At 63.6% G+C, this 57,100-nt stretch carries 50 protein-coding genes and 3 tRNA genes (1 of these 53 cut by a window edge); 35 read left to right on the forward strand and 18 right to left on the reverse strand.

Annotated elements, in window-relative coordinates; genetic code table 11:
- A partial coding sequence (locus GWG65_RS29115) for an AI-2E family transporter (RefSeq protein WP_342760678.1) occupies positions 1–408 on the reverse strand: 408 nt, incomplete at its 3' end.
- 224 nt (positions 409–632) lie between these two features.
- Here GWG65_RS29115 and GWG65_RS29120 point away from each other — a divergent pair.
- Positions 633–1,406, forward strand: coding sequence for a gamma-glutamyl-gamma-aminobutyrate hydrolase family protein (locus GWG65_RS29120; protein ID WP_275198961.1), 774 nt, complete (start codon positions 633–635; stop codon positions 1,404–1,406).
- Between the two features lie 1,230 nt (positions 1,407–2,636).
- Here GWG65_RS29120 and GWG65_RS29125 read toward each other — a convergent pair.
- A complete protein-coding gene (locus GWG65_RS29125) occupies positions 2,637–3,050 on the reverse strand; it encodes an EF-hand domain-containing protein (protein ID WP_275198962.1) in 414 nt (137 codons plus the stop codon).
- Between the two features lie 430 nt (positions 3,051–3,480).
- On the opposite strand from GWG65_RS29125, the gene pdhA reads away from it, so the two are divergent.
- The 7 genes from pdhA to GWG65_RS29160 all read left to right on the forward strand — a co-directional run bounded on the left by pdhA (position 3,481) and on the right by GWG65_RS29160 (position 9,785).
- Positions 3,481–4,578, forward strand: a complete 1,098-nt coding sequence (gene pdhA, locus GWG65_RS29130) for a pyruvate dehydrogenase (acetyl-transferring) E1 component subunit alpha (protein ID WP_275198963.1) — start codon at positions 3,481–3,483, stop codon at positions 4,576–4,578.
- Positions 4,571–5,551 (forward strand): alpha-ketoacid dehydrogenase subunit beta, encoded by a 981-nt coding sequence (locus GWG65_RS29135; RefSeq protein WP_275198964.1) that lies wholly within the window; start codon positions 4,571–4,573, stop codon positions 5,549–5,551. The genes pdhA and GWG65_RS29135 overlap by 8 nt, the downstream gene beginning before the upstream one ends.
- Positions 5,552–5,615: 64 nt before the next feature.
- Entirely contained in the window at positions 5,616–6,716 is a 1,101-nt protein-coding gene (locus GWG65_RS29140; protein ID WP_275198965.1) for a dihydrolipoamide acetyltransferase family protein, read from the forward strand.
- A gap of 149 nt (positions 6,717–6,865) precedes the next feature.
- Positions 6,866–8,248: a nodulation protein NfeD gene (locus GWG65_RS29145; RefSeq protein ID WP_275198966.1), complete on the forward strand. Its 1,383-nt coding sequence runs from the start codon at positions 6,866–6,868 to the stop codon at positions 8,246–8,248.
- Complete coding sequence (locus GWG65_RS29150; protein ID WP_275199038.1) at positions 8,245–9,006, forward strand: slipin family protein; 762 nt, start codon at positions 8,245–8,247, stop codon at positions 9,004–9,006. The genes GWG65_RS29145 and GWG65_RS29150 overlap by 4 nt, the downstream gene beginning before the upstream one ends.
- 89 nt (positions 9,007–9,095) lie before the next feature.
- Positions 9,096–9,398 (forward strand): type II toxin-antitoxin system HigB family toxin, encoded by a 303-nt coding sequence (locus tag GWG65_RS29155; RefSeq protein WP_275198967.1) that lies wholly within the window; start codon positions 9,096–9,098, stop codon positions 9,396–9,398.
- Positions 9,399–9,407: 9 nt separating this feature from the next.
- Positions 9,408–9,785, forward strand: a complete 378-nt coding sequence (locus GWG65_RS29160) for a helix-turn-helix domain-containing protein (RefSeq protein ID WP_275198968.1) — start codon at positions 9,408–9,410, stop codon at positions 9,783–9,785.
- 104 nt (positions 9,786–9,889) lie between these two features.
- Here the strand turns inward: GWG65_RS29160 and glnA are convergent, their stop codons facing one another.
- Positions 9,890–11,299: a type I glutamate--ammonia ligase gene (gene glnA, locus GWG65_RS29165; RefSeq protein ID WP_275198969.1), complete on the reverse strand. Its 1,410-nt coding sequence runs from the start codon at positions 11,297–11,299 to the stop codon at positions 9,890–9,892.
- Between the two features lie 152 nt (positions 11,300–11,451).
- Positions 11,452–11,790 carry a P-II family nitrogen regulator gene (locus tag GWG65_RS29170; RefSeq protein WP_007603495.1) on the reverse strand — a complete coding sequence of 113 codons (339 nt, stop codon included), beginning with the start codon at positions 11,788–11,790 and terminating at the stop codon, positions 11,452–11,454.
- Positions 11,791–12,169: 379 nt separating this feature from the next.
- Between GWG65_RS29170 and GWG65_RS29175 the strand changes: the two genes are divergently transcribed.
- Positions 12,170–13,669: an NAD(P)H-hydrate dehydratase gene (locus tag GWG65_RS29175; protein WP_275198970.1), complete on the forward strand. Its 1,500-nt coding sequence runs from the start codon at positions 12,170–12,172 to the stop codon at positions 13,667–13,669.
- A gap of 7 nt (positions 13,670–13,676) precedes the next feature.
- On the opposite strand, the gene GWG65_RS29180 is transcribed toward GWG65_RS29175, so the two are convergent.
- Positions 13,677–14,981, reverse strand: coding sequence for a multicopper oxidase domain-containing protein (locus tag GWG65_RS29180; RefSeq protein WP_275198971.1), 1,305 nt, complete (start codon positions 14,979–14,981; stop codon positions 13,677–13,679).
- A 153-nt stretch (positions 14,982–15,134) separates the two neighbouring features.
- Between GWG65_RS29180 and GWG65_RS29185 the strand changes: the two genes are divergently transcribed.
- The 6 genes from GWG65_RS29185 (at position 15,135) to GWG65_RS29210 (ending at position 22,649) form a co-directional block, all read left to right on the forward strand.
- Positions 15,135–15,219: transfer RNA gene (locus GWG65_RS29185), tRNA-Leu, on the forward strand.
- Positions 15,220–15,399: 180 nt separating this feature from the next.
- Positions 15,400–16,761, forward strand: a complete 1,362-nt coding sequence (tig, locus tag GWG65_RS29190; protein ID WP_275198972.1) for a trigger factor — start codon at positions 15,400–15,402, stop codon at positions 16,759–16,761.
- Positions 16,762–17,039: 278 nt separating this feature from the next.
- Positions 17,040–17,675 (forward strand): ATP-dependent Clp protease proteolytic subunit, encoded by a 636-nt coding sequence (locus GWG65_RS29195; RefSeq protein WP_148743670.1) that lies wholly within the window; start codon positions 17,040–17,042, stop codon positions 17,673–17,675.
- 472 nt (positions 17,676–18,147) lie between these two features.
- Positions 18,148–19,419 carry an ATP-dependent Clp protease ATP-binding subunit ClpX gene (gene clpX / locus GWG65_RS29200; protein ID WP_148743669.1) on the forward strand — a complete coding sequence of 424 codons (1,272 nt, stop codon included), beginning with the start codon at positions 18,148–18,150 and terminating at the stop codon, positions 19,417–19,419.
- 328 nt (positions 19,420–19,747) lie between these two features.
- Positions 19,748–22,171 (forward strand): endopeptidase La, encoded by a 2,424-nt coding sequence (gene lon / locus GWG65_RS29205; protein WP_247383686.1) that lies wholly within the window; start codon positions 19,748–19,750, stop codon positions 22,169–22,171.
- Positions 22,172–22,244: 73 nt separating this feature from the next.
- Entirely contained in the window at positions 22,245–22,649 is a 405-nt protein-coding gene (locus tag GWG65_RS29210; RefSeq protein ID WP_275198973.1) for a GFA family protein, read from the forward strand.
- A gap of 123 nt (positions 22,650–22,772) precedes the next feature.
- Here the strand turns inward: GWG65_RS29210 and GWG65_RS29215 are convergent.
- Both GWG65_RS29215 and GWG65_RS29220 read right to left on the reverse strand, forming a co-directional pair.
- A tRNA-Val gene (locus GWG65_RS29215) sits at positions 22,773–22,849 on the reverse strand.
- 313 nt (positions 22,850–23,162) lie between these two features.
- Positions 23,163–23,525, reverse strand: a complete 363-nt coding sequence (locus tag GWG65_RS29220) for a hypothetical protein (RefSeq protein ID WP_275198974.1) — start codon at positions 23,523–23,525, stop codon at positions 23,163–23,165.
- 225 nt (positions 23,526–23,750) lie between these two features.
- Here GWG65_RS29220 and GWG65_RS29225 point away from each other — a divergent pair, with 225 nt between their 5' ends.
- On the forward strand, positions 23,751–24,611 hold the full coding sequence (locus GWG65_RS29225) for a methyltransferase domain-containing protein (protein ID WP_275198975.1): 861 nt from the start codon (positions 23,751–23,753) through the stop codon (positions 24,609–24,611).
- Between the two features lie 127 nt (positions 24,612–24,738).
- Here GWG65_RS29225 and GWG65_RS29230 read toward each other — a convergent pair whose 3' ends face one another.
- From GWG65_RS29230 to GWG65_RS29280, 11 genes are all read right to left on the reverse strand, one after another.
- Positions 24,739–25,716, reverse strand: coding sequence for a cation diffusion facilitator family transporter (locus GWG65_RS29230; RefSeq protein ID WP_275198976.1), 978 nt, complete (start codon positions 25,714–25,716; stop codon positions 24,739–24,741).
- Position 25,717: 1 nt separating this feature from the next.
- Complete coding sequence (locus tag GWG65_RS29235; RefSeq protein WP_275198977.1) at positions 25,718–28,930, reverse strand: CusA/CzcA family heavy metal efflux RND transporter; 3,213 nt, start codon at positions 28,928–28,930, stop codon at positions 25,718–25,720.
- Positions 28,923–29,900: a divalent metal ion exporter adaptor subunit IhpB gene (gene ihpB / locus GWG65_RS29240; protein WP_275198978.1), complete on the reverse strand. Its 978-nt coding sequence runs from the start codon at positions 29,898–29,900 to the stop codon at positions 28,923–28,925. The genes GWG65_RS29235 and ihpB overlap by 8 nt, the downstream gene beginning before the upstream one ends.
- Positions 29,897–31,174: a divalent metal ion exporter subunit IhpA gene (gene ihpA / locus GWG65_RS29245; RefSeq protein ID WP_275198979.1), complete on the reverse strand. Its 1,278-nt coding sequence runs from the start codon at positions 31,172–31,174 to the stop codon at positions 29,897–29,899. Before ihpA ends, ihpB begins: the two co-directional genes overlap by 4 nt.
- Before the next feature lie 54 nt (positions 31,175–31,228).
- Complete coding sequence (locus tag GWG65_RS29250; RefSeq protein ID WP_275198980.1) at positions 31,229–31,588, reverse strand: hypothetical protein; 360 nt, start codon at positions 31,586–31,588, stop codon at positions 31,229–31,231.
- 119 nt (positions 31,589–31,707) lie between these two features.
- Positions 31,708–32,958 carry a peptidase T gene (pepT, locus tag GWG65_RS29255; protein WP_275198981.1) on the reverse strand — a complete coding sequence of 417 codons (1,251 nt, stop codon included), beginning with the start codon at positions 32,956–32,958 and terminating at the stop codon, positions 31,708–31,710.
- Between the two features lie 116 nt (positions 32,959–33,074).
- Positions 33,075–33,374 (reverse strand): HU family DNA-binding protein, encoded by a 300-nt coding sequence (locus GWG65_RS29260; RefSeq protein ID WP_148743659.1) that lies wholly within the window; start codon positions 33,372–33,374, stop codon positions 33,075–33,077.
- Positions 33,375–33,581: 207 nt separating this feature from the next.
- A tRNA-Asp gene (locus GWG65_RS29265) sits at positions 33,582–33,658 on the reverse strand.
- Positions 33,659–33,816: 158 nt separating this feature from the next.
- The gene (locus GWG65_RS29270; RefSeq protein WP_275198982.1) at positions 33,817–34,020 is read right to left on the reverse strand and encodes a hypothetical protein; all 204 of its coding nucleotides are present in this window, start codon (positions 34,018–34,020) and stop codon (positions 33,817–33,819) included.
- 116 nt (positions 34,021–34,136) lie between these two features.
- A complete protein-coding gene (locus GWG65_RS29275; protein WP_275198983.1) occupies positions 34,137–35,432 on the reverse strand; it encodes an MFS transporter in 1,296 nt (431 codons plus the stop codon).
- Between the two features lie 61 nt (positions 35,433–35,493).
- Entirely contained in the window at positions 35,494–36,684 is a 1,191-nt protein-coding gene (locus GWG65_RS29280) for an aromatic ring-hydroxylating dioxygenase subunit alpha (RefSeq protein WP_275198984.1), read from the reverse strand.
- A gap of 176 nt (positions 36,685–36,860) precedes the next feature.
- On the opposite strand from GWG65_RS29280, the gene GWG65_RS29285 reads away from it, so the two are divergent.
- From GWG65_RS29285 to nuoN, 19 genes are all read left to right on the forward strand, one after another.
- Positions 36,861–37,373, forward strand: coding sequence for a MarR family transcriptional regulator (locus GWG65_RS29285; protein ID WP_275198985.1), 513 nt, complete (start codon positions 36,861–36,863; stop codon positions 37,371–37,373).
- Positions 37,374–37,550: 177 nt separating this feature from the next.
- Entirely contained in the window at positions 37,551–39,806 is a 2,256-nt protein-coding gene (locus GWG65_RS29290; protein ID WP_275198986.1) for a TonB-dependent siderophore receptor, read from the forward strand.
- Between the two features lie 22 nt (positions 39,807–39,828).
- The gene (locus GWG65_RS29295) at positions 39,829–40,965 is read left to right on the forward strand and encodes a PepSY domain-containing protein (RefSeq protein ID WP_275198987.1); all 1,137 of its coding nucleotides are present in this window, start codon (positions 39,829–39,831) and stop codon (positions 40,963–40,965) included.
- A gap of 443 nt (positions 40,966–41,408) precedes the next feature.
- Positions 41,409–41,774 (forward strand): NADH-quinone oxidoreductase subunit A, encoded by a 366-nt coding sequence (locus GWG65_RS29300; protein ID WP_200515596.1) that lies wholly within the window; start codon positions 41,409–41,411, stop codon positions 41,772–41,774.
- Positions 41,765–42,352 carry an NADH-quinone oxidoreductase subunit B gene (locus tag GWG65_RS29305; RefSeq protein WP_275198988.1) on the forward strand — a complete coding sequence of 196 codons (588 nt, stop codon included), beginning with the start codon at positions 41,765–41,767 and terminating at the stop codon, positions 42,350–42,352. The genes GWG65_RS29300 and GWG65_RS29305 overlap by 10 nt, the downstream gene beginning before the upstream one ends.
- Positions 42,353–42,363: 11 nt before the next feature.
- Positions 42,364–42,978, forward strand: a complete 615-nt coding sequence (locus GWG65_RS29310) for an NADH-quinone oxidoreductase subunit C (protein ID WP_275198989.1) — start codon at positions 42,364–42,366, stop codon at positions 42,976–42,978.
- Positions 42,979–42,980: 2 nt separating this feature from the next.
- On the forward strand, positions 42,981–44,177 hold the full coding sequence (locus GWG65_RS29315; RefSeq protein WP_275198990.1) for an NADH-quinone oxidoreductase subunit D: 1,197 nt from the start codon (positions 42,981–42,983) through the stop codon (positions 44,175–44,177).
- Positions 44,177–45,151 (forward strand): FkbM family methyltransferase, encoded by a 975-nt coding sequence (locus GWG65_RS29320; protein WP_275198991.1) that lies wholly within the window; start codon positions 44,177–44,179, stop codon positions 45,149–45,151. The genes GWG65_RS29315 and GWG65_RS29320 overlap by 1 nt, the downstream gene beginning before the upstream one ends.
- A gap of 12 nt (positions 45,152–45,163) precedes the next feature.
- A complete protein-coding gene (nuoE, locus tag GWG65_RS29325) occupies positions 45,164–45,775 on the forward strand; it encodes an NADH-quinone oxidoreductase subunit NuoE (RefSeq protein ID WP_148743650.1) in 612 nt (203 codons plus the stop codon).
- Entirely contained in the window at positions 45,775–45,981 is a 207-nt protein-coding gene (locus tag GWG65_RS29330) for a hypothetical protein (RefSeq protein WP_275198992.1), read from the forward strand. The genes nuoE and GWG65_RS29330 overlap by 1 nt, the downstream gene beginning before the upstream one ends.
- Positions 45,982–45,996: 15 nt before the next feature.
- Positions 45,997–47,322 carry an NADH-quinone oxidoreductase subunit NuoF gene (gene nuoF, locus GWG65_RS29335; RefSeq protein ID WP_275198993.1) on the forward strand — a complete coding sequence of 442 codons (1,326 nt, stop codon included), beginning with the start codon at positions 45,997–45,999 and terminating at the stop codon, positions 47,320–47,322.
- Between the two features lie 5 nt (positions 47,323–47,327).
- On the forward strand, positions 47,328–49,403 hold the full coding sequence (gene nuoG / locus GWG65_RS29340) for an NADH-quinone oxidoreductase subunit NuoG (RefSeq protein ID WP_275198994.1): 2,076 nt from the start codon (positions 47,328–47,330) through the stop codon (positions 49,401–49,403).
- Positions 49,404–49,407: 4 nt separating this feature from the next.
- A complete protein-coding gene (gene nuoH / locus GWG65_RS29345) occupies positions 49,408–50,475 on the forward strand; it encodes an NADH-quinone oxidoreductase subunit NuoH (RefSeq protein ID WP_148743646.1) in 1,068 nt (355 codons plus the stop codon).
- A 14-nt stretch (positions 50,476–50,489) separates the two neighbouring features.
- Positions 50,490–50,978 carry an NADH-quinone oxidoreductase subunit NuoI gene (nuoI, locus tag GWG65_RS29350; protein WP_275199039.1) on the forward strand — a complete coding sequence of 163 codons (489 nt, stop codon included), beginning with the start codon at positions 50,490–50,492 and terminating at the stop codon, positions 50,976–50,978.
- A gap of 137 nt (positions 50,979–51,115) precedes the next feature.
- Positions 51,116–51,754 carry an NADH-quinone oxidoreductase subunit J gene (locus GWG65_RS29355; RefSeq protein WP_275198995.1) on the forward strand — a complete coding sequence of 213 codons (639 nt, stop codon included), beginning with the start codon at positions 51,116–51,118 and terminating at the stop codon, positions 51,752–51,754.
- Positions 51,751–52,059, forward strand: a complete 309-nt coding sequence (nuoK, locus tag GWG65_RS29360; protein WP_008136131.1) for an NADH-quinone oxidoreductase subunit NuoK — start codon at positions 51,751–51,753, stop codon at positions 52,057–52,059. Before GWG65_RS29355 ends, nuoK begins: the two co-directional genes overlap by 4 nt.
- 7 nt (positions 52,060–52,066) lie before the next feature.
- On the forward strand, positions 52,067–54,166 hold the full coding sequence (gene nuoL / locus GWG65_RS29365; protein WP_275198996.1) for an NADH-quinone oxidoreductase subunit L: 2,100 nt from the start codon (positions 52,067–52,069) through the stop codon (positions 54,164–54,166).
- Positions 54,167–55,675 carry an NADH-quinone oxidoreductase subunit M gene (locus tag GWG65_RS29370; RefSeq protein WP_275198997.1) on the forward strand — a complete coding sequence of 503 codons (1,509 nt, stop codon included), beginning with the start codon at positions 54,167–54,169 and terminating at the stop codon, positions 55,673–55,675.
- A gap of 22 nt (positions 55,676–55,697) precedes the next feature.
- Positions 55,698–57,100: the 5' portion of an NADH-quinone oxidoreductase subunit NuoN gene (nuoN, locus tag GWG65_RS29375; protein ID WP_275198998.1), read on the forward strand. Its footprint extends 34 nt past the window's final position; only the first 1,403 of its 1,437 coding nucleotides appear in the window; the start codon lies at positions 55,698–55,700; its stop codon lies beyond the right edge, outside the window.

Genomic DNA, 57,100 nt, shown 5'->3' on the forward strand with positions numbered 1-57,100 from the left:
GCCGAAATCGAAGAAGCTGGTGTCGATGCCGTGGTTCTCGAGGAATGACCTGACGTTGGTGATCTGCGACTTGATGGTTTTGCTGAGCAAGGAGGCCTGCTCGGCGATCGTTGCCCCGCCGAGATAGGCCACGCCTGCCAGCATCAGAGCAAGCGCGACGCAGACAATCGCAAGCCGCAACGTATGCGGCAGGTGAACGCGGCGGCCGAGCGCGTTGGTCAGCGCGTTGAGACCGACGCCGAGCAGCATGCCGGTGAAGATCAGCAGCAGGGTGGTGGCAAAATGCCAGGTGAAGGCGAGTAGCGCGGCGAACAGCACCACGCCGATGCCGCCGACCGAAATTGCCCAAGCCTGATCTCGAGCCAGATCGGTGCGGGTCCGGAGCCGTTCGTCTGCGGGAATGGTCACGTCACGTCCTTTTCGAAGGCGGCGGGCGGGCGGCACTCTTTCGCGAAATCCCGCCCGGGATCAAGCCGGAGCGGGGCGCAGGAGGCCTCACCCGGCCCTTGGTCGGCCCTTGGGGCGGGACTCTGCGCGAAAATAGCATTGCCGTCCCGCGATCCCTTCGGTTGAATTTGTTCTATCGGGAGGGCATGTTTGGAGAATCTTCTTACGGGAGGTCGGAACGGACGATGAGAAAGCCGGTCGTCGGCGTGATCGGGAATGCCCATCGCGTCGAAAATCGATTTCAGGTCCAGATGGTCGGCGAGCGTAATTTGCGCGCCGTGGCCGAGGTCTCCGGCGGCTTGCCGCTGATGTTCGCGGGTTCGCCTGACATCACCGATATCGCCGCGCTGCTCGATGCGGTCGACGGCATCATCCTCACCGGCGCCCGCGCCAATGTCCACCCGACCCGTTTCAACGTCGACCCCTGCGAGAAGCACGAGCCCTACGATATCCATCGCGACGAGGTCGCGCTGGCGCTCTCGGTCGCCTGCGTCGCCCGCGGTATCCCGCTGTTCGGCATCTGCCGGGGTCTCCAGGAAATGAACGTCGCCTTCGGCGGCTCGCTGCATCCCGAAATCCGCGAAATTCCCGGCCGTATGAACCACCGCATGCCGCGGCTGGAGAACGGCGAGATCCATCCCGATCCGACCGTGATCTTTGCCGACCGCCATGATGTCGATCTCACACCCGGCGGGGCGTTCGCAGAGCTGCTCGGCTGCGAGAGGATCCGGGTCAATTCGCTGCACGGCCAGGGCATCCTCGATCCCGGCAAGCGCGTGCTGATCGAAGGCATCGCCGAGGACGGCACCATCGAGGCAATCCGCATCGCGGAGGCCCCGACCTTTGCGCTCGGCGTGCAATGGCACGCCGAATACGACCCCCAGCACAATCCGATCAACCGCAGGCTGTTCGAGGCCTTCGGCGAAGCGCTGGCGGAGCGGCAGCGAGCGGCGGCGTAGGCTCGTCGGTCAAGTGCGCTTGATAAAGGGCACGATCGGAAGGCCGCGGATGCGAGTTGCAACGTAGATTGGCACGTTGATCTATTTGATTTCGGTCGACGGGTTTCCTGTTGCCTCCGAGAGCTGGAAATATGTGTTTCTCTGCTAGTGAGATCGACGTGTCGGGATCCGACCGGAATATGGTTCAACTTTTGTTGGAGATTCGATTAATGAGAACCTTCCGGTGCATTTTGCTAAGCAAAGACGGATGGTTGTGATGAAGCTGTTCGAAGAGCGTTCTTTCGCGACCGTTACAGCGATGTGGTGCGGAGGTAGCGTTGCGGCCGTCCGGTTACTATTGTTTGAGGCTGCTTGGTGGCGAAACGTCCTAGTAATCGGCTTCGCCGTCGCTTTTTCCTACGTCTTTGCGAGATGGAAGCTTAAGCGAATGAATCTAGCCCCCGATAGTACGTGGACCCAGGTTCGTGCTGCCGCACAGAGCCGACGACTTCGCCAATAGAATTTGCAACCAAGGCGTTGTGTACACCTTTCAACTTCTATTAGGGGCAATCGATGGGCTTCGCTGAGTCTGTAGCAAATCAAATAGGAAAACATACCTCGACCGAACTTGGTAAAGCTATTGGCTCTGCGCTTCCTCCGACAACCAACAACATGGTTATCGACGGTCTCACTCAACTCGATCGATCTTTCAAGTGGCTTTCCGAATAGCAGACGCCTTCGTAGTCTCGCGGCAGGTTTTGCCCGAGCTTTGCGGTTCGTCCCGCCCAATGGAGACCAAAGGGCGCAGGGAAGGCCCGGCGCCAGCGGCACCCTTGGCCGTGCGCTACGGAAATGCACACGGGTTGGACCACAAGTGTAGCCGATCGCCCGACCTTCCCTACGCGGATGGTTTTAACGGTGTCGTTCGTGTTCTCCTCGGGGAGCGATGCATTGCGCGGCGGAATACGCAGCCCGATGGATTCCGGGCCTGCGCGCTTGCGCACGCATCCCGGAATGACGGCGAGGAGGCGGCGTCGTGATGCGACGAGCAGCAACGTCGTCGATGCGGACATTTGCGCGCGCGAGCGCAGAACGCTTGTCGCCATACGTTGCTAGAGGCTGAGCTGCCTTCAGTTTGTAGGCCGTCCGAAACTGATAGTTCTTCGCTCTTGCTGCCACAGGTCATCCTTAGAATGCCTGTCACAGGAATTATCGTGTCTCACTTAAGGGGTGCAGCTCAGACAGTCAGACCTATTTTCTAGTTCCGTGTATAAAGGCTTGCATCTCTTCCGGCGTGAGCTTGCCATCCTTATTGCCGTCCATTGCCTTGAAAATTCGCTCGTGGGCAGCCTGAAACTCTGCCAACGAGATGGCGCCGTCGCCGTCGGCGTCCATAAGTGCAAACATCATGCGGAACATCATCGGAGGTCCCATCGCGTCCGCACTCATCGTGCTCCGACCCTTCATGGCGTGACCCATCATGTCTCCCCCACCCATCATGCCTTGTCGTCCTCCAGACTGGCCTGCGGGGGGCGTCGTTTGCGCGGGCGCCGGTACCTGGTCCGATCCCGGATGATGGGACTCGTGATCGGATGGCGTCTGAGCGAATGCGGGATAGTTCAGGGCAGTAAACAACAGCGCTGCAGCAATGGTTGGACGTCGCATGGCTGTTCCTCCGGCGTTGGTCTGAAGTCACAACGATGCCGATCTGGACCGGGTTGGGCTTGAGGCAAATCAATATGCGTGGGGAGGGAACGCCGCACGATTTTTGAGTAAGCCGGCCGCCAACCAGCACTGACGGTTCATGCCGTGCCGCAAAGGTCCAATAATACTCCAATAATACCAAGTCGAGCCGCCGCGGCCGCGGGCCGCGCGAAGACCCGGCATCAGAACACCCTTGCATCAGAAAAGTCGCATCGATTCGTTGATGCCTCTCAATGGCGCGACCTATGATCGTGTGAATCGACCGCGGCAAGCGGGCGGTGCAGCAAGGATTGCGAACCCTGCCGAGCAGTCCCGCGGCGGTCTTGCATCATCTGGCACAAACACCACCTGAGTGAGTTGTAGAGGGCACAATCGCTCCAGGAGCGAGAGCGTGGCCAGCCGAAGGGTAAATCAGGATCTCCCTGTCATCGCGCGCTTCGAGGTGCGTCATCGCAACTACCTCGCGCCAGATGGTTCGATCCAGCGGCCGCTTCCTTCTTTCGCCTCCGATTCCAGGCTGCTGACTGAGCTTTACCGGTCAATGGTGCTGCTGCGCCTGTTTGATCGGAAGGCTGTTGCGTTGCAGCGCACAGGCAGGCTTGGGACTTACGCCGTTTCGCTCGGCCAGGAGGCCGTATCGGTCGGAATTGCCAGTGCGATGCGGAAGGAGGACGTGCTGTTGCCGTCGTATCGCGACAATGGGGCTCTGCTCTGGCGCGGCGTCAAGCTGGAGGAGATCCTCCTGTTCTGGGGCGGCGACGAACGCGGCAACCGGTTTTCGGGGCCGGTTCACGATTTCCCATTCTGTGTTCCGGTCGGATCCCAGGCGCCGCATGCCGCCGGTGTCGCCTACGCCCTCAAGCTGCGCAAGCAACCGCGTGTCGCGGTGTGCTTGTTCGGCGATGGTGCCACCTCGAAAGGCGACGTCTATGAGGCGATGAATTTTGCTGGCGTGCACAAATTGCCACTCGTCTTTGTCGTCGCCAACAATCAATGGGCCATATCGGTACCGTTGCGACAGCAGACCGCGTGCGAAACGCTGGCACAGAAGGCGATCGCCGCAGGCTTTATCGGAGAGCAGGTCGACGGGAGTGACGTGGTGGCGATGCGGGCCGCGAGTGAGGAGGCCATTGCCGCCGCCCGCGACGGCAATGGACCCCGGTTCATCGAGGCGGTCACGTACCGGCTCGGCGACCATACCACCTCGGACGACGCCGCACGCTACCGTTCGGCAGAGGAGGTCCAGGCGCATTGGAAGGAAGAGCCGATCGCGCGGCTGAGGGCCTATCTCGTGGCGCAGAAAATGTGGAGCAAGGCGGATGAGGAGCAGCTCGCCACCGAGTGCCATGCGCGCGTCGAGGCGGCAGCCGAACGCTATCTGGCAACGGCGCCGCGCCGTCCCGAAACCATGTTCGACCACCTCTATGCCGATCTGCCCGAGGCCTATGCCGCGCAACGCCGCGAACTTGCGGGAGAACCCGATGCCTGAGGCAACACTGGTCGAAGCCATCAACCTGGCCCTCGCTCGCGCGATGCAGGATGATCCTGACGTGGTCGTGCTTGGCGAGGATGTTGGCGTCAACGGCGGCGTCTTCCGCGCAACGGCAGGCTTACAGAAGCGGTTTGGGACGGAGCGGGTGCTCGATACGCCGCTTGCCGAGCTCCTGATCTCCGGGCTCTGCGTCGGCATGGCCGCGCAGGGACTGAAACCGGTCGGCGAGATCCAGTTCATGGGGTTCATCTATCCCTGCCTGGATCAGCTCGTGAACCACGCGTCCCGATTGCGCAACCGGACCCAGGGACGGCTCACCTGTCCCATGGTTCTGCGGACGCCCCACGGTGCCGGCATCCGCGCGCCCGAGCATCATTCCGAAAGCACCGAGGCAATGCTCGCCCATATTCCCGGCTTGCGCGTCGTCATGCCTTCCTCGCCCGAACGTGCCTATGGATTGTTGCTGGCCGCTATCCGCGATCCCGATCCCGTCGTGTTTCTCGAGCCGACGCGCCTGTACCGCGCGGCTAAAGGCGAGGTGGAGGACAATGGCGAAGCCTTGCCGTTGGATGCCGCTTTTGTCTTGAGGGAAGGTCGCGATCTCACGCTGATCAGCTGGGGAGCCATGTTGAAGGAAACCATGGCTGCGGCGGAGGCACTTTCCGCCGAAGGCATCGCGGCGGAGGTCATCGATCTCGCCACGCTCAAACCCTACGACGAAGACACCGTGCTCGGTTCGGTCGCCAAGACCGGCCGTTGCGTGATCGTGCATGAGGCCGCACGGACCGGCGGATTTGGCGCCGAGATCGCCGCTACAATTGCCGAGCGCCGCCTGTCCTCACTGCTTGCGCCTGTGACCCGCGTCACCGGCTACGACACCGTCGTTCCGATGGCGCGCCTGGAGCAATACTATATGCCCTCGGTCGAACGCGTCATGACTGCCGCCCGCAGGGTCTGCCAGTTCGGCTAGGTGTCAACGGACTTGATTTTGACGGACTTGATCTTAGCGGACTTGATCTTAGCGGACTTGGGCCATGCGCCAGTTCACATTGCCGGATCTTGGAGAAGGCCTCGAGGAGGCGGAGATCGTGAGTTGGTATGTCGGCGAGGGCGATCACGTCGTCACCGATCAGCCCCTCGTTTCTGTCGAGACTGACAAGGCGGTGGTTGAGATACCATCTCCGTCGAGCGGGCGCATCGCACGCGTGTTTGGCGCCAAGGGCGATATCGTCAAGGTCGGCGCGCCGCTCGTCGAATTTGCCGAGGGCGCCGAACGGGACACCGGCACCATCGTTGGCGAGCTCGGCGGCGGCGAACATCTGCCCGCTTCAGGAACGCCTTCCGAGCCCCTGACTGGACCGCAGGTGTTTCCGGCTGTACGGGCACTCGCGCGCAAGCTCGACGTCGATCTTGAGAGCGTGCAGCCCACGGGACCTGGCGGCACCGTCACGCGGGCCGATGTCGAGCGGGCCGCGAAGATGAAGATCGCGTCCCAAGCCGGCAGCGCCGAGCCCCTCCGAGGCACTCGGCGTGCCATGGCCCAGCGCATGGCAACAGCCCATGCGCAAGTTGTTCCCGCCACAGTGACCGATGAAGCCGACATCGACGATTGGCCGACCGGAGAGGACGTAACGATCCGTCTGGTGCGGGCCATTGCTGCCGCCTGCACGGCGGAGCCCGCGCTCAATGCCTGGTACAATCCCAGCGCAGGCGAACGGCGTCTCATGGCGCGTGTCGATCTCGGCATTGCCGTGGATACCGAGGGCGGCCTGATTGTTCCTGTGTTGCGCAATGTCGCGGAGCGCAGCGTATCGGACTTGCGGATCGGGCTTGACCGGCTGCGGGCCGATGCGATCGCGCGCTCGATACCGCCTGACGAGCTACGTGGCGCGACGATTACCCTGTCGAACTTCGGGATGATCGGCGGCCGGTTCGCAAATCTGATCGTCGTGCCGCCCCAGACGGCCATCATAGGAGCTGGGCGAATTTCACAGCGCGTGGTCCCGCATCGGGGGCAACCTGCCGTGAGGCGAACGCTGCCGCTGTCGCTCACCTTTGATCATCGCGTCGTGACGGGCGGCGAAGCTGCCCGCTTCATGGTCGCACTCAAGTCGGACCTGGAGCAGATCTCGTGAACGCTGTTTGCAGCGCGCTCGCAGCAAGAGTCGTTCGGTTGCCCAAATCCATCGCATCGCACAACGGCGCCCATGATTCCCCTTATGCCTTATCCGGGCATTGAGCTTCCGGAACGGGACGCCATATCTTCGGCAAGGGAGCCCTTGCCGTGCAGACCATCAAGGCGGTTCTCGTTGCGGCGATCGGTATGGTCGCTCTTCTTTTTTGCCTCCTTCCGGGATCAGCGGAGGAGAGCGGCCGGCTTGCATTGAACGTGACGATCGACGGGGCCATCGGACCGGCGTCGGCCAGCTACGTGAAGGAGGCCTTGGTCAAGGCAGGCGAACGACACGCCGAGATCGTGATCCTGAGAATGAACACCCCCGGAGGCCTCAACTCCAGCATGCGCGAGATCATCGCGGATGTGCTCGGCTCGTCCGTTCCAGTCGTCGGCTACGTTGCGCCCGCAGGCGCCCACGCAGCGAGCGCCGGGACGTATATCCTTTATGCGACTCATATCGCAGCGATGGCGCCGGGCACCAATATCGGTGCCGCGACGCCGGTGCAGATTGGCGGACCGCTTCCGGGCCTGCCGAGCGGCACACCCGACAAGGACAACAAAGACAAGAAGGATGAGCCGAAGGACGCGATGACGGCAAAGGCGACGAACGATGCCGTCGCCTTTATCCGCAGCCTGGCCGAACTGCGCGGCCGCAACGCCGATTGGGCCGAGAAGGCGGTCCGTGAAGCCGCCACGCTGTCCGCCAACGGCGCGTTGGAGGCGCACGCCATCGACCTCGTGGCGCGCGATCCGGCCGATTTGCTCAGGCAAATCGATGGTCGCGTGGTCGAGGTCGGGGGCGGCAAGACGCAACGCCTGGCGACGCAGAACGCGGTCATCGAAGCCGTCGATCCCGGGTGGATCTCCCGATTCCTGGCGGTTATCACCGATCCCAACGTTGCGTTCATTCTCCTGATGGTCGGCATTTACGGCCTGATCTTTGAGTTCATGTCCCCGGGGGCAGTTGCTCCGGGAGTGGTCGGGACCATCTGCCTGCTGCTCGGCCTCTACGCCCTCAACCTGCTGCCGATCAATTATGCCGGTCTCGGCTTGATGCTGGTCGGGATCGCGCTCCTCGCCATTGAAGCGTTCAATCCGACCGTCGTGATCGGCCTTGGCGGCGTCGTCGCCTTCGTGCTGGGCGCCGTCATGCTGATCAGGGTCGAAGCGCCGGGTTACCGGCTGTCGTGGTCGGTCATCGCTCTCGTGACAGCGATGTTCATAGGTCTCGTTCTCGTCGTGCTCGGCGCGCTTCGGCGCGCCCGCAAAGGTCCGGTACGGGTGGGCGCGCTAGCCATGCGAGGCCTCATCGCGGAAGTCATCGACTGGAACGAGAACGAGGGGCACGTCTTTACGCATGGCGAGCGCTGGCAAGCGCGTGGCGCTGACACCTTCAAGCCCGGCGAGAGGGTCGAGGTCGCCAATATCGCCGGCTTGACGCTGGTGGTCCGGCGCCCGAATCCAGCGAACGGCAAGGGAGGTCAACTCTGATGATTGAATATTCGGTTTACGCAGTGCTTGCGCTGATCGTCGTCATGTTTCTCACCCAGGCCATTCGCATTCTCAGGGAATACGAGCGCGGCGTTATCTTCACGCTCGGCCGGTTCACCGGGGTGAAGGGGCCGGGCCTGTTCATCCTCATCCCGATCGTGCAGCAACTCGTCAAGGTCGATCTCAGGGTGATGGTGCAGGTCGTGCCGCCCCAGGATGTGATTTCGCGGGACAACGTTTCGGTCAAAGTCAACGCCGTTCTCTACTTCCGCATCGTCGATCCCGAGCGCGCCATCATCAAGGTCGGCGACTACATGGCTGCCACCAGCCAACTCGCCCAGACCACGCTGCGTTCGGTGCTCGGCAAGCACGAACTCGACGAGATGCTCGCCGAACGCGACAGATTGAACGCCGACATTCAGGAGATCCTCGACAAGCAGACCGACATTTGGGGCATCAAGGTCACCGGGATCGAGATCAAGGACGTCGATCTGAACGAAACCATGGTGCGCGCGATCGCCAAGCAGGCGGAGGCGGAACGGCTGCGGCGCGCCAAGGTGATCAACGCGATGGGCGAACAACAGGCCGCCGAAAAACTCGTGGAGGCAGGCCGGATCCTCGCGCAGGAGCCGCAGGCGATGCAGTTGCGTTACTTCGCGGCTCTGCACGACATCGCGGGCGAGCGGTCGTCAACAATTGTCTTCCCGCTGCCGGCAGGCCTGCTCGATCATCTGATTCCGCGGCGGGAGGCAACGTGATTGTCCGGTATTGCGGCGAGGGTGGCGCCCGGATCGCGAGGGGTGTAACGCGCGCTTGACGGATTGTTCCCAATATGGGAATATGCTTTGTGAGGATCATCAAGCAATCCACTTTGGCCAAATTCTCGGCGGTAAATCCCAAGGCAAAGCCTGCGCTGACCCGATGGGTGACACTGGTCAAGGCAGCCAAGTGGAGTTCGATGAATGAGGTCCAGGTGACCGTTCCTGGGGTCGTCGTTCTGAACGGCGAGCGGGCGAGGTTTGAAATTGCCGGAGGTAACTTTCGGCTGATCGTCTCGTTCTCGTTCAGACATCAGATCGCTTTCATCAAGTTCATCGGCAGCCATGCAGAATACGACAAGGTCGATGCGCTGACGGTTGCAAAGTACTGAGGAGCTATCATGGAAATCCATCCCATCCGTACCGAAGCCGATCATGATGCGGCGATCGCCGAGATCGAGCGGCTCTGGGGAGCCGATCCTGGGACCGACGACGGCGATAAGCTCGATATCCTTGCGACGCTCGTTGAAAAATACGAGAACGAGCATTGGCCGATCGACACGTCGCGCATCGATCCAGTCGACATGCTGAACTACCTGATCGATGAGGGCGGGCATACACAGGCGGAGCTTGCTGAGTTGCTGGGCTCCCGCTCGCGCGCCTCCGAGATTTTGAACCGAAGGCGTGCGCTGACGGTGGAGATGATCTTCAAGATTAGCGAAGCCTGGAAAGTGCCTGCTGAACTGTTGATCAGGCCGTACCGTTTGAATGCCGCATAGATTGCAGGAGCGGCCTTGCAAGAGCTCTACCCATCCTACGCTCCTCAAACGAAAAGGCGCCCCTCGCGGAGCGCCTTTTGCTTGTCAGATACAGTCGGGCCCGATCAGCCCGAATAGTACATGTCGAACTCGATCGGATGCGGGGTCATCTCGAAGCGCTCGACTTCCGTCATCTTCAGCTCGATATAGGCGTCGATGAAGTCGTCGTCGAACACGCCGCCGGCCTTGAGGAAGGCGCGGTCCTTGTCGAGGTTTTCGAGCGCCTCGCGAAGCGAGCCGCACACCGTCGGGATCTGCTTCAGCTCTTCCTTCGGCAGGTCGTAGAGGTCCTTGTCCATCGCCGGACCCGGATCGATCTTGTTCTTGATGCCGTCGAGGCCGGCCATCAGCATCGCGGCGAAGCCGAGATAGGGGTTGGCGAGCGGATCGGGGAAGCGCACCTCGACACGCTTGGCCTTCGGCGAAGCGGTGTAGGGAATGCGGCAGGACGCCGAACGGTTGCGCGCGGAGTAGGCGAGCAGCACCGGGGCCTCATAGCCGGGGACCAGACGCTTGTAGGAATTGGTCGACGGGTTGGTGAAGGCGTTGATCGCCTTGGCATGCTTGATGATGCCGCCGATGTAGTGGAGGCAGGTCTCCGAGAGGTCGGCATATTTGTTGCCGGCGAACACCGGCTTGCCGTCCTTCCAGATCGACTGGTGGACGTGCATGCCCGAGCCATTGTCGCCATAAACCGGCTTGGGCATGAAGGTGGCAGTCTTGCCGTAGATGTGCGCGACCTGATGGATGCAGTATTTGTAGATCTGCAAATGGTCGGCCATCAGCGTCAGCGTGTCGAACTTCATGCCGAGTTCGTGCTGGGCGGATGCGACCTCGTGGTGATGCTTCTCGACCTTGACGCCCATCTTGGCCATGGCGCCGAGCATCTCCGAGCGCATGTCCTGCACGGAGTCTTGCGGCGGGACCGGGAAATAGCCGCTCTTGGTGCGGATGCGGTGGCCGAGATTGCCGCCTTCATATTCGGTGTCGGTGTTGGTCGGCAGCTCCGAGGAGTCGAGCCGGAAACCGGTGTTGTAGGGGGTAGAGGAGAAGCGCACGTCGTCGAACACGAAGAACTCGGCCTCGGGGCCGACGAAGACGGTGTCACCCACGCCCATCGACTTCACCATGGCTTCGGCCTTCTTGGCGATGCCGCGGGGGTCGCGGTTGTAGGGCTCGCCGGTGGTCGGCTCGAGCACGTCGCAGGTGATGACCATGGTGGTCTCGGCGAAGAACGGGTCGATCGTCGCGGTCACCGGATCGGGCATCAGGCACATGTCGGACTCGTTGATCGCCTTCCAGCCGGCGATCGAGGAGCCGTCGAACATCGTCCCTTCGGCGAAAATGTCGTCATCGATCATGCTGACGTCGAACGTCACGTGCTGCCACTTGCCGCGCGGATCGGTGAAGCGCAGGTCGACGTATTTGACGTCGTTGTCCTTGATCGATTTCAGGACGTCTTTGGCGGTCTTCATGCATACCCCTTTTGGCTCTGCGGGTCGGTTTCCAGATGAGCAAAATTATTCTCGCTTTCGGCGAGTTTTGCGCGACCGCACAAACGAATTCAGGCCGCCGAAGCAGCCTTATTTCTTGTCAGAGTGTCGCAAAATGCGGGATAGCACCCGGCTCAGATAGCGTCCAGCCCGGATTCGCCGGTCCGGATGCGGATCGCCTCCTCGATATTGGAGACGAAAATCTTGCCGTCGCCGATGCGCCCGGTCTGCGCGGCGCGGCGGATCGCGTCGATCGCACGCTCGACCAGATCGTCGCCGATCACGATCTCGATCTTCACCTTGGGCAGGAAGTCGACGATGTATTCTGCGCCGCGATAGAGCTCGGCATGACCCTTCTGGCGGCCGAAACCCTTGGCCTCCGTCACGGTGATGCCCTGAAGGCCGACTTCCTGAAGCGCTTCCTTCACCTCGTCGAGCTTGAACGGCTTGATGATGGCTTCGATTTTCTTCACTGCGCGCCTCCCGGCCTTTCGAACAAATAGCAACGTCTTCGTCAGGATGCGCTTTTCTCACGCACGAACTTGTCTTCGCTGTGCCGGGATGCCTGACCAACCCGGCGGCGGCCGGCCACACCTTACATATATGCCAGTGAGCACGACGAACCGAAGCGGCTTCCTCGAAAGCAGGGTCTATGCCAAGTTGCAAATGCCCTGATTGTTGGAGCGTTATCAGCCCTTTAACGAGCATCTCTGATAGGTGGAGCCGACCGGCCCAAAATACCGAAGACTACGAAATAGGCAAACGGTCAATGTGTGTGCAGGCGTCTATTCCCATATATGGGATCGGCACGGAAGATGCCTGTTGAAGAGGCGTTTGTACCAGGGAAGTGGCATGGAAGTTCTGACCAACGCTGAAATGCAGCGGGCCGACCAGCTCAGCATTGCGGCCGGCACGCCCGGCTTCAAGCTGATGCTGAGCGCCGGCCAGGCGGTCGCCGAAGCCGCCAATGCGCTGGTGGAGGAGGGGCCGATCCTCGTCGTGGCCGGCCCCGGCAACAATGGCGGCGACGGTTTTGTCGCAGCCGCCGAGCTTGCCGCCCAGGGGCGCGAGGTCTCGGTGATCCTGATGTGCGAGCGCGATCAGCTTCAGGGCGATGCAGCTTCCGCCGCGCGCGGCTGGAAGCACCCGGTGCTCCCGTTTAATCCGCAGGCGATCGGCAGGCCGGCGCTGATCATCGATGCGCTGTTCGGCGCAGGCCTGAGCCGCGCCGTTGGCGGCGAGGCGCACGAGATGATCGAAGCGATCAACGCCAACGGCGCGCCGGTGCTCGCCGTCGACCTGCCGAGCGGCATCAACGGCACCAGCGCTGCCGTGATGGGCGTCGCGGTGAACGCCATTGAGACTGTCACCTTCTTCCGCAAGAAGCCGGCGCATCTGCTGCTGCCGGGGCGGGTGCATTGCGGTGCCGTGCGTGTCGCCGATATCGGCATCGACGCGCAGGTGCTGGACGAGATCAGGCCGCAGATCTTCGAGAACGATCCGGATTTCTGGGGCGCAGCTTTTCCGGTGCCCCGCATCGACGGCCACAAATTTGCGCGGGGCCACGTCCTGGCAGTCTCGGGCGACGCCGCCGCGACCGGCGCGGCGCGGCTCGCCGCCCGCGGGGCCTTGCGCGCCGGCGCGGGCCTCGTGACGCTGGCGAGCCCACGCGATGCGCTCGCCATCAATGCGGCCGCGCTCACGGCGGTCATGGTTCGCCCGGTCGATACTGCGGTCGAATTCGGCGAGCTGCTCGGCGACAAGCGTTACAACACCTGCATGATCGGCCCCGGTGCGGGCATCGGCGATCGCACCTGCGATTTCGTCCACACCGCGCTCACGGCGCAGCGGCACCTGGTGCTCGATGCGGATGCGCTGACGAGCTTTGCCGCAAACCCCGAGCGATTGTTTGAATCGATCAAGTCCTCGCAGGACAATGCGGTGGTGCTGACACCGCATGAGGGCGAGTTTCCGCGGCTGTTCTCCGACCTCAGCAACAAATATCCGCACCGCTCCAAGCTCGAGCGCGTCCGCGCCGCGGCCGAGCGCTCCGGCGCCGTCGTGCTGCTGAAGGGCCCGGACACAACGATCGCCGCGCCCGACGGCCGCGCCACCATCGCCGCCAACGCGCCGCCCTGGCTCGCTACCGCGGGCGCCGGTGACGTGCTCTCGGGCATCATCGCAGGGCTGCTGGCGCAAGGCGTGCCGGCGTTCGAGGCCGCCAGCATCGGCGTCTGGATGCACGGCGAGGCGGCCAGCGAGGCAGGGCCAGGCCTGATCGCGGAAGACCTGACCGAGACGCTGCCGGCGGTGCACCGGCGAGTTTATAGTGCGTTGGGGGTGGAGTACTAGCTAGCGCTCACTCCACCGCATACCAGCGCACCAGCAGCGGCGCCGCCCAGTCGGCCACGACGGATTCGATCAGCCATCGTCCGGGTGAGGTCGCGGCGAACGCGATGCGCTGGGTTTGGCCTGGCTCGATTGCGAGCGTGTCGAGCCAGTAAGGCTTCCAGCCATCGTCGAGCCGGTCGAGCAGGCGGAAATGATGGCCGTGGAGGTGGAAGACGGTGGTGACAGCCCCGGGATTCTTGAGTGCCAGCACGACGGTGCGGCCGGCCCTGGCGCGGAAGGCGGGGGCAGACGCGGTGGAGAAGCTTGCAGGCCGTGTCCAACCGGCGTCGGGTGCGCCGAGCGCGACATCGAACCGCAGGGCGCCTTTCAGATCGAGCTGCTCAGGGAGACCGTTCGACGGGAGGGGCTGTGGATCAAACAGCGGGACGCGCCGCTCCCGTGTGCCAGAGATCGTGAGGCTCCCGACCTGGCGCGCCTCCTTGCCGTCGTGCAGCAGGAACGGGGCCGATGTGGCCGCATCCACAAATGCGTCGACGCGCGCGCCGGGGGCCAGCACCACAGCGCCGCCGCGCGCCGGGAACGGCTCGGCGGGCTGTCCGTCCATGGCCATCACGCGGACGTCGTGGTTTTCCAATTTGATCGCCAGGACAGTGCGTTGGGAGCCGTTGATAAAGCGTAGCCGCAACCGCTCGTTGGCTGCAGCTGAGAGTTCAAATGAAGTCTGCCCGTTGATCGTATAGAGCGGCTGAGTGTCCTTCGGGTCTCGGCCCGGGGGAAGCGCGGTCCCATCCGGCCGCAGGCGCCATTCCTCGATCAACAGCACCTCGTCACGGTCGACTGCCGCGCGGCTCGCCTCCTCGGCGATGACCGGAAGCGGGCGGCCGGGTGCCTTCAGGCCGTCCTCGAAGAGACGAAAGTCAGCCAGCAAGGTTCCTGCGCTTGGTATTGAAATGATTGATGTTTCAGTCGTGTCTGGCGGGGTTGGCGCGCGCCCCCGCAGCGGATCGGCCGCGGCCGCGCCATTAAGGCCGTACCAGACTGGAGCAAGCGGTACAGGCAGGTCGTTGCGAAACACCACCTCGCAGCGGTCCCCGCGCTTGAGGTGGACGTTCCCGATATGGCTTACGGCGGCCAGCTCCCAGATTGGTGTAGCCGGCTGAGCCGGCCTCAGAACCAGACTCGCGAGGCGGGCCTGGAGGGCGAGCTGGGCGGTAACCGACGGGGCTGCACCGCCGCCAATCACCCCCGCCGCCGAGGCGCCCAGGCCGGCCAGGACCTCGCGTCGGGAGGGGACAAAAATCCGCATTCTCATGCGGCGATCCCGACCATGCTGCGCTGGATAAGTCCAGTCGCCATGCCTAGTTGAAGTGAGCGTCGACACGGCCATTTTTTTGCTGCGAACAGGCGGGCCCATGCTATAAGCCCGCCGCCCGCGGCATCGCGGCCGGTCTTGATGCAAATTCTCGCGGGCGTGGCGGAACTGGTAGACGCGCTGGATTTAGGTTCCAGTGACGAAAGTTGTGGGGGTTCGAGTCCCTCCGCCCGCACCAAGCGCTTTCAGCGTTTGCACGGATTACTGAAGGGCCTGTTCCTCGCGGATGTTTTTCCGCAAGGAGCTAAGTCCGATGAACCCACTGGCGCAGGGGCATTGGCCTCGCGCGCTGGATCGATTGATGACAGCGTCCCGACGCGCAACGCGCCGGGACCGAACGAGAAGAAGATTGGACGCCATGCAGGTCACAGAAACCGTCTCGGAAGGTTTGAAGCACGAATTCAAGATCAGCGTTCCCGCGTCTGATCTTGACGCCAAGGCCGGCGCCAAGCTCGTCGATCTCAAGGACAAGGTTCGCCTCAACGGCTTCCGTCCCGGCAAAGTGCCGGTCAATCACCTGAAGAAGGTCTATGGCCGTTCGGTGATGGCCGAGACCATCGACCAGACCATCCGCGACACTAACACGCAGCTCTTCTCCGAGCGCGGCTTCCGCCTCGCAACCGAGCCGAAGATCACGATGCCGACCGAGCAGGCCGAGGTTGAGGAGCTGCTGTCGGGCAAGTCCGACCTGACCTACACGGTCGCGATCGAAGTGGTGCCGGCGATCGCACTCGCCGACTTCAAGTCGTTCCAGGTCGAGAAGCCGGTTGCTGAAGTCTCCGACACGGATGTCGACGAGGCGATCAAGCGCATCGCCGATTCGAACCGCGGCTACGCCGCGAAGGCCGAGGGCGCGAAGGCCGAATCCGGCGACCGCGTCACCATCAGCTTCAAGGGCACCATCAACGGCGAGGCCTTCGAGGGCGGCGCCGGCGAGGGCATCCAGGTCGTGATCGGCTCCAACACCTTCATTCCCGGCTTCGAGGAGCAGCTGACCGGTATCGGCGCGGGCGAGACCCGTACGCTGAAGGTGTCGTTCCCGAAGAACTACATGAACGACAAGCTGGCCGGCCAGCCGGCCGAGTTCGAGACCACCGCGACGCTGATCGAGGCGCCGCAGGACGTCGCGATCGACGACGAGTTCGCCAAGACGCTCGGCCTGGAATCGCTCGACAAGCTCAAGGAAGCTGCGCGCGAGCGGCTGGTCGCGGAGTTCGCGACCGCGACGCGCCAGCGCGTCAAGCGCGCGCTGCTCGACAAGCTCGACGAGGCGCATCGTTTCGAGGCGCCGCCCTCGCTCGTCGACGAGGAGTTCAATCTGATGTGGAACTCGGTCAAGGCCGAGATGGACTCCGCCGGCAAGACCTTTGCCGACGAGGACACCACTGAAGATGCCGCCAAGGAAGAGTACCGCAAGATCGCCGACCGCCGCGTGCGGCTCGGCCTCGTGCTGTCGGAGATCGGCGAGAAGAACAAGATCACCGTGACCGACGACGAGGTCGGCCGCGCCGTGATCGAGCGGGCGCGCTCGATGCCGGGCCGCGAGAAGGAAGTCTGGGACTATTACCGCAGCAACGCCCAAGCGTTGGCCCAGCTTCGTGCACCGATTTATGAGGACAAGGTCGTCGACTTCATCCTCGAACTCGCCAACGTGACCGAGAAGAAGGTCTCGCGCGAGGACCTTTACAAGGACGACGAAGCGGAAAAGACCGCCGCCTGAGGGCGTTGAGAACGCCTTCTATTAAGGATGATCTGCGTAACAGGCCCAACTAGCCAGGTGGCCGGCTGGGCCTCTTTGCGCGAATCAGCTTCAACTGCCGCGACGATTAAGCCTTAATGCGCTCCGCACTTGTCTGGCGCGAATTGGGCTATATCTGTGGCTTCGCCCTCTACCAAAGTTCCTGCATCACGGGACGTTCGTCGCCCTTCAGGCAAATCCAGCCAGGAAACTGGCAGCCAAGAGTGGCGACGTCCGCGTCCGAAAAACCTAGGTGACTCATGCGCGATCCGGTTGAAACCTACATGAACCTCGTGCCCATGGTGGTCGAGCAGACCAACCGTGGCGAGCGCGCCTACGACATTTTTTCGCGCCTGTTGAAGGAGCGCATCATCTTCCTGACCGGGCCGGTCGAGGACGGCATGTCGACCCTGGTGGTCGCGCAGCTCCTGTTCCTTGAAGCGGAAAATCCGAAGAAGGAAATCTCGATGTACATCAACTCGCCGGGCGGCGTGGTGACGTCGGGCCTTGCGATCTACGACACCATCCAGTTCATCCGCCCCCCGGTCTCGACGTTGTGCACGGGCCAGGCCGCCTCGATGGGCTCGCTGCTGCTCGCCGCCGGCGAGAAGGACATGCGCTTCTCGCTGCCGAACGCGCGTATCATGGTGCATCAGCCCTCCGGCGGCTTCCAGGGCCAGGCCACCGACATCATGCTGCACGCCCAGGAAATCCTGAACCTGAAGAAGCGGCTCAACGAGATCTATGTGAAGCACACCGGCCAGACCTACAAGGCGATCGAGGATGCGCTGGAACGCGACAAGTTCCTCACCGCGTCGGACGCCAAGGAGTTCGGCCTGGTCGACAAGGTCATCGACAAGCGCGCCGAGGAGCCGGCGGGCACGAAGGCCCCGTAACACGACCGGGGGCTGCAATATCGATCCTTGGAAGCTCCTTGGAATAGGTGTTGGGATTTCGGGATCGTCGGAGCGCCGTTGGCGTTAACGGCTCACTTCGCACGGGCGCAAAAAGTACCTTTGCGCCCCGCGGCAGGCGGAAGGTTCCGCTTTCGTGCTTGTTTTTCGTGGTAATCCAGCAACGCCGGGGTGATTTCGATCACTTCGCCCGTGCCAAGACCTGAAATCACGGTATTGTCACGGGTAGCCGGCGGCCCCCCGATTAGCGAATTCTTGATAGTCGGGTGACAGCATGGTTGGCTACGATTGATCGACTATGATCGCGGAGAATCGAGCGACCGTGATTCGCACGGGATGCAACGCGTAGGGTCTTTTTTGGTACGGAATTTGCTCTATTTGATGGTCTGTACCGGCTGTCGTGCCGGAATAGAGCGATCGAGCGGACGGGATCGAACCGCGGACGGAGACATGAATGAGTAAGGTCGGCACGAGCGACTCCAAGAACACGCTGTATTGCTCGTTCTGCGGCAAGAGCCAGCACGAAGTCCGCAAACTGATCGCGGGTCCCACGGTCTTCATTTGCGACGAGTGCGTCGAGCTCTGCATGGACATCATCCGCGAGGAAAACAAATCCTCGCTGGTCAAGTCGCGCGACGGCATTCCGACGCCGAAGGAAATCTGCAAGGTGCTGGACGATTACGTGATCGGCCAGAGCCATGCGAAGAAGGTCCTGTCGGTCGCGGTGCACAACCACTACAAGCGCCTCAACCACCAGACCAAGCACAACGACGTCGAGCTCGCGAAGTCGAACATCCTGCTGATCGGTCCGACCGGCTCGGGCAAGACGCTGCTCGCGCAGACGCTCGCCCGCATCCTGGACGTGCCGTTCACGATGGCCGATGCGACAACGCTGACCGAAGCCGGCTATGTCGGCGAGGACGTCGAGAACATCATCCTGAAGCTGCTCCAGGCCGCCGACTACAACGTCGAGCGCGCCCAGCGCGGCATCGTCTATATCGACGAAATCGACAAGATCAGTCGCAAATCCGACAATCCCTCGATCACGCGCGACGTGTCGGGTGAGGGCGTGCAGCAGGCGCTGTTGAAGATCATGGAAGGCACGGTGGCTTCGGTCCCGCCGCAGGGCGGCCGCAAGCATCCCCAGCAGGAGTTCCTGCAGGTGGATACCACCAACATCCTGTTCATCTGCGGCGGTGCGTTTTCCGGGCTCGAGAAGATCATCTCGGCGCGCGGACGTTCGACCTCGATCGGTTTCGCCGCTCAGGTGCTGGCGCCGGAAGACCGCCGCACCGGCGAGATCTTCCGTCACGTCGAGCCCGAGGATCTCCTGAAGTACGGCCTGATCCCCGAGTTCGTCGGCCGCTTGCCCGTGGTGGCGACGCTGGAGGATCTCGACGAGACGTCGCTCAAGAAGATCCTGGTCGAGCCGAAGAACGCGCTGGTGAAACAGTACCAGCGGCTGTTCGAGATGGAGAACATCGAGCTGACGTTCGCCGACGAGGCCCTTGGCGCGGTTGCCCGCAGGGCGATCGAGCGCAAGACCGGCGCGCGTGGCCTGCGTTCGATCCTCGAGGCGATCCTGCTCGAGACCATGTTCGACCTGCCGGGCCTCGAAGGTGTGGAAGAAGTCGTGATTTCGCGCGAAGTCGTGGAAGGCACGGCCCGTCCGCTGTACATCTACGCCGATCGGTCCGATCGCGCCGTCGAGAACGCCAGCGCCTGAGCCAAGGGCGCTGAGAGCTCTAATCGTCCTGTCAGAAATGACGGCTGCGGAACGTATCTCCGCAGCTGGTGTTGCGTCGCTTGTCCGCGTGCGTAAGCGCCTGATGGCGCGCGTTTTTCAATGACTTGACACCCCCCGGGTCGATAGCCACCTAATGTCGGCGGCGAGTAACAATTCTCTTCAAGATTCGCCTCAGTTCCGATCCGGCAGAGCCCGGTCCGACCCTGCGAAGGACCGACCGGTTTTGCGGATCACCTCGGCACCTTGTGGCGGTTGCGCATGAGCATGGCGGGCTGCGTGCAAGGGGGCAAAGCAAAAGGAAAAGGCCATGACCAATCCAAAACCCAGGCCAACCATCGTCCATGGCGAAACGCACGCTTATCCCGTGTTGCCGCTGCGCGATATCGTCGTCTTCCCACACATGATCGTGCCGCTCTTCGTCGGCCGCGAGAAGTCGATCCGCGCGCTCGAAGAGGTGATGAAGAACGATGCGCTGATCATGCTCGCGACGCAGAAGAACGCGTCCGACGATGATCCAGCGCCCGATGCCATTTACGAGACCGGTACGCTTGCCAGCGTGCTCCAGCTCTTGAAGCTTCCCGACGGCACCGTGAAGGTGCTGGTCGAAGGGCTCGAGCGCGCGCGCGTGCAGAAGTATACCGATCGCGCCGACTATTACGAAGCGACTGCGATTGCACTCGCCGACACCGATGCGAAGTCGGTCGAGGCCGAGGCCATGGCGCGCTCGGTCGTGTCCGACTTCGAGAGCTATGTGAAGCTCAACAAGAAGATCTCGGCCGAGGTCGTCGGCGTCGTGCAGGCGATTACCGATTTCGCCAAGCTCGCCGATACGGTCGCCTCGCATCTCGCCGTCAAGATCGCGGATCGCCAGGGCATCCTGGAGACGCTGTCGGTCACGCAGCGCCTGGAGAAGGTGCTGGGCCTGATGGAGAGCGAGATCTCGGTGCTCCAGGTCGAGAAGCGCATCCGCTCGCGCGTCAAGCGCCAGATGGAGAAGACCCAGCGCGAGTACTATCTCAACGAGCAGATGAAGGCGATCCAGAAGGAGCTCGGCGACGACGAAGGCCGCGATGAGCTCGCTGATCTCGAAGAGAAGATCTCCAAGACCAAGCTCTCCAAGGAAGCGCGCGAGAAGGCGCAGCACGAATTGAAGAAGCTGCGCCAGATGTCGCCGATGTCCGCGGAAGCGACCGTCGTGCGGAACTATCTGGATTGGCTGCTGTCGATCCCGTGGAACAAGAAGTCCAAGGTGAAGAAGGATCTGGAAGCCGCACAGGCGGTTCTGGATGCGGATCACTATGGGCTTGAGAAGGTCAAAGACCGCATTGTCGAGTATCTGGCGGTGCAGACACGCGCCAACAAGCTGACCGGACCGATCCTGTGCCTCGTCGGGCCTCCCGGCGTCGGCAAGACCTCGCTCGGCAAGTCGATCGCGAAGGCGACGGGCCGCGAGTTCGTGCGCGTCTCGCTCGGCGGCGTGCGTGACGAGGCCGAGATCCGCGGTCACCGCCGCACCTATATCGGCTCGATGCCCGGCAAGATCATCCAGTCGATGCGCAAGGCCAAGTCGTCCAATCCGCTGTTCCTGCTGGACGAGATCGACAAGATGGGCGCCGACTTCCGCGGCGATCCGTCCTCGGCGCTGCTCGAGGTTTTGGACCCCGAGCAGAACGCGACCTTCAACGACCACTATCTCGAGGTCGACTACGATCTCTCCAACGTGATGTTCATCACGACCGCGAATACGCTCAATATTCCGGGACCGCTGATGGACCGCATGGAGATCATCCGGATCGCGGGCTACACCGAGAACGAGAAGGTCGAGATCGCGCGCAAGCACCTGATCCCGAACGCGGTGTCCAAGCACGGTCTGGACTCCAAGGAGTTCTCGATCGACGACGACGCGCTGCTGCTTCTGATCCGCCGCTACACCCGCGAAGCGGGCGTGCGTAATCTGGAGCGTGAGCTTTCGACACTCGCCCGCAAGGCAGTGAAGGAGCTGATGATCTCCAAGAAGAAGTCGGTCAAGGTCACCGAGAAGTCTCTCGAAGAGTTTCTGGGTGTGCCGAAGTACCGCTTCGGCGAGATCGAGAGCGAGCCGCAGGTCGGCATCGTCACCGGCCTTGCCTGGACCGACGTCGGCGGCGAGCTGCTGACGATCGAAGGCGTCATGATGCCCGGCAAGGGCAAGATGACGGTCACGGGCAATCTGCGTGACGTGATGAAGGAATCGATCTCGGCGGCGGCGTCCTACGTTCGTTCGCGCGCGATCGTCTACGGTATCGAGCCTCCGCTGTTCGACCGGCGCGACATCCACGTGCACGTGCCGGAAGGCGCGACGCCGAAGGACGGCCCGTCGGCGGGCGTTGCGATGGCCACTGCGATCATCTCGGTCATGACCGGCATCCCGGTCCGCCATGACGTCGCGATGACCGGCGAAATCACGCTGCGCGGCCGGGTGCTGCCGATCGGCGGCCTGAAGGAGAAGCTGCTCGCCGCTGCCCGCGGCGGCATCAAGACGGTGCTGATCCCCGAGGACAACGCCAAGGATCTCACGGAGATTTCCGATGCGATCAAGGGCGGCATGGAGATCATTCCGGTCTCGCGGCTGGATGACGTCGTTGCCAAGGCATTGGTGAAGAAACCCGTGCCGATCGTCTGGGAAGAGGACACCAAGGTGACGGTGAAGCCGGACGGCGACGAAGCCGCCGGCGGCCTGACCGCTCACTGATCTGCTACGAAAATGATAAAACGGCGCCTTCGGGCGCCGTTTTGGTTTAGGGGGCAGTTCCGGAGGCGGAGGCATGCGGATCGACGGACAATGCCATTGTGGGCGGATCACCTATGAGGCCGAGATCGACCCCGACGCGATCTCGGTGTGCCACTGCACCGATTGCCAGGCGCTGACCGGCTCGCCGTTCCGCGTGACGGCCGTCTGTTCCGGGACCGATGTCCACCTGACCGCCGGTATGCCAAGGATCTACGGCAAGCGCGGCGACAACGGCCAGATGCGCTTCCAGCACTTTTGCGGCGACTGCGGTTCCCCGCTGTTCACCAGCGGCGAGGGCGACCAGGCCGGCGATTGGGGCATCCGCTGGGGCAGCATCCGCCAGCGCGACACCCTGCGGCCGGTGAGGCAGATCTGGTGCCAGTCGGCCGTGGCCTGGATCGATGCGGTGCCTGGGCTGCCGGGCCGGCCGCAAGACTGAGCCGGGCTTGTAGAGACACTGCTCATGTTGAGGAGCCCGCCTTCGCCTAGACGGCTTCGGCGTGGCAGCCTTCGCCCGCTTCGGATGGCTTGCCGAGCCGTAGCTCGCGAAGCGAGCCAAGGCTGGTGGGCGGTCACGGATTCGAACCGCGGACCCTCTCGGTGTAAACGAGATGCTCTAACCAGCTGAGCTAACCGCCCCACAGCGTCTCTTTAGCCCCGCCGCGGGTGTTGGAGCAAGGGGCCGTACGCACCGTAGTTCGGCCCCAGGCAATTGGGCGCGGGGCAGGTTTCCGACGGGATGTTGACGGCGTACCCTTGGCCAAATGCGGCGAGCATTTGACCGCTTTGTTCGTGTCGCACGAGAAACCCCGCAGCAGGTCTCGCTGCAGGGCATTCTTCCGGTAGTGTGAATCGGTCGTCCGATCCGGATCGATTTCAACGCCGCTTCGCGGCGGGCAGGCGACGATCTGCCCCCGCCACACTGCCCTTCGACGAGACCTCTCGCCTGGTCTCAGGCGGTCTTGGTAAACATCGTCAGGACACCGTCGGCGATGTTGATCGCGACCACTTGCGACGAATTCAAGCCCTTGGCCTTGAGGACGGACGCTGCCTGCGGCGTGGCGTCGATAGACTTCCGAAGCGACTGTATGTCTTCGTCGCTTGTATGCGCCACGATTTCATCGACTTTCGCGCGCACTGCCGGCTGCAATTCCTTGACATCGACGACCTCTATGCTCCGTATCACTGTCCTGGACTGATCGGACGGAGACTCGGCGCCGGGTTGCGAAGGTGCTCGCTGTGCCTGCACCAGAGCCGGAGTTCCGAGGGAGAGAGCTGCAACGATGACGGATGCCGTGAAGCTGCGCATGGTCATGCCTTTCCTTTCCGGTTTGAGGAATGGGAAAACTATCGACCAAATCTGGTTGGCGTCTGATTCTGATGTGGCCGTTCGGTGAAACCAATGCGGCTGCAATGCGCACACGCCGCGGCGGCTCTGGTGATGTTCCCTCATCTGCCGGTCTTGCTCTGAAGTCGACGCGATGGACCGGGCGGGATGCAGTCACACGACATGTCGTCTTGACAATATTGGAGAGGAATAATGGGCAGTACTACCGGCCACGAACTTAATGCCGATCAGATCGCCTATTGGAACGGGCCGAGCGGGCAGCGCTGGGCCGATCGCCATGCGGTGCAGGAGACGCTGCTCGGACCGATCGCGGATGTCTTGATCAGCCGCGCCAGGCCGCAGCCGGGCGAGCGTGTGATCGATGTCGGTTGCGGCTCGGGTGCTACGACGGTCGCGTTCGCGAAAGCGGTGGCGCCGAACGGTCTTGCGCTCGGCCTCGACGTCTCCGACCCGATGCTGTCGCAGGCGCGTGCGCTGGCGCCAAAGGGGCTGCCGCTTGATTTCGTGCTGGCGGATGCGACGGTCCATCCGTTCGAGCCGGCGAGCTTTGATTTGCTGGCCTCACGCTTCGGCGTGATGTTTTTCGCCGATCCGATAGCGTCGTTTACCAATCTGCATCACGCGCTGAAATCCTCGGGACGGCTGGCGTTTGCCTGCTGGCGCGAGCCGAAGGAAAACCCGTGGATGATGACGCCGCTGATGGCGGTCTACAAGCACGTGCCGAAGATGCCGCCGGTCGGACCGGAGGAGCCGGGCCCGTTCGCCTTCGCCTCGGAGGAGCGCGTGATGCGCATTCTGAAAGATGCTGGCTTCGTCGACGTCGCGATGGAGCCGCACAATCTCGCGATGGACGTCGCCATCGGAGGCGGGCTGGATGCCGCCGTCGACGGCTCGCTCCAGATCGGCCCCGCCAGCCGCGCGCTCCAGGGCCATCCTCCGGAGATCTACGAGGCCGCAAAAGCCTCGATCCGCGAGATGCTTGCGCCGTTCCTGAAGGGGCAGAGCGTTGCGTTGCAGGGCGCGATCTGGATCGTGACGGCGAGGGCGGCGTAGCGCCGCTGCTTCCTCGTCGTCATTGCGAGGAGCCCTTGCGACGAAGCAATCCAGGCTGCCGCCGCGGATACAGTCTGGATTGCTTCGCTGCGCTCGCAATGACGATGTGGAGGCAGAGGCGCAAGCCTCACACCACATCATCCGGCGCCAGCGCGCAGCCATTGTCGGGATGCGCCTCGACCTGAAGTGTGGTGTGGCCGATGCGGAACGAGGCCTTCAGCAGCTGCGCGGTCTCCATCAGGAACGCGTCGCCGGTGGCACCGGCCGGCATGACGAGATGGCAGGTCAGCGCCGTCTCTGTGGTCGAGATTGGCCAGACGTGGAGATCGTGGATCCCGGCGACGCCGGGCCGCGCCAGCAGAAACGCCCGGATCGCGGTGAGGTCGGTGCCCTTTGGCGCTGCCGCCATCGACATAGCGATGGAGCCGCGCAGCAGGCTGGTGGTGCTCCAGAGGATAGTGGCGCAGATGACGAGGCTGGTGACGGGATCGAGCCAGAGCCAGCCGGTCCAGATGATCAGCGCCGCCGAGACCACGACGCCGAGCGAGACCGCGGCGTCGGCCGCCATGTGCAGGTAGGCGCCCTCGATGTTGATGTCGTCCTTGCGACCGCGCGCGAACAGAAGGGCGGTGAAGCCGTTGACGAGGATGCCGATGCCGGCGACCACCATCACGGTGACGCCGGCGACCGGCTCCGGCTCGCGCAGGCGCAATATCGCCTCCCAGCCGATCGCGCCCGTGGCGACCAGCAGGAACATCGCGTTGGCAAGCGCCGCCAGGATGGTGGAAGCCCGAAGGCCATAGGTGAAACGGCCGCTCGGCGCGCGCCGGGCCGCGATCGATGCGCCCCAGGCCACGATCAGGCCGAGCACGTCGCTGAGGTTATGGCCGGCATCGGCCAGCAGCGCAGTGGAGTTGCCGATATATCCGTAGACCGCCTCGGCCACGACCAGTGCGGTGTTGAGCGAAATGCCGATCGCAAACGCCGTGCCGAAATTGGCGGGCGCGTGGACATGCCCATGACCATGACCATGGCTGTGGTCGTGACCGTGCGCGTGGCCACGGTGATCATCGTGGTGGTGACCGTGATGGTCATGCCCGCCCAATCTATCGCTCCCCGGAGGTCGCCAAATCAGGCGCCATTGTAGGCGTTTCGTTCGCTCCGTCACGCCGGAACAGCACATAGAGCGCCGGTAGCACCAACAGCGTCAGCACGGTCGAGGAGATGATGCCGCCGATCACGACGGTGGCCAGCGGCCGCTGCACCTCCGCGCCGGCGCCGGTGGCGAGCGCCATCGGCACGAAGCCGAGGGAGGCGACCAGTGCGGTCATCAGGACGGGGCGCAGGCGCGTCAGCGCACCCTCGCGCACGGCCTCCGCAATGGGTCGTCCCTCGCTGCGCGGCCGCTCGATGAAGGCGATGATGACGAGCCCGTTGAGCACAGCCATCCCTGACAGCGCGATGAAGCCGACACCGGCGCTGATCGACAGCGGGATGCCGCGCAGCAGCAGCGCCGCGACCCCGCCGGTCAGTGCCAGCGGCACGCCGGAGAACACCAGCAGCGCGTCCGCCACCGATCCCATGCTCATGAACAGCAGCAGGAACACCAGCAGCAGCGCCACCGGCACCACGATCGTCAGCCGCTTGGTTGCGGACACCAGTTGCTCGAACTGTCCGCCCCAGCCGATCCAGTAGCCCGGCGGCAGCTTGACCTTCTCTGCGACAGTTTCCTGGGCCTCGGCGACGAAGGAGCGCAGGTCGCGTCCGCGGACGTTGGCCATCACCACCACCCGCCGCTTGCCGTTCTCGCGGCTGATCTGGTTGGGGCCGGGCGCGATCTCGATCGCCGCGACGGAGGACAATGGGACGTAGCGCAGGCCTGTACTCGCGGTCCCCGGCCATGCCGTCTTGGTGACGGCCGCCGTGTCCTCGCCCAGCGGCAGCGGGATCGGTATCGACTTGATGGCATCCGGATCGGCGCGCAGGTTTTCCGGCAGGCGCACCACGATGTCGAAGCGGCGATCGCCCTCGAACAATTTTCCGACCGGTTTTCCCCCGATTGCGATCTCGACGAGGTTTTGAACCTCGCCGACGCTTAGGCCGTAACGCGACAGCGCCTGGCGGTCGAGCTTCACCGTGAGGATCGGCAGGCCGGTAATCTGCTCCGTCTTGACGTCAGCGGCGCCTTCGATGCCGCGAACCACGCCGTGGACCTGCTGGGCGATGCCCGCGAGTACGTCGAGGTCATCGCCGAAGATCTTGACGCCGACGTCGCTCCTGATGCCTGCGATGAGCTCGTTGAACCGCATCTGGATCGGCTGGGTCATGCCATAGGCCGTGCCGGGCAGGGTGTTGGCGGCACGTTCGAGTTCGGCGACCACTTCATCCTTAGGCTTCGCAGGATCCGGCCATTCCTCGCGCGGCTTCAGCGTGACATAGGTGTCGGCCACGTTGGGCGGCATCGGGTCGTTGGCGATCTCGGCGGTCCCGACCTTGGAGAAGATGGTCGCCACCTCCGGAACCTGCTTGATTGCCTTCTCCAGCCGAAGTTGCATGTCGACGCTCTGGCTGAGGCTGGTGCCGGGAATCCGTATGGTCTCGATGGTGATGTCGCCTTCGTCGAGGCTCGCGATGAATTCGCCGCCCATGCGCGTTGCGGCGAACAGGCTCCCGGCGACGATCAGGACGGCGCCAAGTGCGACGCTGCCGCGGTTGCGGATGGCACCGTCGAGCAAGGGAACGTAGAGCCGCTTGGCGGCGCGCATGAAGATGTTCTCCGTCTCCGAGACCTTGCCGGTGACGAGGATCGCGATGGCGGCTGGAACGAACGTGATCGATAGCAGCGCTGCGCCGCCGAGTGCCATCAGCACGGTGAGCGCCATCGGCGTGAACATCTTGCCCTCGGTGCCGGTCAGGGTCAGGACGGGCAGGTAGACCACGGCGATGATGAGCGTGCCGAACAGGCTCGGCTTGATGACCTCGTTGCTCCCGGCACGGATCGTCTGCATCCGTTCTTCCAGCGTGAGCAGCCGCCCGCGCTGGTGCTGCTCGGCAGCAAGCAGCCGCAGGCAGTTTTCCACGATAATGACGGCGCCGTCGACGATGATGCCGAAATCGATCGCCCCCAGGCTCATCAAATTGGCGCTGACCTTGCTCTCGACCATGCTCGAGATCGTGAATAGCATGGAGAGGGGAATGACGCAGGCTGTGATCAGCGCGGCGCGGATGTTGCCGAGGATCAGGAACAGCACCGCGATCACCAGCGCTGCGCCCTCGACGAGATTCTTCTCGACGGTCTGGATGGTCGCTTCGACCAGATGCGTGCGGTCGTAGACCGCGCGCGCGATCACGCCCTCGGGGAGCGATTTCGCGATCTCCTTGAGCCTTGCGGCCACGCGCTGGGCCACGCTGCGGCTGTTCTCGCCGATCAGCAGCATGGCGGTGCCGAGCACGGTCTCCTTGCCGTTCGCCGACGCCGCGCCCGTGCGCAGGTCCTGGCCTTCCTGCACGTCGGCGACATCGCGGACGCGCACCGGCACGCCGCCGCGCGAACCGATCACGATGTCCCTGATGTCCGCAATATTGGCGACCTGCCCGGGGACGCGGACGAGATATTGCTCGCCGTTGCGCTCGATATAGCCGGCGCCGACATTGGCGTTGTTGGCGGCGAGCGCCGTCATGATGTCGCGGAAGCCGAGGCGATAGGCCATCAGCCGGCCCGGGATCGGCAGCACGTGGAACTGCCGCTCATAGCCGCCGATCGAATTGACCTCGATCACGCCGGGAACGGTGCGGAGCTGCGGCTTGATGATCCAGTCCTGGATGGTCCGCAGTTCGGTCGGGGTGAAATCGGCGCCGGTCGCCGATTTCGCGCCGGGCTGGGTTTCGACGGAATAGACGTAGATCTCGCCGAGGCCGGTCGAGATCGGCCCCATCGCGACCTCGGTGCCGGCCGGCAATTGGTCGCGGGCTTGCTGGATGCGTTCATTGACGAGCTGGCGCGCGAAATAGATGTCGGTGCCGTCCTGGAATACGACGGTGACCTGGCTCAGGCCATAGCGCGAGATCGAGCGCGTGTAGTCGAGCTTCGGCAAGCCTCCCATCACAGTCTCGATTGGGAAGGTGATGCGCTGCTCGGCTTCGAGCGGCGACAGGCCGGGTGCGCGGGTGTTGATCTGGACCTGGACGTTGGTGACGTCGGGTACGGCGTCGATCGGCAGGCGCGTGAAATTCCAGGCGCCGAAGGCGCCGGCTGCGAGCGCGAAGAGGACGACGAGCCATCGTTGACGAATGGACGCGGCGAGGATGCGCTCAATCATGATCGGCGTCTCCCTTGCCCATCTCCGCCTTGACCACAAAACTGTTCTCGGCGACGTAGCGCTCGCCGGCCGAAAGCCCTGCACGGATCTCCACGAATTTCGGGTCGGAATCGCCGAGCTCAACCGGACGCGCCTCGATCTTGTCGCCGTCCTCGCGGACGAACACGATGGTCCTGTTCTCCAGCGTCTGGATCGCGCTCTTGCGGACGGCAACGGCAACGTCGCGTGCGGCCAGGATCAGCCGCGCCGTGACGAACAGGCCGGGACGGAGCCGGCCATCCGGGTTGGGCAGCACGACGCGGGCGAGCGCGGTCTGGGTCTCGCTGGCGCCGATCGGCGCCATATAGGAGATCGCGGCCTTGATCTCGCCGCCGCCGTCGTCGGGGTCGATCAGCACCTCGTCGCCAAGGCGAACCCGCCTGAGATCCTGGCGATAGATCGAGAGGTCGACCCAGATGCTGGAGAGATCGGCGACGACGAAGGCCGGCTTCTGCTCGGAGGCATATTCGCCGAGCGAGATCTGCCGTTCGATGATGGTGCCGCCGATCGGCGCCTTGAGCTCGTAGACCGTGAGGCTCTGGTTGCTCTCGATGGAGGCCAGCAAATCGTCCTTGCCGACCTTGTCGCCGATCCGCTTCAGGATCGATTTGACGATGCCCGGAAAGCGCGGCGTCACCTGCACCACCGCTTCCTGGTTGGCGCGCAAGATGCCGTTGAAGGCGAGCGTGTCGGTCAGCGTGGCGCTCGCGGCCTCCGCCAGCGTCGCGCCCGCGGCGGCAAGCTTGACGTCGGAGATGCGGATGCGATCGGCGCCGTGCTCGTCCTGCTCGACATGCTCGTTCGGCTTCTCCGGCTTGCTGTCCGCGGCGTGTTCAGTTGGCGCAACGCAGGCCGGCGCCAACATCGCATAGCCATAGGCGCCGAGCGCGGCCGTGACGATTCCCACGAGGATGGTGGAGGATGTCTTCATCGTGCGCCCTCCCGGGCGAGCGAGAACGGATTGCCGACCAGGCCCTCGATGGTGGCAACGCCCGCGTGGAAATTCTGCAGCGCCTCCTGCTCGCGCAATCGCGCCTGCGCGACGCTGGCCTGGGCGTCGAGCACTTCGAGCAGGGTGAAGCGGCCCTGGCCGTAGCCCTGCGAGATCGCCTCGGCCGCCTCGACGGCCTTCGGAATCGCGGTCTCGCGCAGCACGGCGAGCTCGCGTAGCGAGCCCTGGACCGAGTCGTAGGCGCGGCCGGCGATCACGACCAGCGTGTTGCGGTTGGCTTCGCGCTCGGCCTTGGTCTTGGCCAGGCCTTCCTGCGCCGAGAGGATGTTGCCCTGGTTCTGGTCGAACACGGGGATCGGCACCGAGACGGTGAGGCGCACCGCATCGTCATTGGTCTCGTTGAAGTGGCGCCAGCCGGCAGCGATCCGGACGTCGGGATAGGGCTTGAGCCGCGCCAGCAGCAGCTCGGCATTGCGCTGGGCATAAACGGCGGTCCAGCGCGCCAGCTGCGGATTGGCATCGATGGCGGCGACCACCGACTGGAACGCAGGCGGTCGCCCGGTGGTGTCGTCGAGCCGGCCGGAGACCTCGGTGAATTTCGGTGTCGGATCGCCCATCAGCACCGCAAGCTCGCGCCGGGCACTGGCGAGCGTCGCCTTGAAGCGCTCGCGATCGCCTTTCACCAGGGCTGACGCCACTTCGGCGCGGCCGGTTTCGGCCGGCGAGGAGGCGCCGGCCTCGACGCGGCGCCGCAGCAGCGGCGTCAGGCGGTCGATGGCGACAATCTGCTCGTCGAGGATCTGGATGCGGCGCTGCGCGCCGAGCACGCTCAGGAAGGCGATCGCGGTCTCCGACAGCAGCTCGAGCCTGACAGCCTTGCGCTGGATCGCCGCGACCTCGGTTCCAGCCTCGCCTGCGGCGATCCGCGCCTCGCGCTTGCCGAACAGCTCGAACGCCTGGCTGATCTGGAGCGTGGTCTCGGCCGATTTGGTGCCGCGATAGGTGCCGGAGCCGAGCGAGTTGTCCTGTTCGTAGGACAGCTCCGGATTGAGGAGTGCGCCCGCCTGGATGCGCTGGCCCGTGGCGATGCCGACATCGCGCTCGGCCGCGGTCAGGCGCGGGCTTGCGGCCAGCGCCCGCGACAGCGCGCTTCGCATCGTCAAAGTCTGGGCGTGCGACGGTGCAAGCGCCAGCCCGGCAATCAGACACGCCACCGCGCACGCCAGGCGCGCGGCCATTCCCCTGCAAAACATGAAATCGACCTGTGAAGGATGAACCTAATGGGCGCGAGCGCCCGACCAATCCGTTCAGGCAATATGCTTGGGAGGCGGGGAGTCGGTATCGGGGACGATGCCCGCGAGCCGGGCTGCACATTGCGGGACTGACGCGGACACGAGCTCGATCGATGCGGCTGATGGCACCGGCTGCGCTACCGTCACCGAGAAGCAGCCATGGCAATGATGGCCGCCCACCGCCTTGTCATCAGCGTGGCCCGAGCTGTCGAGCACCGCGGCGATCTCCGCACCGCCGGCGGGCGCGGTGACGTCGATGTCGTGCAGGCCGTGCAGCGCGCCCGTCAGCAAATAGACCGCCGCGATCAGCACAGCGAGCAGCCCGCGCCAGGTGCGCAGATGGCTTGATCGATTGGCTCGGCGGATCTCAGTCACGGTCTCACTCTGGTTCCCGGTCCGGCTGCGGTAGCATGGCGGCCGCGACAGTGTCGACCCGCAACATTGTTACGTGCGGGGAACTTGATGTCGCATCGCGTCTTGCATTCGCGCGGGCGCTACGCCTTCTCCTCCCAGATCATCGCGAGGTGCACGATGGTCTGCACCGCCTTCTCCATGTCCTGCCGACTGACCCATTCGAGGCGCGAGTGGAAGGCGTGCTCGCCTGCAAAGATGTTGGGGCAGGGCAGGCCCATGAAGGACAGGCGCGAACCGTCGGTGCCGCCGCGGATCGCGGTGCGCATCGGGCGGAGGCCGGCACGGCGGATCGCCTCGATGGCATATTCGAGGATGTGCGGGTGACGGTCGATCACCTGCTTCATGTTGCGGTACTGCTCCTTGACCTCGAACTTGTAGCTCGAGCGCGGATAATCCTTCATCACATCCTTGACGATGCCCTCGAGCAGGATCTCCTTCTCCTTCAACCCTTCCTCGGTGAAGTCGCGCACGATGAAGGACAGCGTCGCCTGTTCCAGCGCGCCGTCGATGCCGATCGGATGCAGAAAGCCCTGCTTGCCTGATGTCGTTTCCGGCGAGCAGCCTTCCTTGGGCAGCCGCTCGACGATGGCGGCTGCGATCTTGATCGCATGCTCCATCTTGCCCTTGGCATAACCGGGATGGGCGCTGACGCCGTTGATGGTGATGGTGGCGCCATCGGCCGAGAAGGTCTCGTCCTCGACGCAGCCGGCGCTCTCGCCGTCCATGGTGTAGCCGAAGTCGGCGCCGAGCTTCTTCAGATCGACATTGTCGACGCCGCGGCCGATCTCCTCGTCCGGCGTGAACAGGATCTTGATGGTGCCGTGCTTCACTTGCGGATTGTTGATGAAGAAGTGCGCGGCATCCATGATCTCGGCGACGCCGGCCTTATTGTCGGCCCCCAGCAGCGTGGTGCCGTCGGTGGTGATGATGTCATTGCCGATCTGGTTCTTCAGCGCGGGGTGCTCGGCGAAACGGATCACCTGGCTGGAATCGCCCGGCAGGGTGATGTCGCCGCCGCGATAGTCCTTCACCACCTGCGGCTTGACGTCCTTGCCGGAGCAGTCGGGCGAGGTGTCCATGTGCGAGCAGAAGCAGATCACCGGCACCTTCTTGTCGGTGTTGGCCGGGATCGTTGCATAGACGTAGCCGTAGTCGTCGAGATGGGCATCCGCGACGCCCATGGCCTTCAGCTCGGCGGCGAGCACGCGGCCGAGGTCTTTCTGCTTTTCGGTCGAGGGCGAGGCCGGGGATTCCGGATCGGACTGGGTGTCGATGGTGACGTAGCGCAGGAAGCGCTCGGTCACGGTGTGCGAAAAGGTGAGGGAGGACATTTCTGGTCAAACCACCGGGCCTGAGGGAAGCCACGCGATATACCAGAAAAGCGTCATTCCGTGGACCGCGCTGATGCGGGCACGACGCTGGATCAGCCTTAACGAAGCGTAAGCGGCTAGATCGCCTCCTTGAGCTCCTTGACCGGGCGGAACGAGACCTTCTTGCTGGCCTTGATGTGGATGGGCTCGCCGGTGGCGGGATTGCGGCCGGTGCGGGCGGCGCGCTTGCGGACCTGGAGGATGCCGAGGCCGACGATGCGGACGCGGTCGCCCTTCTTCAAATGTTTTGCGATCAGGTCGACCATATCGGTCAGCACGGCCTCGGCGTGCTTCTTCGACAGATCCTGGCTTTCCGCGATGTCCGCGGCGAGGTGCCTGAGGGTGATGGTGACGGGAGCGGCTGCCTTCTTCGCCATGCTGTCTGGCCTTCCTCGATGATCCAACGGCAGGGCATCCCCGGAAAAGTCGAGCAACGTGAGGGGAACCTGCAAATATCCCGGCAGGCGTAGACGATTCGGGCGGAGGCTGACTACGTCCCGGATGCGGCCGGACGCCGTCAACGGCCAAGCAGATGCGAAAGGCGTCGAGAAGTTCGTGCTAAGGCTATGAAGGGATTGCCAAAATGGCGCGAGAGACGGGGCTCGAACCCGCGACCTCCGGCGTGACAGGCCGGCGCTCTAACCAACTGAGCTACTCCCGCGTGGTTCGCTGAAAGCGCGCGGAACGAGGGGGACTTAAAGGCGGGGCTTGGTGAAGTCAAGGACGTTGCGCTTGGCCTGCACGCCCCGGCTAAGTATTGCTCGGGAAAACGAAAAGGCCGCCCGGAGGCGGCCATCGGGCGTCCCGGAATGGGGCCCGTTAGCGGATCTCCGACGTCCCCGCGCTGGTGACCACCACCGGTTTGCCGGCCTTGATCACGTGGGTGGACTGGGCGGTCTGGCTGTAATCGGCGTTGGTACGGGCTGCGATCCCGAAGCCGGCCACTGCGATGCCGGCCACAAGCGCCACCACCACGATCTTCATGTGGGTCCCACGATCAGCCGAATGAATTGAGTGGTTCATCTGAGCCTCCCGACGGACTTTGCCGTCGCCTGTTGGCTCTTGTCTTAAGGACTGTCTGTTTCCGGATGGTTTCGCGGGTTCCGCAAAATGGTTTCATCTGGCTGGTTTCGACCGGCTCAGGCGGCGGCCCGGCCGATATCGGTCCGGATCGACCGGGCGGCCCAGACGAATAGCAGGGCGCCGAGCGTGGTCGTGACCGCCGCCGAGAGCAGGGAATAACGCACGGCATCAGCCCCAAAACTGCCCTTCAGCGCGTCGTTGACCACGCCGACAGCGAGCGGACCGACGCCTTGGCCAAAGCAGGTCGCGGTGAGCGCGATCAGGGCGGAGGCCAGCGCCCGCATGCTCGGCTTTGCCACGGTCTGCGCGATTGCGAAGATCGGCCCGAGATGGAATCCGACCAGGAACGAGGTCAGTGCCAGCATCGCGACCATCATCGCGAAATCCTGCGTCAGCATGCACAGCGCGAACACCGGGCCGGCAAGGCCTGAGGTGATCGCGGGCGCCCACAGTTTCCAGCGGTCGTCGCGGCGGCTCACTTGCGCAACCACGAATCCGCCGAGCAGCGTGCCGGCCATGCCGGCCAGGCCCTTGAAGGTGCCGGCATAGGTGCCGATCTCGGTGCTCGACAGATGATGCACGCGCGCCAGGAATGGCGGGATCCAGGCGGCGGTGGCGTAATTGGTGTAGGTGGTGAGACAAAAGCCGATCAGCACGATGATGAAGCTCTGCTGCGAGGCGAGGAAGCGCAGCGTCGGCCCGAGCGGCTCGGGCACAAAGCTCTCCTGCATCGCGCCGCGCTTCGGCTCGGAGATCGTCAGCCACAGGACCAATGCGAGCAGGATGCCCGGCAGGCCCGCGACATAGAACGCCATCCGCCAGCCATAGTGCTGGTTGACGTAGCCGCCGATGAAATAGCCGAGGAAGACGCCGAGATAGGTGCCGATGGCGTAGATGCCGAGCGCGCGCGGGCGCTCGTTCCTGGCAAAGAGGTCGGCGACGATCGACTGCGAGGCCGGCGAGCCCGCGGATTCGCCGATGCCGACGCCGATGCGCGCCAGCGCCAGCGAGGTCACGCTGGAGGCCGTGCCGCACAGCGCCGTCATCGCGCTCCAGAAGGCAAAGGCCACGGCTACGATGTTGCGCCGGTTGAGCCGATCGGCGATGCGGGCAATGGGGATGCCGAGCAGCGAATAGAACAGCGCGAAGCCGAAGCCTGCGAGCAGGCCCATCATGGTGTCGCTGAGCGCAAACTCCTTCTTGATCGGCTCGATCAGGACGTTGAAGATGGTGCGGTCGAGGAAGTTCAGCGCATAGATGATGGTGAGCAGCCCGAGCACGTAATAGCGCCGCACCGACGGCGTTGCCGCGGCGGCTGTTTGCACCGACATCTGTGACGTCACATCGACCATCGCTTCCCCCAATTTGTCTTTGTTGTCGTCGTCGGTCCAGCCCTGATTGGAGCCGGTTGCTTCAGGCGTCGCGGATGTAGTTCCCCGCTTCGAATTCGACCGGCGCTGCGCTGGCGTCGAACGACACGCCGATGGGGTCGCGGTCTGCGGCCATGGCATCGAGCTGGTCGCTCAGCATGCGCCGGATCATCAGTATGCCGCGGTCGCTTTGGCCAAAATGCTCCTCGGAGTGGATAGTCTGCGGCCCTTGGCCGACCTGGGCCTCGTAGTCGCCCGGGAATTGCTGGTGCTCGGCTTCCGTCATGTCCCACCAGAATTTGCCGTTGAACTTCGAGCGCATGCGGCCGATGTCGCCGGCATTCTTGACGCGGCCGGCGACGTAGATGCGGAACGAAGTATCGTCGATCGGCAGCGTCCAGCCGATCGACTCGACGCGGGCGAATTGCGCCACGCGCGGGTTCGGCACCACGCGCAAGGTGGGCAGGGCGGCTTCGGTGACGCGATAAAACACCTTGCCGTCGCCCTGCTTGCGGATCGAGCGCACGGCAATTCCGCGCGGCGTCCTGTCGAACGTCACCTCAGGCATCGAGGCCATCATGTTGGTGAATTGCGGACCCGAGAAAGAGCCGTGCAGTACCGGCACGTGATAGGGATCGACAACGTTTTCGAAATGCTGCAGCCAGTTGCAGGGGATGATCGCCGGCCCGCCGCCGCCGATCGAGGAATCGTCGGCCTCGACGAACTCGCCATCGTCCATGTTTTCCAGGCATTCGTAAGCCGGCAACACCGGGCGTTTCTCGGCCGGGCCCATATAGGCGAAGATCAGCCCGTAGCGCTCCTCGACCGGATACCAGGGCTGCCGCACCTTATCCTTGAACTGGCCGCCGTCGGGCTCGCAGGGCTGCTCCAGGCAGTGGCCCTCGGTGTCGAACTTCCAGCCGTGATAGCAGCAGCGGATGCCGTCCTCCTCGACCTTGCCGTAGTAGAGCGTGGTGCCGCGGTGACAGCAGCGCGCGTGCAAGAGGCCAACGCGGCCGTACCTGTCGCGGAACAGGATCAGGTCCTCGCCGAGCGCGCGCACCTTTTTCGGCGTGTCGGTGGCGTCGGCGGCGACGCCGACCGGATGCCAGTAGCGGCGGAGCAGTTCGCCCATCGGCGTGCCGCGCACGACCGAGGTCAGCTCGGTGCGCGTATACGCCGGCTTCATCGCATAGGTGGTGCCGAGATCGCGATCACGCTGGGTGATGGTCATGCTGTTCCTCGCGCCGCTTGGCCTCGATGGGCCATTTTTATGGTTGGACCCAGTCAAAAGCCGATCGATGACAATGTCAACGAATTTCCGGATGCCTCTTAATTGCATTTGACCACAGGGAACCGGACCCTCCGCACGGGCTTGGCAGGCCACGGCTTTCTTGGCAGAGGTGGACCATGAGCCAGACACCGAGCAGGGGTGGATCGTCGCCCGGGACGGACGAAAACGATCCGCCGGCGCCGATCACCGTGATGCTGTCGTCACGGCTGATGGTGCTGGCCAATTTGCTCAAGCGCGGCGCCATCCTGCGCTACAAGCGCCTCGCCGGATTGTCCTCGGTCGAGTTTGGCCTGGTCGCCTCGCTCGGCCGGCGACCGCCGATGAGCGTAGCGCGGCTGGCCGAAGCCGTCGGCCAGGACAAGGGTCAGATCAGTCGCGCGCTGGCGGAACTCGTGTCGCGCAAGCTGATCGCGAAATCGGCGAACCCGAAAGACAGCCGCGAAGTGCTGGTCTCGCTGACCCCGGCAGGCCTTGCCGCGCATGATGCGATCGTCGCCGGCGCGCAGGAGCGCAATCGGCGTCTGCTGGAACATCTGAGCCAGGAAGAATTCGAAACGCTACTCGTGCAGATCGATCAGCTCACGGCAACCGCCGCCGAGATGTTAGAGGCGGAGAAAGCTCCGCGCTGATTTCATGCCAACATTTGGAAACGTTGGAGTGTTTCTAAGACTCTTTCTAAGAAGTTTTCAATTAGGGAAATCGCGCTTCCTCACCTAAGCGTCACCTTAAGCGCATGTCCTCATGGGACTGACGGCATGACGCATGAATGACGTAAGTTTTGGGGTGGCGCGTTGAACAGTCTTGGAATGCTGCGGTCGGCCGTATTGGCGACCGCATCCGCTTGGGTATTGATGGCGCAAGCGTCGTTCGCACAATCTTCGCCGCAATCCGGCGCGACGAACCTGCCGCCGGTGACAGTCGCCGCGCCGGAACAACGCCGCCGTGCAGCCACGAGCGCGCCGCGCCGCGCCCAGCGGTCGCCGCAGAGTGCCAACAGCCAGAAACCGCAGCCGCAGCGTAACGTCGGCTTCGTCGAGACACCGCGCGGCCCCGTGAACGGCTACGTCGCAGGCCGCAGCTCGTCGGGCACCAAGACCAACACGCCGATCATGGAGACGCCGCAGTCGGTGTCGGTGATCGGAGCGGAGCAGATCCGCGACCAGAAGCCGAACAAGCTCGACGAGGTGCTGCGCTACACCGCCGGCGTGCGCGCCGGGACCTTCGGCGCTGACACCCGCAACGACTGGTGGCTGATCCGCGGCTTCAAGTCCGACGACGTCGGGCTGTTCCTCGACGGCATGCAGCTGTTCTACACATCCTATGCGAGCTGGAAGCTCCAGACCCCGAACATGGAGCGAGTCGAGGTGCTGCGCGGTCCCTCGGCCGTGCTCTATGGCGGATCGAGCCCGAGCGGCATCGTCAACGTCATCAGCAAGCTGCCGCCAGCCGAGCCGATCCGCTTCATCGAGACAGGTGTCAACAATTTCGGCAACGCCTATGTCGGCTTCGATTTCGGCGGCCCGGTCGCAACGCAAGCCGACAACGGCAAGCTGTTCTACCGCGTCGTCGGCCAGGTGCAGAATGGCGGCACCCAGGTCGACTTCATCTCCGACAACAACTATTTCATCGCGCCGTCATTCACGTGGAAGCCGGATGCCGACACGACGTTCACGGTCTTGGCGTCGGCCTCGAAGCAGGACACCCGAGGCATCAACTTCCTGCCTTCCAGGGGCACGGTGACCAACGAACCGTTCGGCAAGATCCCGACCAGCTTCTTCGTTGGCGATCCCGGTGTCGACAAGTTCACGCGCGAGCAGGAGATGCTTGGCTACCAGTTCGAGCGCAATCTCACCGACGATCTCACGTTCCGGCAGAATGCCCGTTTCGCGCATATCGACCTCACCTATCGAGGCTATGTCGGAAACGGCTACACCAACGAACCGGCCGGCGACATGTTTCGATACAATTGGTATGCGAAGAACACCGCCAACCAGGCCAATCTCGACAACCAGCTCGAGTATCGCTTCAACACCGGTCAGGTGAAGCACACGATGCTGTTCGGCGTCGACCTGAAGGGTTACCAGATCGACGACTACCAGGCGTTCGTGTTCGCTGGTGTACCGTCGATCAATGTCCTCAATCCTACCTACGGCGTTGGCGATATTCCGTTGACGGGGGATCCGTTCCGAAATTTCCTCATCACGCAGAAGCAGGCCGGCACCTATCTCCAGGACCAGATGAAGCTCGGCAATTTCACGCTGGTTCTGAGCGGCCGCAACGATTGGGTCGAGACGACCCAGGCCAGCCGTGCCACCGGCGCTTTGATCTCCGAGCATGACGACAGCCGGTTCAGCGGGCGCGCCGGGCTGATCTACAATTTCGACAACGGCATCGCGCCCTACATCTCCTATGCGACGAGCTACAATCCGATCATCGGCCTCAACGCGCAAAACCAGCTGTTCCTGCCGGAAACGGGGAAGCAGGCCGAAATCGGCGTGAAGGTCGCGCCCAAGGGATTCGATGGCTATTTCACGGTCTCGGCCTTCGATCTGATTCGCCAAAACGTGCCGACGACTGTGCCGGGTTCCACGCCGGTCCTGCAAAACCAGACCGGCGAGGTGACCTCGCGCGGTATCGAGCTCGAAGCGGTGGCCAATGCCACGAAAGAGCTGAAGCTGATCGGCGCCTTCACGGCCTATCATCTCTTCACCAGCAGGGATCTCGATCCGGCGCTGGTCGGCAAGACGCCGACCAACACGCCTGAGCTCCTGGTCTCGGGCTGGGCCGACTACACCTTCAAGGACGGACCGCTTGCGGGCTTCGGTTTCGGCGGCGGCGTGCGCTATGTCGGCTCGTCCTGGGCCGACACCGCCAATACCCTTGAGGTCCCCGCGGTGGTGCTCGGCGATCTCGCGGTGCACTACGAATGGCAGAACTGGCGCACGGCCGTCAACGTGATCAACCTGACCGACAAGATCTACGTCGCGAGTTGCGCCTCGGCCACGTCCTGCTTCTACGGCGACCGCCGGCGCGTCACCGCCAGCGTCTCCTACAAATGGTAGGCGCGGGCGAGGGAACGCCATCGTGAAAGCGCGGACGGTCAGGCTCTGGTCCGTGGTCCATACCTGGACCAGCCTGATCTCGACCGTGTTCCTACTGCTGCTCTGCCTGACCGGCCTGCCGCTGGTCTTCCATCACGAGATCGATCAGCTCCTGGGCTATGCCCCCCAGCCCGAAGCTCATGCGAGCGCGGCGCATGCGACGACCCAGCAAGTCGCCGACGCCGCGCTCGCCGCCGATCCCGGCCGGGTGCTGCAATATATCTCCTGGGACAAGTACGAGCCCGGGATCGTGACGGCCTTCACCAACAGTACCGTCGACGGGCTGCCGGACAACACCACCGTGCGCGCCTTCGATGCGGTATCGGCCAAGCTGCTCGGGCCGGTCGGTGTCGGGCCGATGCTGATCGTGCTCAAGCTGCACACCGACATGTTCGCAGGCCAGGCCGGAAAGCTGTTTCTCGGCGCAATGGGTCTGCTGTTCGCCGTCGCCATCGTCTCCGGCGTGGTGCTGTATTGGCCGTTCACCCGCCGGCTGCGCTTTGCCACCATCCGCGACCGCGCCTCGCGCCGCGTGGTCTGGCTCGACTGGCACAATCTGATCGGCGTCGTGACGGTGGCCTGGGCCCTGGTGGTCGGGCTGACCGGTGTCGTCAACACCTGGGCCGAGCTGATGCTGAACCAGTGGAAAGCGACTGAGCTCGCCAGCATGGTCGCGCCCTATGCCGGCAAGCCGCCGCCCTCGCATCTCGCCTCGCTCGACGGCGTCGTTGCGCGCGCCAAAACGGCGGCCCCCGGCATGGAGATCGCCTTCATCGCGTTTCCGGGCACGCCGTTCACCTCCTCGCACCACTTCGCCGCGTTCATGCGCGGCGACACGGCGCTGACGTCGCGGCTGCTGAAGCCGGTGCTGCTCGATGGCGAAACAGGGGAGGTCGCCGACAGCCGGGCGCTGCCGGTCTATCTCCAGGCGCTGCTGATCTCGCAGCCGCTGCATTTCGGCGATTACGGTGGGGTGCCGCTCAAGGTGATCTGGGCCGCGCTCGACCTGCTCACCATCGTTGTGATCGGCAGCGGCCTCTATCTCTGGCTGGCGCGGCGGCGGAAGCGGGCCCCGGTCCGGAGCGGCGCATTCGCCAGACGAGCCTCGGTCCCGTCATGATGCATGGCTCCCCGGACAGCTCGCGCCTGTGGATACGTGTCTTTGCCGCACCTGTTCTGCTTGCAGCTGCGACCATCACGGGTCTGCTGGCGGCATTGCTTTGGGGCGCGGTTGGCCAATATGTCGCCTGGGTGACGGTTGGAGCGCCCGTCCTCGTCGCAATCTGGACTTTGTTGCGCCACAGCCTAGATAAAGGCGGCCTCCCCAAAAGCGGACGTCACGGCAGAGCGAGCTTGGACTGATCGGGATCGCCCTTGCTGGGGCGGTCGATCTGCTCCATACCAGCCGCGGGGCGATTCCGGGATTTCTACCGTTCTGGGGGCGGCAAAGGGCCTGAAAAGAGCGTGTCTTGCGCCCATTGGTGCACTGCGCTAAGGCTCAGAATAATTCCAAATCGGACGAATCCGTGGTTATCCCGAGACCGCGGGAAAAAGGGCTCGTCAATGAGCGGCATTCTACAGAACTATCTTCCACTCGTCGTCTTTATAGGGGTAGCTGCTATCATCGGCCTGGTGCTGCTGATCGCGCCCTTCATCGTCGCGTTCCAGCAGCCGGACCCGGAAAAACTGTCGGCATATGAGTGCGGTTTCAACGCGTTCGACGATGCCCGCATGAAGTTCGACGTCCGCTTTTACCTAGTTGCCATCCTCTTCATCATCTTCGACCTCGAGGTGGCGTTCCTGTTCCCCTGGGCGGTGGCGTTCGGCAAGCTTGGCGCGACCGGCTTCTGGTCCATGGTGGTGTTCCTCGCCGTGCTGACGGTCGGGTTCGCTTATGAATGGAAGAAAGGCGCGCTCGAATGGGATTGAACCTCGCACCGTCCGCCGGTCCGGTCGTCGCACCGGCCGCCAAGGGCATCCTGGATCCTTCGACCGGCAAGCCGGTCGGGGCCCATGATCCGTTCTTCCTCGAGGTCAATCACGAGCTGTCCGACAAGGGCTTCTTCGTCGCCGCGACCGACGATCTCATCACCTGGGCGCGCACCGGCTCGCTGATGTGGATGACGTTCGGTCTTGCCTGCTGCGCGGTCGAGATGATGCAGGTGTCGATGCCGCGCTACGATGTCGAGCGCTTCGGCTTCGCGCCGCGCGCCTCGCCGCGGCAGTCTGACGTGATGATCGTTGCCGGCACCTTGACCAACAAGATGGCCCCGGCGCTGCGCAAGGTCTACGACCAGATGCCCGAGCCGCGCTACGTCATCTCGATGGGCTCCTGCGCCAATGGCGGCGGCTACTACCACTATTCCTACTCGGTCGTGCGCGGCTGCGACCGCATCGTGCCGATCGACATCTACGTGCCCGGCTGTCCGCCCACCGCGGAAGCGCTGCTCTACGGCGTGCTGCTGCTGCAGAAGAAGATCCGGCGCACCGGCACCATCGAACGCTAAGGTTTTACGTCATGGACGATGGCAAGCTTGACGCCCTTGGGCAAACGATCGTTAGCGCGCTTGCGGGCGCCGCCACCGGTCACTCCGTGGCGTTCAACCAGCTCACGGTTGATGTCGAGGTCAGCAAGATCGTCGAGGTGGTCAAGTATCTCCGCGACGATCCGAATTGCCGCTTCATCAACTTCACCGACATCACGGCGGTGGACTACCCCGACCGCGAAAAGCGTTTCGACGTGGTCTATCACTTCCTGTCACCGGCACTGAACACGCGGATCCGGCTGAAGGCCCAGGCCGACGAGACCACGCAGGTGCCGTCGCTGATCGAAGTGTTTCCCGGCGCGGACTGGTTCGAGCGCGAGGCCTACGACCTCTATGGCGTGATCTTCGTCGGCCATCCCGACATGCGCCGCCTCTTGACCGATTACGGGTTCGAAGGCCATCCGCTGCGCAAGGACTTTCCGCTCACCGGTTTCGTCGAGGTCCGCTACGACGACCAGGAGAAGCGGGTGGTGTACGAGCCGGTGCGGCTCAACCAGGAATTCCGCAAGTTCGATTTCCTCTCGCCGTGGGAGGGGGGCGACTATCCGGTCCTTCCAGGCGATGAAAAAGCGGGGCCGAAGAGCTGACCATGAACCAGCAACCGCAAGAACTCCGCAATTTCACCATCAATTTCGGGCCGCAGCATCCGGCAGCGCACGGCGTGCTGCGCCTGGTGCTCGAGCTGGACGGCGAAGTGGTGGAGCGCGTCGACCCGCATATCGGCCTGCTTCACCGCGGCACCGAGAAGCTGATCGAGCAGAAGACCTATCTCCAGGCGATCCCGTATTTCGACCGGCTCGACTACGTCGCGCCGATGAATCAGGAGCACGCGTTCTGCCTCGCGGCCGAAAAGCTGCTCGGCATCGAGGTGCCGCGACGCGCCCAGTTGATCCGCGTGCTCTATTGCGAGATCGGACGCATCCTGTCGCATCTGCTCAACGTCACCACGCAGGCGATGGACGTCGGCGCGCTCACCCCGCCGCTGTGGGGCTTTGAAGAGCGCGAGAAGCTGATGGTGTTCTACGAGCGCGCTTCCGGCAGCCGCATGCACGCGGCCTACTTCCGGGTCGGCGGCGTGCACCAGGATCTGCCGCAGAAGCTGGTCGACGACATCGAGGCCTGGTGCGATCCGTTCCTGAAGGTGGTCGAGGACCTCGACCGGCTGCTCACCGCCAACCGCATCTTCAAGCAGCGCAACGTCGATATCGGCGTGGTGCCGCTGAAGCAAGCCTGGGAGTGGGGTTTTTCGGGCGTGATGGTGCGCGGCTCGGGCGCGGCCTGGGACCTGCGCAAGTCGCAGCCTTATGAGTGCTACGCCGAAATGGATTTCGACATCCCGATCGGCAAGAACGGCGACTGCTACGACCGCTATCTGATCCGCATGGAAGAGATGCGTCAGTCGGTACGCATCATGAAGCAGTGCCTCCAGAAGCTGAAGGCGCCGGAGGGGCAGGGGCCCGTCGTCGTCGAGGACAACAAGGTCGCGCCGCCGCGCCGCGGCGAGATGAAGCGCTCAATGGAAGCGCTGATCCATCACTTCAAGCTCTACACCGAAGGCGTCCACGTGCCGGCCGGCGAGGTCTATGCCGCGGTCGAGGCGCCCAAGGGCGAGTTCGGCGTCTATCTCGTTTCCGACGGCAGCAACAAGCCCTACAAGTGCAAGATCCGTGCGCCGGGGTTTGCGCATCTTCAGGCCATGGATCACATCTGCCGCGGCCATCTGCTCGCAGACGTCTCGGCGATCCTCGGCTCGCTCGATATCGTGTTCGGAGAGGTCGATCGGTGATGGCGCAGGCGCCGATCCAGTTTGACCGTGCCTCGGGGGCCCTTGAAGGGGCCAACCTGTGGGAGCGGACGGCTGCCTTGGCGCTGGTGACGGGATCGAAGATCTCGTCGCACTTCTCGCACATGGGCTATATCGCCTGCGCCAACCTGCTGCGGAAAACGCTGCCCGAGCGCAACATTGCGATCAAGCTCAACCCCGACGCCGTGTTCGAATTTCCCTACGGCGACGGCTATTGGAGCAAGCTGCTCAACCGCTCCTACAATTACGAGGACGAGCTCGAGTTGTTGTTCGTGGACTCCATCGATGTCGACTACACGTTGCTCGATTGCGGCGCCAATTACGGCTACTGGTCGGTGCTGGTCTCGAGCAAGCCGTTCGGCGCCCACAAGGCGATCGCGATCGAGCCGTCAGGGCAGAACTATCCGAAGCTTGCTAACAATGCCCGCGTCAACGGCAACCGTTTCGAGACCATGAAATGCGCGATCGGCGCGGCCCGCGGCACCGCGCGGCTGTCTGGCACCAAGCATGAGGCCTTCAGTATCGCCGGCGATAATGCGGCGGGCGAGGAGGTCCCGGTCATCGCGCTGGACAATTTGATCGATGACGGCAAGGTCGCGGGCACCGGCAAATATCTGATCAAGCTCGACGTCGAGGGCGTCGAGATCGAGGCGATCAAGGGCGGCGCCCGGCTGCTTGAGGCCGACAGCGTCATCATGTGCGAGGAGCACGGCAGCGATCCGACCCACGCGGTGTCGCGCTTCATCCTCGAGCAGACCCCGCTGAAGCTGATCGTGTTCGATCCGCGCAGCAACCGGATGGAGACCGTGACCGAGCTGTCGATCCTCGATCGCATCAAGGTCTCGACCCACGTCGGCTACAACGTTTTCGGCACCGCAAGCGCATTCTGGCAGGACAGGATCGATGCCCTGAATGCCAAGAACCTGAATGCCAAGTCCGCGCGCCGCATGCAGTGAGAGATTGAAGATATGTCCGTCCGCCGATTAGCACCGAAGGAAGTCCAGCCCGCGAGCTTTGCGTTCACGGAGGAGAACCTCGCGTTCGCCAAGCAGCAGATCGCGAAATATCCGGCCGGACGCCAGGCTTCGGCTGTGATTGCGATCCTCTGGCGCGCGCAGGAGCAACACGAGGGCTGGGTCTCGGAAGCCGCGATCCGCGTCGTCGCCGACATGCTCGACATGCCCTATATCCGCGTGCTCGAGGTTGCGACCTTCTACACGATGTTCCAGCTCGCTCCTGTCGGCAAGAAGGCCCACGTCCAGGTCTGCGGCACCACGCCGTGCCGCCTGCGCGGGGCCGAGGACCTGATCCATGTCTGCGAGAGCCGGATCCATCACGATCCCTTCCATCTCTCCAAGGACGGCAATTTCAGCTGGGAAGAGGTGGAGTGCCTGGGGGCCTGCGTGAACGCGCCGATGGTCTTGATCGGCAAGGACACCTATGAGGACCTGACCAAGGAGAGCTTTGGCAAGGTGCTCGACGGCTTCGCTTCGGGCAATCCGCCCAAGCCCGGTCCGCAGAACGGCCGCCAGTTCTCGGCGCCGATCGGCGGGCCGACGACGCTGAAGGAGACCACCTGATGGGTGATCTCGCGAGACCGGAAGCGGGGAGGGGCGACGCCATGAAGAAATGGGGCTTCATCGCCTTGCATGCCGCCGTGGCGGCCACGTTCATTTTCCTGCTTCAGCGCTTCACGATGAGCGCGTCGCTGGAATCCAGTCTGCTCTGGGCGCTGACCTTCGCCGTCTGCGCGGCCGGGCTTGCCTACAAGCAAGCCAACCGTTGATCGGAAAGCACTGAAATGCTCGAGGACAAGGATCGCATCTTCAAGAACCTCTACGGCCTCCATGATTGGGGGCTCGAGGGGGCGCGGCGCCGCGGCGCCTGGGACGGCACCAAGGCCATCATCGATAAGGGCCGCGACTGGATCATCAACGAGATGAAGGCGTCGGGCCTGCGCGGCCGCGGTGGCGCCGGCTTCCCGACCGGGCTGAAATGGTCGTTCATGCCGAAGGAATCGACCGACGGGCGGCCGAGCTATCTCGTCGTCAATGCCGACGAGTCCGAGCCCGGCACCTGCAAGGATCGCGAGATCATGCGGCACGATCCGCATCTCTTGATCGAGGGCTGCCTGATCGCGAGCTGCGCGATGAACGCGCATGCCTGCTACATCTATGTCCGCGGCGAGTTCATCCGCGAACGCGAGCACCTCCAGGCCGCGATCGACCAGGCCTATGAGGCCAAGCTGGTCGGCAAGGACAATATCAACGGCTGGCCGTTCGACATCTACGTCGCGCACGGTGCCGGCGCCTATATCTGCGGCGAGGAAACTGCGCTGCTCGAAAGCCTCGAGGGCAAGAAGGGCCAGCCGCGGCTGAAGCCGCCGTTCCCGGCGAATGTCGGCCTGTTCGGATGTCCGACCACAGTCAACAACGTCGAGTCCATCGCGGTTGCACCGGACATCCTGCGCCGCGGCGCGGCCTGGTTCGCCGGCATCGGCCGTCCGAACAATGTCGGCACAAAACTGTTCTGCATCTCCGGCCATGTCGAGCGTCCCTGCAACGTCGAAGAGGCCATGGGCATTCCGTTCCGTGAGCTGATCGAGAAGCATTGCGGCGGCATCCGCGGCGGCTGGGACAACCTCAAGGCCGTGATCCCCGGCGGCTCCTCGGTGCGCATGGTGCCGGCCGAGCAGATCATCGATACGCCGATGGATTTCGACAGCCTGAGCAAGCTGCGCTCGGGCCTCGGCACCGCCGCCGTGATCGTGATGGACAAGTCGACCGACCTGATCCGAGCCATCGCCCGTATCTCCTATTTCTACAAGCACGAGAGCTGCGGCCAGTGCACGCCGTGCCGCGAGGGCACGGGCTGGATGTGGCGCGTGCTTTCTCGCATGGCCGAGGGGCGCGCCCACAAGCGCGAGATCGACATGCTGCTCGAAGTGACCAAACAGGTCGAGGGCCACACCATCTGCGCGCTCGGCGACGCAGCCGCCTGGCCGATCCAGGGCCTGATTGCGCATTTCCGTCATGAGATCGAAGCGCGCATCGACCAGTATTCGCACAAGTCCGACATCGACGATATCGGCGTCCGCGATCCCGTGAACATGGTCGCGGCGGAGTAGGAAGAATGACCAAGCTCATCATCGACGGCAAAGAGATCGATGTCCCGCCGGAGTACACGCTGCTCCAGGCGTGCGAGGCCGCCGGCGCCGAGATTCCGCGCTTTTGCTATCACGAGCGGCTGTCGATCGCCGGCAACTGCCGGATGTGCCTCGTCGAAGTGAAGGGCGGCCCGAAGCCGGTCGCCAGCTGCGCCTGGGGCGTGCGTGACTGCCGTCCGGGTCCCAAGGGCGAGCCGCCGGAAATCTCCACGCGTTCGCCGATGGTGAAGAAGGCACGCGAAGGCGTGATGGAATTCCTGCTGATCAACCATCCGCTGGACTGCCCGATCTGCGACCAGGGCGGCGAGTGCGATCTCCAGGATCAGGCGATGGGCTATGGTGTCGACACCAGCCGCTTCGCCGAGAACAAGCGCGCGGTCGAGGATAAATATCTCGGCGCGCTGGTCAAGACCTCGATGAACCGCTGCATCCAGTGCACGCGCTGCGTCCGCTTCTCGGCGGAAGTCGCCGGCGCCCCCGAGATGGGCGCCACCGGCCGCGGCGAGGACATGGAGATCACGACCTATCTCGAGCACGCGCTGAGCTCGGAACTCCAGGGCAACCTCGTCGACATCTGCCCGGTCGGTGCGCTGACCTCGAAGCCTTACGCCTTCGCCGCCCGCCCGTGGGAGCTCGGCAAGACCCAGTCGATCGACGTGATGGACGGCATCGGCTCGGCGATCCGGGTCGATACCCGCGGCCGCGAGGTGATGCGTATCCTGCCGCGCATCAATGAGGCCGTGAACGAGGAGTGGATCTCCGACAAGACCCGTCACGTCGTCGACGGCCTGCGCACCCAGCGTCTCGACCGTCCCTATATCCGCGAAGCCGGCAAGCTGCGCGCGGCGAGCTGGCAGGAGGCCTTTGCCGCGATCGCCGCCAAGGCGGCGCGCACCGACGGCAAGCGGATCGGCGCGATCGCGGGCGATCTCGCCGGCGTCGAAGAGATGTTCGCGCTGAAGGACCTGCTGGCAAAATACGGCTCGGGCAATCTGGCGGTGCAGGGCGGCGACGCCTTCGATCCCGCGCTCGGCCGCGGCTCCTACATCTTCAATCCGACCCTGGTGGGCGTCGAGCAGGCCGATGCGCTGCTGATCATCGGCTCTAATCCGCGGAAGGAGGCGGCCGTGTTCAACGCCCGCATCCGCAAGCGCTGGCGCGCCGGCGGCTTCAAGGTCGGCGTGATCGGCGCCAAGGCCGACCTGACCTATACTTACGACCATCTCGGCGCGGGCACCGACACCCTCGGTGAGCTCGCGGCCGGCAAGCACTCCTTCATGGACGTGCTGAAGAACGCCAAGAATCCGATCATCCTGGTCGGGGCGGGCGCGGCCTCGCGTCATGACGGCGCCGCCATTCTCGCCAGCGCCGCCAACCTCGCGCTCGATGTCGGCGCGGTCAAGGACGGCTGGAACGGCTTTGGCGTGCTGCACGAGAGCGCCTCGCGCGTCGGCGCGCTCGATATCGGCTTCGTCGCGGGTCCCGGCGGGCTGAATGCGGCGCAGATGACGACGTTCGGTACGCTCGACCTCTTGTTCCTGCTCGGCGCCGACGAGATCAAGGCGCCGGACGGCACCTTCGTCGTCTATATCGGCACCCATGGCGACCGCGGCGCCCATCGCGCCGACGTGATCCTGCCGGCGGCCGCCTATACCGAGAAGTCCGCGATCTACGTCAACACCGAAGGTCGCGTGCAGATGACCGGCCGCGCCGCGTTCCCGCCGGGCGAGGCCCGCGAGGATTGGGCGATTATCCGCGCGCTGTCGGAAGCGCTCGGCAAGAAGCTCGGCTATGACTCGCTGTCCGCGTTGCGCCAGGCGATCTTCAAGGCAGTGCCGCATTTGATCCGTCTCGATCAGATCGAGGCCGGCTCCGTCGACCAGATCAAGAAGCTGGCGGGGAAGGGCGGCACGACGGAGAAGACGCCGTTCAAGCCGCTCGTCGAGGACTTCTATTTGACCAACCCAATCGCGCGTGCGTCCGCCGTGATGGCGGAATGCTCGCGGCTTGCCTCCGGGCAGATGCTGACCGCAGCGGAGTGAGCTGATGGAATTCTTCGAAAGCGCATTCTGGACCGGCTTCCTCTGGCCGCTGATCATCATGATCGCGCAGAGCGTGCTGGTGCTCGTCGTGCTGCTGGTCGCGATCGCCTACATTCTGCTCGCCGACCGCAAGATCTGGGCGGCGGTGCAGATCCGGCGCGGCCCGAACGTGGTCGGCCCCTGGGGCCTGTTCCAGTCCTTCGCCGATCTGCTGAAGTTCGTACTGAAGGAGCCGATTATCCCGTCCGGCGCCAACAAGGGCGTATTCCTGCTGGCGCCCCTGGTGTCCTGCGTGCTCGCGCTTGCGGCCTGGGCGGTGATCCCGACCAATCTCGGCTGGGTGATCTCCGACATCAATGTCGGCATCCTCTTCATCTTTGCGATCTCGTCGCTGTCGATCTACGGCATCATCATGGCCGGCTGGTCGTCGAACTCGAAATACCCGTTCCTGGCCGCGCTGCGCTCGGCGGCGCAGATGGTGTCCTATGAGGTCTCCATCGGCTTCGTCATCATCACGGTGCTGCTCTGCGCCGGCACGCTGAACCTGTCGGCGGTCGTCGAGGCGCAGCATGCGCGCGGCCTCGCCAGTCTGATCGGGCTGCCGCAGCTCACCATCCTGAACTGGTACGTCTGGCCGCTGTTCCCGATGTTCGTGGTGTTCTACGTCTCGGCGCTGGCGGAGACCAACCGTCCGCCCTTCGACCTCGTCGAAGCGGAGTCAGAGCTCGTCGCCGGCTTCATGGTCGAGTACGGATCGACACCGTATCTGCTGTTCATGCTCGGCGAGTATGTCGCGATCGTCACGATGTGCGCGATGGCCACGATCCTGTTCCTCGGAGGCTGGCTGCCGCCGGTGGACCTGCCGCCCTTCAACTGGGTGCCGGGGATCATCTGGTTCTCGCTCAAAGTGTTCTTCATGTTCTTCCTGTTCGCGATGGCAAAGGCGATCGTGCCGCGCTACCGCTATGATCAACTGATGCGCCTCGGCTGGAAGGTATTCCTGCCGCTGTCGCTGGCGATGGTGATCGTGGTGGCGGGCGTGCTGCATTTCGCCGGCATCGCGCCGAAGTGAGGGCCGTCATGGGTATCAACATCAACGCCACTGCACGCTCGCTTCTGCTGTCGGAATTCGTCTCGGCGTTCTTCCTCGCCATGCGCTATTTCTTCCAGCCGAAGCCGACGCTGAACTATCCATTCGAGAAGGGGCCGATCTCGCCGCGCTTCCGCGGCGAGCACGCGCTGCGCCGCTATCCGAACGGGGAAGAGCGCTGCATCGCCTGCAAGCTGTGCGAGGCGATCTGTCCTGCGCAGGCCATCACCATCGAGGCCGGCCCGCGTCGCAACGACGGCACCCGCCGCACGGTGCGCTACGACATCGACATGGTGAAGTGCATCTATTGCGGCCTCTGCCAGGAGGCCTGTCCGGTCGACGCCATCGTCGAAGGTCCGAACTTCGAGTTCGCGACCGAGACCCGCGAGGAGCTTTACTATGACAAGGCCAAGCTGCTCGCCAATGGCGACCGCTGGGAACGCGAGATCGCCAAAGCGATCGAGCTCGACGCGCCGTACCGGTGAGATGAGAGCATGATCCTTCCCGCCACCTCCTCGTCATTCCGGGGCGCGCGAAGCGCGAACCCGGAATCTCGCGCCACAACCTCTAGATTCCGGGTTCGCGGGCTTTGCCCGCGCCCCGGAATGACGGGGAATGCCCAATGATCCTTCCCGCGCTGTTCTTCTATCTGTTCGCCGCCGTCTGCGTCGCCTCGGCGGTGATGGTGATTGTCTCGCGCAATCCCGTGCACTCGGTGCTGTACCTGATCCTGGCGTTCGTCAACGCCTCCGGCCTGTTCGTGCTGATGGGCGCCGAATTCCTGGCGATGATCCTGATCGTCGTCTACGTCGGCGCGGTCGCGGTGCTGTTCCTGTTCGTGATCATGATGCTCGACGTCGATTTCCTCGAGCTGCGCGAGGGCTTCATCGAGTATTTGCCGATCGGCCTGGTGATCGGCGGCATCTTCCTGTTCGAACTGCTGCTTACCGTCGGCTTCTGGGTCATCAATCCCGGCGTCGCCAAGACCATCACGGCGGCGATCCCGGCCAACGTCTCCAACACCGAGGCGCTCGGGCTCGTGCTCTATACGAAGTACATCCACTACTTCCAGCTCGCAGGCATGGTGCTGCTGGTTGCGATGATCGGCGCCATCGTGCTGACGCTGCGCCACAAGGCGAGCGTGAAGCGGCAGGACATCAACGTTCAGAACGCGCGCACGCCCGAAATGGCGATGGCGATGCGCAAGGTGGCGCCGGGGCAGGGGCTCTCGGATGCCGATGCGGCGGAGTGGGTGAAATGACGATCGGGCTCGGACATTATCTGGCGGTTGGCGCGATCCTGTTCACGCTCGGCATCCTCGGCATCTTCCTGAACCGCAAGAACATCATCGTCATCCTGATGTCGATCGAGCTGATCCTGCTCTCGGTCAACGTCAATCTGGTGGCGTTCTCGACCTTCCTCGGCGACATCGTCGGCCAGGTCTTCGCGCTGCTGGTGCTGACGGTCGCGGCTGCGGAAGCTGCGATCGGTCTCGCCATCCTGGTGGTCTATTTCCGCAACCGCGGCTCGATCGCGGTTGAGGACGTCAATCTGATGAAGGGTTAACCCAGCTATGGTTCAGGCAATTGTCTTTCTGCCTCTGCTGGGCGCCATTCTTGCTGGCTTGATCTCGCTTTTCGGCGCGCATGCCCGTAACCCCTCAGGCGACACGGTCGAGCATCACGACAACCACGGTCACGGCGCGCAGGCGCATGTGTCCGATACGATCAACGAGGATGCGTCCGTCATCCACGAGACCCATCACGAGCCCGGCGACGGGCACGACGACCACGGCCCGGCCGAACCGCCGGCGCAGGGTTCGCGCGCGGCTGAGCTGATCACGACGGCACTCCTGTTCGTGTCGGCGGCGCTGTCCTGGATGACGCTGGTCGACGTCGGCTTCATGCACCACGACGCCCGGATCCAGCTGTTGCCCTGGATCTTCTCCGGTGACCTCCAGGTCTATTGGACGCTGCGGGTCGACACGCTCACCGCCGTGATGCTGGTGGTGGTGACCACCGTGTCCTCGCTGGTGCACCTCTATTCCATCGGCTACATGGACGAGGACCCGTACCGGCCACGTTTCTTCGGTTACCTCTCGCTGTTCACCTTCGCCATGCTGATGCTGGTGACCGCCGACAACCTGGTCCAGCTGTTCTTCGGGTGGGAAGGCGTCGGTCTCGCCAGCTATCTCTTGATCGGCTTCTGGTACCAGAAGCCGTCGGCGAACGCGGCCGCGATCAAGGCCTTCGTGGTCAACCGCGTCGGCGATTTCGGCTTCGCGCTCGGCATCTTCGCAATCTTCATGCTGGCCGGCTCGACCGATTTAGAGACCATCTTCCACGCCGCCCCCGGCCTCACCGGCAAGACCATCGACTTCCTCGGCTGGCACGCCGACGCGCTGACCTTGACCTGCCTGCTGCTGTTCATGGGCGCGATGGGCAAGTCGGCGCAGTTCCTGCTGCACACCTGGTTGCCGGACGCGATGGAAGGCCCGACCCCGGTCTCGGCGCTGATCCATGCCGCGACCATGGTCACCGCCGGCGTGTTCATGGTGGCGCGGCTGTCGCCGCTGTTCGAGCTCGCGCCGAACGCCCAGGCCGTCGTGATGTTCTTCGGCGCCACCACCGCGTTCTTCGCCGCGACCATCGGCCTCGTCCAGAACGACATCAAGCGCATCGTCGCTTATTCGACCTGTTCGCAGCTCGGCTACATGTTCGTGGCGATGGGGGCGGGGGCCTATTCGGTCGGCATGTTCCATCTGTTCACGCACGCCTTCTTCAAGGCGCTGCTGTTCTTGGGCTCCGGCTCGGTGATCTACGCGATGCATCATGAGCAGGACATCCGAAGCATGGGCGGCCTGTGGCGCAAGATCCCCTACACCTATGCGGTGATGGTGGTCGGCACGCTCGCGCTCACCGGCTTCCCGCTCACCGCCGGCTATTTCTCCAAGGACGCCATCATCGAGTCCGCTTACGCCGCGCATAATCCGTTCGCGATGTACGGCTTCCTGATGACCGTTGTCGCCGCCGGCCTGACCTCGTTCTATTCCTGGCGCCTGATCTTCAAGACCTTCCATGGCGAGCCGCATGACGACCATCACTATGAGGCGGCGCACGAGGCCCCGGTCTGGATGCTGATCCCGATCGGCGTGCTCGCGGTCGGCTCCATCATGGCCGGCTTCCCGTTCAAGGAGCTGTTCGCCGGTCACGGCATCGAGGAGTTCTTCCGCGAGTCGGTGAAGATGAACCCCCACATCATTGAGGAGATGCACCACATCCCTGAGACCATCGCCTTGCTGCCGACAGTGATGATGGTACTCGGCTTCCTGGTGTCGTATCTGTTCTACATCCGGCGGCCGTATCTGCCGGTCGAGCTCGCCAAGACCCAGCCGATGCTGTACCAGTTCCTGCTCAACAAATGGTACTTCGACGAGCTCTACGACATCATCTTCGTCCGTCCGGCGAAATGGATCGGCTACCAGCTCTGGAAGAAGGGCGACGGCTTCATCATCGACGGCCTCGGTCCCGACGGCGTTTCGGCACGCGTGCTCGATCTCACCCGCCAAGTGGTCAAGATCCAGACCGGCTATCTCTATCACTACGCGTTCGCCATGCTGATCGGTGCCGCCGGCCTGATCACCTGGTTCATGTTCGGCTTAGGAGGCCAGTAAATGACGACCTGGCCCATCCTATCGGTCACGACGTTCCTGCCGCTGGTCGGTGCGCTGATCGTTTATCTCAGTCGCGGCGATGACGAGGCCGCCCGGCGCAATTCGCGCTGGATCGCGCTATGGACCACGCTGATCACCTTCGCGGTGTCGGTGATCCTGGTGATGCGCTTCGACCCGTCCAACGCCGATTTCCAGTTCGTCGAGAAGGCGAACTGGCTCGCCACCGGCATTACCTACCACATGGGCGTGGACGGCATTTCGCTGCCGCTGTTGATTCTGACCACCGCCATCATGCCGTTCTGCATCATCGCGAGCTGGAAGGCGGTCACCAACCGCGTCCGCGAATACATGATGGCGTTCCTGATCCTGGAAACGCTGATGATCGGCACCTTCTCGGCGCTCGATCTCGTGCTGTTCTATCTGTTCTTCGAAGGCGGCCTGATCCCGATGTTCCTGATCATCGGGGTCTGGGGCGGCCCGCGCCGGGTCTACGCCTCGTTCAAGTTCTTCCTCTACACGCTGCTCGGCTCGGTCCTGATGCTGCTCGCCATCATGGCGCTGTACTGGAACGGCGGCACCACCGACATCCCGACCCTGATGCATACCGCGGTGCCGCGTTCGTTGCAGACCTGGGCGTGGCTGGCCTTCTTCGCTTCCTTTGCGGTGAAGATGCCGATGTGGCCGGTGCACACCTGGCTGCCCGACGCGCACGTTGAGGCGCCGACCGCGGGTTCGGTGGTGCTGGCCGCGATCCTGTTGAAGATGGGCGGCTACGGCTTCCTGCGCTTCTCGCTGCCGATGTTCCCGTTGGCCTCGTATGACTTCGCGCCGCTGGTGTTCACGCTCTCGGCGATCGCCATCATCTACACCTCGCTGGTGGCCTTGATGCAGGACGACATGAAGAAGCTGATTGCGTACTCCTCGGTCGCGCACATGGGCTTCGTTACCATGGGCATCTTCGCCGGCACCATGCAGGGCGTCGCCGGCGGCGTGTTCCAGATGGTCTCGCACGGCATCGTCTCCGGCGCGCTGTTCCTCTGCGTCGGCATCGTCTACGACCGCATGCACACCCGCGAGATCGCGGCCTATGGCGGCCTCGTCAACCGGATGCCGCTCTATGCGCTGACCTTCATGGTCTTTACCATGGCCAATGTCGGCCTGCCCGGAACGAGCGGCTTCGTTGGCGAGTTCATGACGCTGCTCGGCACCTTCAAGGTCTCGATCCCGACCGCGTTCTTCGCCAGCTTCGGCGTTATCCTGTCGGCCTGCTACGCGCTCTGGCTCTACCGCAAGGTCGTATTCGGGGCGTTGGTCAAGCCCTCGATGATGAGCATGAAGGATCTCACCTTCCGGGAGTGCCTGACGCTATTTCCGCTGATCGCGCTGACGATCCTGTTCGGCATCTATCCGAAGCCGGTGCTCGACATGTCGGCCGCCTCGGTCCAGCAACTCGTCAACAACTATAACACCGCTGTGACGGCCGTGAAGGCCGCCGCACTGCTCCAGTGAGCGGGCAGGTCAGGATATCGTCATGAGCTTTGAGACTGCAGGTTATCAACTGGCGCCGGTGCTGCCCGAGCTCGTGCTCGCGGTCGGCGCCATGGCACTGCTGATGCTGGGCGCCTATCGCGGGCAGGAGACGACCAAGACGGTCACTTCGCTTTCGGTCCTGCTCCTGGTCGCGGTCGGCGTGCTCGTGTATCTTCAGCCCGCGGGCAAGCAGGTGACCTTCGGCGGCAGCTTCATCGTCGACGATTTTGCCCGCTTCATGAAGATCCTCGCCCTGATCGGGTCGGCCGTGACGCTGGTGCTGTCGACCGAATTCCTGTCGGACCCGTCGCGCCGCATCTTCGAATATTCGATCCTGGTGCTGCTCTCGACGCTCGGCATGATGGTGCTGATCTCGGCCGGCGATTTGATCTCGCTCTATCTCGGTCTCGAGCTGATGTCGCTCGCGCTCTACGTCGTGGCGGCCTCGAACCGCGATAATGCCAAGTCGACCGAAGCCGGCCTGAAGTACTTTGTGCTGGGCGCGCTGTCCTCGGGCATGCTGCTGTACGGCGCCTCGCTGATTTACGGCTTCACCGGCACTGTCAGCTTCAGCGGCATCGCGGCGGCCGCGACCGTCTCGCATGTCGGCCTGGTGTTTGGTCTTGTCTTCCTGCTCGCCGGCCTCTGCTTCAAGGTCTCGGCGGTGCCGTTCCACATGTGGACGCCTGACGTCTACGAGGGTGCGCCGACCCCGGTCACCGCCTTCTTTGCATCGGCGCCAAAGGTCGCCGCGCTCGCCGTCTTCACCCGCGTCACGCTCACCGCATTCCCCGGCATCGTCTCGCAGTGGCAGCAGATCCTGGTGTTCGTGGCGATCGCCTCGATGGCGTTGGGCTCGTTTGCCGCCATCGGCCAGAGCAACATCAAGCGCCTGATGGCCTATTCCTCGATCGGCCATATGGGCTTTGCCCTGGTCGGCCTCGCTGCCGGCACGGTCGAGGGCGCACAGGGCGTCCTGATGTACATCGTGATCTACGTCGCGATGACGCTCGGCTCGTTCTCGATCATCCTCGCCATGCGGCGCAACGGCCAAGCGGTCGAGCAGATCAGCGACTTCGCCGGCCTGTCGCGGACCAATCCGCTGCTCGCCTTCATGTTCGCGATGCTGCTGTTCTCGCTGGCCGGCATTCCGCCGCTCGCCGGCTTCTTCGCCAAATGGTACGTCTTCGTCGCGGCGATCAAGGCCAATTTGTTCACGCTGGCGGTGATCGGCGTGCTGACCAGCGTGGTCGGCGCCTACTACTATCTCAGCATCATCAAGACGATGTATTTCGACGAGCCGGCCGGCCAGGTCGATCCGGTGCGCGTCGAGGTAAAGACGGTGCTGGCGGTCGCGGGCCTGTTCAATATTCTGTTCGCGCTGTTCGCGGGGCCGGTGGTGAG

It is taken from the genome of Bradyrhizobium sp. CSA207 (assembly GCF_029051685.1).
In the GTDB taxonomy this organism is placed as follows: Bacteria; Pseudomonadota; Alphaproteobacteria; order Rhizobiales; family Xanthobacteraceae; genus Bradyrhizobium.

What these genes read in the sequence shown, in the direction of transcription:
- GWG65_RS29195 (WP_148743670.1), top strand. Translation starts at nt 17,040, where the DNA reads ATGCGCGATCCGGTTGAAACCTACATGAACCTCGTGCCCATGGTGGTC.
- GWG65_RS29220 (WP_275198974.1), bottom strand. Translation starts at nt 23,525, where the DNA reads ATGACCATGCGCAGCTTCACGGCATCCGTCATCGTTGCAGCTCTCTCC.
- GWG65_RS29125 (WP_275198962.1), bottom strand. Translation starts at nt 3,050, where the DNA reads ATGCGACGTCCAACCATTGCTGCAGCGCTGTTGTTTACTGCCCTGAAC.
- nuoH (WP_148743646.1), top strand. Translation starts at nt 49,408, where the DNA reads ATGGAATTCTTCGAAAGCGCATTCTGGACCGGCTTCCTCTGGCCGCTG.
- lon (WP_247383686.1), top strand. Translation starts at nt 19,748, where the DNA reads ATGACCAATCCAAAACCCAGGCCAACCATCGTCCATGGCGAAACGCAC.
- GWG65_RS29305 (WP_275198988.1), top strand. Translation starts at nt 41,765, where the DNA reads ATGGGATTGAACCTCGCACCGTCCGCCGGTCCGGTCGTCGCACCGGCC.
- ihpB (WP_275198978.1), bottom strand. Translation starts at nt 29,900, where the DNA reads ATGAAGACATCCTCCACCATCCTCGTGGGAATCGTCACGGCCGCGCTC.
- tig (WP_275198972.1), top strand. Translation starts at nt 15,400, where the DNA reads ATGCAGGTCACAGAAACCGTCTCGGAAGGTTTGAAGCACGAATTCAAG.
- GWG65_RS29270 (WP_275198982.1), bottom strand. Translation starts at nt 34,020, where the DNA reads ATGAACCACTCAATTCATTCGGCTGATCGTGGGACCCACATGAAGATC.
- GWG65_RS29135 (WP_275198964.1), top strand. Translation starts at nt 4,571, where the DNA reads ATGCCTGAGGCAACACTGGTCGAAGCCATCAACCTGGCCCTCGCTCGC.
- GWG65_RS29280 (WP_275198984.1), bottom strand. Translation starts at nt 36,684, where the DNA reads ATGACCATCACCCAGCGTGATCGCGATCTCGGCACCACCTATGCGATG.
- nuoF (WP_275198993.1), top strand. Translation starts at nt 45,997, where the DNA reads ATGCTCGAGGACAAGGATCGCATCTTCAAGAACCTCTACGGCCTCCAT.
- GWG65_RS29275 (WP_275198983.1), bottom strand. Translation starts at nt 35,432, where the DNA reads ATGGTCGATGTGACGTCACAGATGTCGGTGCAAACAGCCGCCGCGGCA.
- GWG65_RS29285 (WP_275198985.1), top strand. Translation starts at nt 36,861, where the DNA reads ATGAGCCAGACACCGAGCAGGGGTGGATCGTCGCCCGGGACGGACGAA.
- GWG65_RS29210 (WP_275198973.1), top strand. Translation starts at nt 22,245, where the DNA reads ATGCGGATCGACGGACAATGCCATTGTGGGCGGATCACCTATGAGGCC.
- GWG65_RS29160 (WP_275198968.1), top strand. Translation starts at nt 9,408, where the DNA reads ATGGAAATCCATCCCATCCGTACCGAAGCCGATCATGATGCGGCGATC.
- GWG65_RS29260 (WP_148743659.1), bottom strand. Translation starts at nt 33,374, where the DNA reads ATGGCGAAGAAGGCAGCCGCTCCCGTCACCATCACCCTCAGGCACCTC.
- nuoE (WP_148743650.1), top strand. Translation starts at nt 45,164, where the DNA reads ATGTCCGTCCGCCGATTAGCACCGAAGGAAGTCCAGCCCGCGAGCTTT.
- GWG65_RS29330 (WP_275198992.1), top strand. Translation starts at nt 45,775, where the DNA reads ATGGGTGATCTCGCGAGACCGGAAGCGGGGAGGGGCGACGCCATGAAG.
- GWG65_RS29180 (WP_275198971.1), bottom strand. Translation starts at nt 14,981, where the DNA reads ATGAGAATGCGGATTTTTGTCCCCTCCCGACGCGAGGTCCTGGCCGGC.
- glnA (WP_275198969.1), bottom strand. Translation starts at nt 11,299, where the DNA reads ATGAAGACCGCCAAAGACGTCCTGAAATCGATCAAGGACAACGACGTC.
- GWG65_RS29310 (WP_275198989.1), top strand. Translation starts at nt 42,364, where the DNA reads ATGGACGATGGCAAGCTTGACGCCCTTGGGCAAACGATCGTTAGCGCG.
- ihpA (WP_275198979.1), bottom strand. Translation starts at nt 31,174, where the DNA reads ATGTTTTGCAGGGGAATGGCCGCGCGCCTGGCGTGCGCGGTGGCGTGT.
- pepT (WP_275198981.1), bottom strand. Translation starts at nt 32,958, where the DNA reads ATGTCCTCCCTCACCTTTTCGCACACCGTGACCGAGCGCTTCCTGCGC.
- nuoL (WP_275198996.1), top strand. Translation starts at nt 52,067, where the DNA reads ATGGTTCAGGCAATTGTCTTTCTGCCTCTGCTGGGCGCCATTCTTGCT.
- GWG65_RS29290 (WP_275198986.1), top strand. Translation starts at nt 37,551, where the DNA reads ATGCTGCGGTCGGCCGTATTGGCGACCGCATCCGCTTGGGTATTGATG.
- nuoG (WP_275198994.1), top strand. Translation starts at nt 47,328, where the DNA reads ATGACCAAGCTCATCATCGACGGCAAAGAGATCGATGTCCCGCCGGAG.
- GWG65_RS29370 (WP_275198997.1), top strand. Translation starts at nt 54,167, where the DNA reads ATGACGACCTGGCCCATCCTATCGGTCACGACGTTCCTGCCGCTGGTC.
- GWG65_RS29320 (WP_275198991.1), top strand. Translation starts at nt 44,177, where the DNA reads ATGGCGCAGGCGCCGATCCAGTTTGACCGTGCCTCGGGGGCCCTTGAA.
- GWG65_RS29235 (WP_275198977.1), bottom strand. Translation starts at nt 28,930, where the DNA reads ATGATTGAGCGCATCCTCGCCGCGTCCATTCGTCAACGATGGCTCGTC.
- GWG65_RS29315 (WP_275198990.1), top strand. Translation starts at nt 42,981, where the DNA reads ATGAACCAGCAACCGCAAGAACTCCGCAATTTCACCATCAATTTCGGG.
- GWG65_RS29140 (WP_275198965.1), top strand. Translation starts at nt 5,616, where the DNA reads ATGCGCCAGTTCACATTGCCGGATCTTGGAGAAGGCCTCGAGGAGGCG.
- GWG65_RS29175 (WP_275198970.1), top strand. Translation starts at nt 12,170, where the DNA reads ATGGAAGTTCTGACCAACGCTGAAATGCAGCGGGCCGACCAGCTCAGC.
- GWG65_RS29355 (WP_275198995.1), top strand. Translation starts at nt 51,116, where the DNA reads ATGATCCTTCCCGCGCTGTTCTTCTATCTGTTCGCCGCCGTCTGCGTC.
- nuoK (WP_008136131.1), top strand. Translation starts at nt 51,751, where the DNA reads ATGACGATCGGGCTCGGACATTATCTGGCGGTTGGCGCGATCCTGTTC.
- GWG65_RS29225 (WP_275198975.1), top strand. Translation starts at nt 23,751, where the DNA reads ATGGGCAGTACTACCGGCCACGAACTTAATGCCGATCAGATCGCCTAT.
- GWG65_RS29300 (WP_200515596.1), top strand. Translation starts at nt 41,409, where the DNA reads ATGAGCGGCATTCTACAGAACTATCTTCCACTCGTCGTCTTTATAGGG.
- clpX (WP_148743669.1), top strand. Translation starts at nt 18,148, where the DNA reads ATGAGTAAGGTCGGCACGAGCGACTCCAAGAACACGCTGTATTGCTCG.
- GWG65_RS29120 (WP_275198961.1), top strand. Translation starts at nt 633, where the DNA reads ATGAGAAAGCCGGTCGTCGGCGTGATCGGGAATGCCCATCGCGTCGAA.